At 38.4% G+C, this 57,671-nt stretch carries 53 protein-coding genes, 1 tRNA gene and 1 pseudogene (2 of these 55 cut by a window edge); 26 read left to right on the top strand and 29 right to left on the bottom strand.

Annotation, left to right across the window (positions count from 1 at the left end):
- Positions 1–110, top strand: the 3' end of a protein-coding gene (locus tag UABAM_RS27605) for an alpha-amylase family glycosyl hydrolase (protein ID WP_151971219.1). 1,537 nt of this gene lie to the left of the window's left edge; 110 of the gene's 1,647 nt are visible here — the last part of the coding sequence; its start codon lies off the left edge, out of view; it ends in the stop codon at positions 108–110.
- Between the two features lie 136 nt (positions 111–246).
- On the opposite strand, the gene UABAM_RS27600 is transcribed toward UABAM_RS27605, so the two are convergent.
- Positions 247–1,044 carry a helix-turn-helix domain-containing protein gene (locus UABAM_RS27600; RefSeq protein ID WP_151971218.1) on the bottom strand — a complete coding sequence of 266 codons (798 nt, stop codon included), beginning with the start codon at positions 1,042–1,044 and terminating at the stop codon, positions 247–249.
- A gap of 241 nt (positions 1,045–1,285) precedes the next feature.
- Between UABAM_RS27600 and UABAM_RS27595 the strand changes: the two genes are divergently transcribed.
- Both UABAM_RS27595 and UABAM_RS27590 read left to right on the top strand, forming a co-directional pair.
- Entirely contained in the window at positions 1,286–2,818 is a 1,533-nt protein-coding gene (locus UABAM_RS27595) for a hypothetical protein (RefSeq protein WP_151971217.1), read from the top strand.
- A gap of 20 nt (positions 2,819–2,838) precedes the next feature.
- Positions 2,839–3,348 (top strand): dual specificity protein phosphatase family protein, encoded by a 510-nt coding sequence (locus UABAM_RS27590; RefSeq protein WP_173013614.1) that lies wholly within the window; start codon positions 2,839–2,841, stop codon positions 3,346–3,348.
- Positions 3,349–3,366: 18 nt separating this feature from the next.
- On the opposite strand, the gene UABAM_RS27585 is transcribed toward UABAM_RS27590, so the two are convergent.
- From UABAM_RS27585 to UABAM_RS27560, 6 genes are all read right to left on the bottom strand, one after another.
- On the bottom strand, positions 3,367–4,377 hold the full coding sequence (locus UABAM_RS27585) for a methyltransferase domain-containing protein (protein WP_151971215.1): 1,011 nt from the start codon (positions 4,375–4,377) through the stop codon (positions 3,367–3,369).
- A 16-nt stretch (positions 4,378–4,393) separates the two neighbouring features.
- Positions 4,394–5,308 carry a radical SAM protein gene (locus UABAM_RS27580; RefSeq protein WP_151971214.1) on the bottom strand — a complete coding sequence of 305 codons (915 nt, stop codon included), beginning with the start codon at positions 5,306–5,308 and terminating at the stop codon, positions 4,394–4,396.
- Between the two features lie 249 nt (positions 5,309–5,557).
- Positions 5,558–6,364, bottom strand: coding sequence for an alpha/beta fold hydrolase (locus UABAM_RS27575; RefSeq protein WP_151971213.1), 807 nt, complete (start codon positions 6,362–6,364; stop codon positions 5,558–5,560).
- 69 nt (positions 6,365–6,433) lie between these two features.
- Positions 6,434–7,975, bottom strand: coding sequence for a PQQ-binding-like beta-propeller repeat protein (locus tag UABAM_RS27570; RefSeq protein WP_151971212.1), 1,542 nt, complete (start codon positions 7,973–7,975; stop codon positions 6,434–6,436).
- 170 nt (positions 7,976–8,145) lie between these two features.
- On the bottom strand, positions 8,146–10,293 hold the full coding sequence (gene katG / locus UABAM_RS27565) for a catalase/peroxidase HPI (RefSeq protein WP_151971211.1): 2,148 nt from the start codon (positions 10,291–10,293) through the stop codon (positions 8,146–8,148).
- A complete protein-coding gene (locus UABAM_RS27560) occupies positions 10,286–10,723 on the bottom strand; it encodes a Fur family transcriptional regulator (protein WP_151971210.1) in 438 nt (145 codons plus the stop codon). The genes katG and UABAM_RS27560 overlap by 8 nt, the downstream gene beginning before the upstream one ends.
- 323 nt (positions 10,724–11,046) lie before the next feature.
- Between UABAM_RS27560 and UABAM_RS27555 the strand changes: the two genes are divergently transcribed.
- Positions 11,047–11,511 carry a YceK/YidQ family lipoprotein gene (locus tag UABAM_RS27555; protein WP_229759316.1) on the top strand — a complete coding sequence of 155 codons (465 nt, stop codon included), beginning with the start codon at positions 11,047–11,049 and terminating at the stop codon, positions 11,509–11,511.
- A gap of 76 nt (positions 11,512–11,587) precedes the next feature.
- Here the strand turns inward: UABAM_RS27555 and UABAM_RS27550 are convergent, their stop codons facing one another.
- On the bottom strand, positions 11,588–14,191 hold the full coding sequence (locus UABAM_RS27550; RefSeq protein WP_151971208.1) for an alpha-amylase family glycosyl hydrolase: 2,604 nt from the start codon (positions 14,189–14,191) through the stop codon (positions 11,588–11,590).
- Between the two features lie 120 nt (positions 14,192–14,311).
- Positions 14,312–14,557, bottom strand: a complete 246-nt coding sequence (locus UABAM_RS27545) for a hypothetical protein (RefSeq protein WP_229759315.1) — start codon at positions 14,555–14,557, stop codon at positions 14,312–14,314.
- Positions 14,558–14,680: 123 nt separating this feature from the next.
- Between UABAM_RS27545 and UABAM_RS27540 the strand changes: the two genes are divergently transcribed.
- The 3 genes from UABAM_RS27540 to UABAM_RS27530 are packed head-to-tail and all read left to right on the top strand — an operon-like array spanning position 14,681 to position 18,070.
- Positions 14,681–15,517: an aldo/keto reductase family protein gene (locus UABAM_RS27540; RefSeq protein ID WP_151971206.1), complete on the top strand. Its 837-nt coding sequence runs from the start codon at positions 14,681–14,683 to the stop codon at positions 15,515–15,517.
- 19 nt (positions 15,518–15,536) lie between these two features.
- Entirely contained in the window at positions 15,537–16,886 is a 1,350-nt protein-coding gene (locus UABAM_RS27535; RefSeq protein ID WP_151971205.1) for a polysaccharide deacetylase family protein, read from the top strand.
- A gap of 2 nt (positions 16,887–16,888) precedes the next feature.
- Positions 16,889–18,070, top strand: coding sequence for a YwqG family protein (locus UABAM_RS27530; protein ID WP_151971204.1), 1,182 nt, complete (start codon positions 16,889–16,891; stop codon positions 18,068–18,070).
- Between the two features lie 63 nt (positions 18,071–18,133).
- Here the strand turns inward: UABAM_RS27530 and UABAM_RS27525 are convergent, their stop codons facing one another.
- Genes UABAM_RS27525 through UABAM_RS27505 form a run of 5 tightly spaced genes read right to left on the bottom strand, consistent with a single transcriptional unit; the run spans position 18,134 to position 22,488 of the window.
- The gene (locus tag UABAM_RS27525; protein ID WP_151971203.1) at positions 18,134–18,505 is read right to left on the bottom strand and encodes a DUF11 domain-containing protein; all 372 of its coding nucleotides are present in this window, start codon (positions 18,503–18,505) and stop codon (positions 18,134–18,136) included.
- Positions 18,506–19,273, bottom strand: a complete 768-nt coding sequence (locus UABAM_RS27520) for a DUF11 domain-containing protein (RefSeq protein ID WP_173013612.1) — start codon at positions 19,271–19,273, stop codon at positions 18,506–18,508.
- Between the two features lie 59 nt (positions 19,274–19,332).
- Complete coding sequence (locus UABAM_RS27515) at positions 19,333–21,156, bottom strand: hypothetical protein (RefSeq protein WP_151971201.1); 1,824 nt, start codon at positions 21,154–21,156, stop codon at positions 19,333–19,335.
- Entirely contained in the window at positions 21,153–22,091 is a 939-nt protein-coding gene (locus UABAM_RS27510) for an ABC transporter ATP-binding protein (protein ID WP_151971200.1), read from the bottom strand. Before UABAM_RS27510 ends, UABAM_RS27515 begins: the two co-directional genes overlap by 4 nt.
- Entirely contained in the window at positions 22,084–22,488 is a 405-nt protein-coding gene (locus tag UABAM_RS27505) for a GntR family transcriptional regulator (protein WP_173013611.1), read from the bottom strand. The genes UABAM_RS27510 and UABAM_RS27505 overlap by 8 nt, the downstream gene beginning before the upstream one ends.
- Before the next feature lie 277 nt (positions 22,489–22,765).
- Here UABAM_RS27505 and UABAM_RS27500 point away from each other — a divergent pair, with 277 nt between their 5' ends.
- Both UABAM_RS27500 and UABAM_RS27495 read left to right on the top strand, forming a co-directional pair.
- Positions 22,766–23,395 (top strand): DNA alkylation repair protein, encoded by a 630-nt coding sequence (locus UABAM_RS27500; protein ID WP_151971198.1) that lies wholly within the window; start codon positions 22,766–22,768, stop codon positions 23,393–23,395.
- 39 nt (positions 23,396–23,434) lie between these two features.
- Positions 23,435–24,061 (top strand): glutathione S-transferase family protein, encoded by a 627-nt coding sequence (locus UABAM_RS27495; protein ID WP_151971197.1) that lies wholly within the window; start codon positions 23,435–23,437, stop codon positions 24,059–24,061.
- On the opposite strand, the gene UABAM_RS27490 is transcribed toward UABAM_RS27495, so the two are convergent.
- Positions 24,062–24,976, bottom strand: coding sequence for a pyridoxal-phosphate dependent enzyme (locus UABAM_RS27490; RefSeq protein WP_229759314.1), 915 nt, complete (start codon positions 24,974–24,976; stop codon positions 24,062–24,064).
- A gap of 263 nt (positions 24,977–25,239) precedes the next feature.
- On the opposite strand from UABAM_RS27490, the gene UABAM_RS27485 reads away from it, so the two are divergent.
- Positions 25,240–28,314 carry a serine/threonine-protein kinase gene (locus tag UABAM_RS27485; protein ID WP_151971195.1) on the top strand — a complete coding sequence of 1,025 codons (3,075 nt, stop codon included), beginning with the start codon at positions 25,240–25,242 and terminating at the stop codon, positions 28,312–28,314.
- A gap of 113 nt (positions 28,315–28,427) precedes the next feature.
- Here the strand turns inward: UABAM_RS27485 and UABAM_RS27480 are convergent, their stop codons facing one another.
- Positions 28,428–28,901 carry a hypothetical protein gene (locus UABAM_RS27480; protein ID WP_173013609.1) on the bottom strand — a complete coding sequence of 158 codons (474 nt, stop codon included), beginning with the start codon at positions 28,899–28,901 and terminating at the stop codon, positions 28,428–28,430.
- Positions 28,902–29,147: 246 nt separating this feature from the next.
- Here UABAM_RS27480 and UABAM_RS27475 point away from each other — a divergent pair, with 246 nt between their 5' ends.
- A complete protein-coding gene (locus UABAM_RS27475; RefSeq protein ID WP_151971193.1) occupies positions 29,148–30,548 on the top strand; it encodes a CehA/McbA family metallohydrolase in 1,401 nt (466 codons plus the stop codon).
- A 64-nt stretch (positions 30,549–30,612) separates the two neighbouring features.
- Here UABAM_RS27475 and UABAM_RS27470 read toward each other — a convergent pair whose 3' ends face one another.
- A complete protein-coding gene (locus tag UABAM_RS27470; RefSeq protein WP_151971192.1) occupies positions 30,613–32,016 on the bottom strand; it encodes an MBL fold metallo-hydrolase RNA specificity domain-containing protein in 1,404 nt (467 codons plus the stop codon).
- 960 nt (positions 32,017–32,976) lie between these two features.
- Here UABAM_RS27470 and UABAM_RS27465 point away from each other — a divergent pair.
- The gene (locus tag UABAM_RS27465) at positions 32,977–34,806 is read left to right on the top strand and encodes a protein kinase domain-containing protein (protein ID WP_151971191.1); all 1,830 of its coding nucleotides are present in this window, start codon (positions 32,977–32,979) and stop codon (positions 34,804–34,806) included.
- 61 nt (positions 34,807–34,867) lie between these two features.
- Here the strand turns inward: UABAM_RS27465 and UABAM_RS27460 are convergent, their stop codons facing one another.
- From UABAM_RS27460 to UABAM_RS27435, 6 genes are all read right to left on the bottom strand, one after another.
- Complete coding sequence (locus tag UABAM_RS27460; RefSeq protein ID WP_229759313.1) at positions 34,868–35,749, bottom strand: arginase family protein; 882 nt, start codon at positions 35,747–35,749, stop codon at positions 34,868–34,870.
- A 54-nt stretch (positions 35,750–35,803) separates the two neighbouring features.
- Positions 35,804–37,411, bottom strand: a complete 1,608-nt coding sequence (locus UABAM_RS27455; RefSeq protein ID WP_151971190.1) for a leucine-rich repeat domain-containing protein — start codon at positions 37,409–37,411, stop codon at positions 35,804–35,806.
- A 79-nt stretch (positions 37,412–37,490) separates the two neighbouring features.
- On the bottom strand, positions 37,491–37,781 hold the full coding sequence (locus UABAM_RS27450) for a hypothetical protein (protein ID WP_151971189.1): 291 nt from the start codon (positions 37,779–37,781) through the stop codon (positions 37,491–37,493).
- Positions 37,782–38,085: 304 nt separating this feature from the next.
- Positions 38,086–40,245, bottom strand: coding sequence for an ankyrin repeat domain-containing protein (locus tag UABAM_RS27445; RefSeq protein ID WP_151971188.1), 2,160 nt, complete (start codon positions 40,243–40,245; stop codon positions 38,086–38,088).
- Between the two features lie 278 nt (positions 40,246–40,523).
- Positions 40,524–41,405, bottom strand: coding sequence for a prenyltransferase/squalene oxidase repeat-containing protein (locus tag UABAM_RS27440; RefSeq protein WP_151971187.1), 882 nt, complete (start codon positions 41,403–41,405; stop codon positions 40,524–40,526).
- A 360-nt stretch (positions 41,406–41,765) separates the two neighbouring features.
- The gene (locus tag UABAM_RS27435) at positions 41,766–43,310 is read right to left on the bottom strand and encodes a sigma-54-dependent Fis family transcriptional regulator (protein WP_151971186.1); all 1,545 of its coding nucleotides are present in this window, start codon (positions 43,308–43,310) and stop codon (positions 41,766–41,768) included.
- Positions 43,311–43,711: 401 nt separating this feature from the next.
- On the opposite strand from UABAM_RS27435, the gene UABAM_RS27430 reads away from it, so the two are divergent.
- The 9 genes from UABAM_RS27430 (at position 43,712) to UABAM_RS27390 (ending at position 51,382) form a co-directional block, all read left to right on the top strand.
- Entirely contained in the window at positions 43,712–43,999 is a 288-nt protein-coding gene (locus UABAM_RS27430) for a hypothetical protein (RefSeq protein ID WP_151971185.1), read from the top strand.
- A 34-nt stretch (positions 44,000–44,033) separates the two neighbouring features.
- Positions 44,034–44,984: a ketopantoate reductase family protein gene (locus UABAM_RS27425; RefSeq protein WP_151971184.1), complete on the top strand. Its 951-nt coding sequence runs from the start codon at positions 44,034–44,036 to the stop codon at positions 44,982–44,984.
- Between the two features lie 66 nt (positions 44,985–45,050).
- The gene (locus UABAM_RS27420) at positions 45,051–46,307 is read left to right on the top strand and encodes an alpha/beta hydrolase family protein (protein WP_151971183.1); all 1,257 of its coding nucleotides are present in this window, start codon (positions 45,051–45,053) and stop codon (positions 46,305–46,307) included.
- 210 nt (positions 46,308–46,517) lie between these two features.
- Positions 46,518–47,618, top strand: coding sequence for a saccharopine dehydrogenase NADP-binding domain-containing protein (locus tag UABAM_RS27415; RefSeq protein WP_151971182.1), 1,101 nt, complete (start codon positions 46,518–46,520; stop codon positions 47,616–47,618).
- Positions 47,619–47,691: 73 nt separating this feature from the next.
- The gene (locus tag UABAM_RS27410) at positions 47,692–48,405 is read left to right on the top strand and encodes a DUF4336 domain-containing protein (RefSeq protein ID WP_151971181.1); all 714 of its coding nucleotides are present in this window, start codon (positions 47,692–47,694) and stop codon (positions 48,403–48,405) included.
- A 37-nt stretch (positions 48,406–48,442) separates the two neighbouring features.
- Positions 48,443–49,381: an SDR family oxidoreductase gene (locus UABAM_RS27405; RefSeq protein ID WP_151971180.1), complete on the top strand. Its 939-nt coding sequence runs from the start codon at positions 48,443–48,445 to the stop codon at positions 49,379–49,381.
- Between the two features lie 24 nt (positions 49,382–49,405).
- A complete protein-coding gene (locus UABAM_RS27400; RefSeq protein ID WP_151971179.1) occupies positions 49,406–50,308 on the top strand; it encodes an alpha/beta hydrolase in 903 nt (300 codons plus the stop codon).
- Positions 50,309–50,723: 415 nt separating this feature from the next.
- Positions 50,724–50,903 (top strand): DUF1016 N-terminal domain-containing protein, encoded by a 180-nt coding sequence (locus UABAM_RS27395; protein WP_151971178.1) that lies wholly within the window; start codon positions 50,724–50,726, stop codon positions 50,901–50,903.
- Positions 50,904–50,947: 44 nt separating this feature from the next.
- Positions 50,948–51,382, top strand: coding sequence for a DUF1016 N-terminal domain-containing protein (locus UABAM_RS27390; protein ID WP_229759441.1), 435 nt, complete (start codon positions 50,948–50,950; stop codon positions 51,380–51,382).
- 674 nt (positions 51,383–52,056) lie between these two features.
- On the opposite strand, the gene UABAM_RS34300 is transcribed toward UABAM_RS27390, so the two are convergent.
- Entirely contained in the window at positions 52,057–52,341 is a 285-nt protein-coding gene (locus UABAM_RS34300; protein ID WP_390882106.1) for a DUF4238 domain-containing protein, read from the bottom strand.
- 278 nt (positions 52,342–52,619) lie between these two features.
- Here UABAM_RS34300 and UABAM_RS27380 point away from each other — a divergent pair, with 278 nt between their 5' ends.
- The 4 genes and pseudogenes from UABAM_RS27380 to UABAM_RS27365 all read left to right on the top strand — a co-directional run.
- Positions 52,620–53,255: a hypothetical protein gene (locus UABAM_RS27380; RefSeq protein ID WP_151971176.1), complete on the top strand. Its 636-nt coding sequence runs from the start codon at positions 52,620–52,622 to the stop codon at positions 53,253–53,255.
- A 145-nt stretch (positions 53,256–53,400) separates the two neighbouring features.
- Positions 53,401–54,393, top strand: coding sequence for a leucine-rich repeat domain-containing protein (locus tag UABAM_RS27375; protein ID WP_151971175.1), 993 nt, complete (start codon positions 53,401–53,403; stop codon positions 54,391–54,393).
- Between the two features lie 220 nt (positions 54,394–54,613).
- Positions 54,614–54,835: a hypothetical protein gene (locus UABAM_RS27370; protein ID WP_151971174.1), complete on the top strand. Its 222-nt coding sequence runs from the start codon at positions 54,614–54,616 to the stop codon at positions 54,833–54,835.
- 12 nt (positions 54,836–54,847) lie between these two features.
- Positions 54,848–55,195: pseudogene (locus tag UABAM_RS27365) on the top strand (RHS repeat-associated core domain-containing protein); the annotation flags it as partial.
- A gap of 201 nt (positions 55,196–55,396) precedes the next feature.
- On the opposite strand, the gene UABAM_RS27360 reads toward UABAM_RS27365, so the two are convergent.
- The 5 genes from UABAM_RS27360 to UABAM_RS27340 all read right to left on the bottom strand — a co-directional run bounded on the left by UABAM_RS27360 (position 55,397) and on the right by UABAM_RS27340 (position 57,396).
- A tRNA-OTHER gene (locus UABAM_RS27360) sits at positions 55,397–55,470 on the bottom strand.
- Positions 55,471–55,878: 408 nt separating this feature from the next.
- A complete protein-coding gene (locus UABAM_RS27355) occupies positions 55,879–56,175 on the bottom strand; it encodes a helix-turn-helix domain-containing protein (RefSeq protein ID WP_173013608.1) in 297 nt (98 codons plus the stop codon).
- A complete protein-coding gene (locus UABAM_RS27350; RefSeq protein WP_151971171.1) occupies positions 56,144–56,389 on the bottom strand; it encodes a hypothetical protein in 246 nt (81 codons plus the stop codon). Before UABAM_RS27350 ends, UABAM_RS27355 begins: the two co-directional genes overlap by 32 nt.
- Positions 56,377–56,907, bottom strand: coding sequence for a hypothetical protein (locus UABAM_RS27345; RefSeq protein WP_151971170.1), 531 nt, complete (start codon positions 56,905–56,907; stop codon positions 56,377–56,379). Before UABAM_RS27345 ends, UABAM_RS27350 begins: the two co-directional genes overlap by 13 nt.
- 81 nt (positions 56,908–56,988) lie before the next feature.
- Positions 56,989–57,396, bottom strand: a complete 408-nt coding sequence (locus UABAM_RS27340; RefSeq protein ID WP_151971169.1) for a hypothetical protein — start codon at positions 57,394–57,396, stop codon at positions 56,989–56,991.
- Positions 57,397–57,416: 20 nt separating this feature from the next.
- On the opposite strand from UABAM_RS27340, the gene UABAM_RS27335 reads away from it, so the two are divergent.
- Positions 57,417–57,671: the beginning of a hypothetical protein gene (locus UABAM_RS27335; RefSeq protein WP_151971168.1), read on the top strand. The gene runs 600 nt beyond the window's last position; the window shows 255 of its 855 coding nt (coding positions 1–255); its start codon is at positions 57,417–57,419; the stop codon falls past the right edge of the window.

Raw genomic sequence — 57,671 nt, 5'->3', positions numbered from 1 at the left:
TAGTTCACAACTTGGGGGAAGAACCAGTGGCGTTTTGCTGTGATGATATGATTACAGGCAGTAAGATCGAAGTTTTGCAAGCATATCAAAGTGTGATTGTTGAGTTGTAAATAGGTATAGAAATATGCTATTGTGCGAAGCCGATTGAGGGGGCATCGCACAATAGCATATTTCTATACTACAAGAGAACAATCTCTCTAACAGTCAGGGCATCGCATACCAAACGAACTTCTATATACATTTTCCTCAAATATTTTCAATATCAACTACCTTTTGCCATGCCAGCAAGAAAGACAATTCCGCGCGCTGTGCCATTTCTTCGCTTAATTGAAAACATAAAATGCAATCCTCTTCGGTCTTGGCTCCCATGGGATTGATGACATAACTTACCACTTGGTTGTCAATTTTGTAGATCACCAACTGCATCACCGAAAAGATCATCCACTCAGGGGAAAGAAAGCCTCCTTTTAACAAGGGGGGTGTAGGGTTTTTGCGGTGTCCTTTTTGCAGTGCTTTTTGTAAATTATTTTGCAGCGTTGTAAAGTGGGCAATATTTTGTGGATTCAATTCTAGTAAATAGCGGTAAGGAGTTCCTCGTGCAATGCTGTATTTTACTGCTTCCTGCACTACAGTGGATTCTAAGTCAAAAGCCAATGACGAATGAAGGTGTTGTGAAATTCCCTCTACAGCTACAATCCACGTGCGTTGTGACGTTTTTTCTAATTCCATTAGGTCAACAAGAGAGATTATATTGGTTTGGCGCATTAATAGTTCGCGTAGGTTTTGTGCGTTTTTCTGTGATAAGGCATTTTTGGTTGCTGTATACTCTTCGCACGCTTTCATTTCCTTTTTCGAAATGTTTAGAGTTTTTGCCAACATTTCCAGCTCTTGACTTGCAAACTTTTTTCTTTTGCCACTTTCTACATTAGATATGTAAACTTGCGCAGATTTTCCTGTACGCCCTAGTAGATTTCCCAGCTGAGTTTGGGTCAAATGGTTTTTTATTCGGTACTCTTTGACTAAATGTGCAATATTTTTTGCCATATTTTTTTGTCGTTTCTCGGTAAAAGTTGTATTTCTTTTTTATCGTATTATAGTCATATTTTGCTTATATTTATATTTTATAGTTTTATTATGGCTATAAAAAGCTGCCAATAAGGGTGGATTTCTTGTTCTTTTTAGATGCGATTTTTCGTCTTTTTCCCTTTTGAAAAATAGAGTTTGCTCATTCTTTGTTCCCGATATAAGATGGTTGTATTATTATTTGTTATGAGAAAGGGAAATCATGAAAATTATACTGTTACTTATAAGTTTTTGCGTATTGTGCAGCGCGCAATTTGACAATCTTGACGACGCTGTCGTTCGCGCTATTTTGAAAGACGGAACTCCGCGAACCATTTTTGAAGTTCAACAAAAACTCGAAGATGCGGGTGGGGTTTTAAAACCGCATATTGTTGCAAATCGCGGTCATGATAATCCGCGCTTTGGTAGCTTTAGTGTTTTTCATACCTACACAGGACCAATGCAAGGTGGTGTCGTTCAAGAAGAGGAACTGTTTATTGGTTTTTTTACCACACAACGTCAGGGAGTAATCACCACATTGCAAAGCTTTCAATCGTCGCTAATGATTGAGATAATTGCTTGGGATTATACAAAAAAGATGTATAATTTTTGGGAACTCGTGGGGAACGGTGGTAGCTCTGAGTGGCATTATCGTGGTGACTCGCAGGATGTTGCTGCGGATGTAGAACAAATTAATATGGGCAACAAGGCGGCGAAGTTTGGACAAAGATTGCGTTGTTCAGGATGTCATACACTGGGAGGACCGATTCTCAAAGAAATCGAAGCGCCACACAATGATTGGTGGAACAACAACGACAAGCTCAATCTAGGAACGTTACGTTTAAATTTTGGGAGCGATCCGCAAAACCCCGAGCATTTTGCGGCACGAATGTTCTTCGAAGCAGAAGATGTCAGCAATTTGAGTAAACAAGTAAAAAAGGGAATTGATCGATTAGTTGCAGCACGAGAAGGAAACTTACACGAACAAATGCGCTCGCTAGTTTCGACAATGGAAATGAACTTGGCGTCTGACACCAAGCCTCTTCAAGCGAAATCGCAAATTGCCATACCAAAAGGTTTTTTTGTCGACGAGCGTTTGTTGGGTAAAAGTGCTCCTCAGATTACAATAGACACAGCACTGTACATGCAGGCTCTACAAACTGTGCAGTCGCGTTTTGCACAAAATGAAACCCCTGGGTTAATCGATGCGCGTCACGCGTTTTTGGTTCCTACGCGATCGTATATCGACAATAAAGTGATCGATGTTTTGTTGCATAAAGGTATTCTTGACGAAGAACTGATCGCCGATATTTTAGCGATAGATTTTACAAACCCCGTCTATTCTCAGAAGCGCAAAAATCTCATCCGCTATATACCAAAAAACGCAATTAATGCGCAACATTTGCGTGAGCAACTCATCGCGAATTTACAAAACACAAACGAAACTGGGGCAAAAGAGTTGCTGAGTAACTTGACAGACCCGCGTCGCAATAAAGAATTTCATCGTAAACAAGCATTGGCGTTTTTTGATGTTTGCCAGCAAAAAGGCAACGTGTTCGTCACGGTAATGAATTGGGTGAAAATCGCTACACAGCGTCGTGTGGAGATTCAAAGCTCACAACCAGCGCAAAATCCGCGCGGGACTATTTTAGAACCGGGTTTTCGCGTTATTTTCCCGCAAAATAATATTGCGACGAGCGCAGGGAAATGGTTCCTCAATCCCGTCAATGGAAATTTGGAAATAAATAACAAATAATAACTATGCCACAATCATCAATGACAAACATTATTATAAGTGACTGGGTATTTGCCGTAGAGCAAACACAAAAAAAAGCGAACTATTATCGCGTGATTTCTATTAGTGCGCCTGAAGATAGCGCATTGTCGATGGGAAAAGAAGTGGTAAGGCTTCCCGATGCACGAGAAGTATTGTATTTAAAGTTCGATGATGTGACCGATGAACTGCAAGGTTTTGCACTTACCTTAAACGGTATTGTTCTTGCCACAAAAGACGATTGTCGTAGGGCTTTGCAGTTTTTGTCTCAAGGTGGAAATATTATCGTTCATTGCCGTGCTGGAGTGAGTCGTTCCACCGCAATTGTTTTGGGATTTTTACTTTCTCTGCACGCGGATTACAACATTGCCATAGATGAGCTATTTACCATAAGAGCATGCGCCGATCCCAATACGTATATTTTGCGTCTCATGACTGAGATACTTGGACGAGATGAGGAATTCACACTGATATTGGAAGCGATCCGTCGCAAACAGAAAGCTTCCAATTAAACTTCGAATGGTACTCGATTAGCAGCAACCTGTGTTCTTACCAAATACCCCAAAATGGCGCGAGCGATCCCCGGTAATTTTGAAATATGGTTTGTAGCGAGTTTCTTGCAACATTGCCGCGGTATTACCACATACAGGAATTGGCTTGTGCGTGACAAAGGTGTGCTCGCGATCCAAGACAAATTTATGTGTAAATGTAGGAATATTGCCTAAGTATGTGGCTACTTGACCATAGTCTTCGCAAACGTCTTCTAAACTGTCTAGTTTAAAAGCGCGCATTGTCATCGAATAAAAAGATATCATTCCAATCTTCGCTTCAACATCAGCACTGTCAATAGACAACCTACGGCTAGAAATGACACGGTAGTCCATGCATCCCAAACCTTGTAGAAGGCGACGAAAATCTTCTACATACATTGCGCCCGCCAAACATTCACCATACAAAACCGGGTCAGACTTTAATTGTTGGGGAACTCTGCTATTGCTGAATACATCCGAGAAATAGAGTTCACCACCGGGTTTTAAAACGCGAAATATTTCGGAGAAAACCGCATGTTTATTCGGAGATAAGTTAATCACGCAATTCGAAATGACTAAATCAACAGAATTGTCTTCGATAAAGTCCAACTTTTCAATGTAACCTTGACGAAATTCCACATTGGGTTTGTCGAAACCGAAAATTTGCATTTGCGTATCGATATGGCGACGTGCTATTTCGAGTTGCTCTTCGGTCATATCAACGCCAATCACACGTCCTTGTGGGCCAACTAATTGCGAAAGTATGTATGAGTCGCGTCCTGTGCCACAACCTAAATCGACGACTACTTTTCCCTCAAGTATGGGAGGAATGGGCGCACCGCAGCCATAAAATTTGTCCAAGATTTCTTTGTCGATTTTTTTGAGTATTTCCACGTGCTCTTTGGGTGTTGTGCCCGAAGCACAACACGCACTTGTTTTTATATCCTTATTGTTATTTAACTCTTTACCGTAGTATTCACGAACACTATCGTGTTTTTGTGTATTTTCCATATTATTGTACCTTAATTTACGACAATTCGCTACACGATGCACCACTGGCAAAGCATGAGTAGCAACGATGATGTTTTAACATAATAGTGATATCTAAAGATTCTTTGAGAGTAGTTGCGAGATGATAATCTTCATCATCGTCGACAAGAGTACAAGCGTACACACACATCTTCCCGTCTTTTTTGAGGACCATACGACTGTAGTTGCACATAAGCTGTGCACGACTGTGGGCGTTTTTGTAAGTTGTCATGCAATGTTCGGTGATATAGGGAACTTGTGGTATAGAACCTGGTGTCAAAAAATCCGGGAAGGAAATGATGGGAATGGGATGATGAATGCCCACATCGGCAAAAAATTGACGAAACGAATTTTCCACGGCCTCTTTGTCTTCTGTAGCCTGTTGTTGACGTGCGATGGAAACATTAAATCCTTTATTTGCAAGCATACCTAACGTTTCTAAAGCCATCATGAAATTTCCTTGACCACGTCCTGCGTCGTGTTTTTGTGGATTTGGATAATCAAGACTAATGCGAAAACTAAGCGGAAATTTTTGTTGCTGTAAGGCTTCTATGTCTTCGATACGTTGTAATAAAGGTTTTGTGCCGTTAGTGAGCACTAAACACGGTTTGTGACGTAAAGCGTATTTTAAAATTTCCATGATTTCGGGAATGACAAAAGGTTCACCACCAGTAAACGAGAATTGCTGTACACCTAAACCAAGCGCTTCTTCCATGTACGGCTTCGCATCTGCAAATGTCAGTTTATTGATGCGATTGTCGCCAGGTTTCGATCCTTCTAAGCAAAAAGGACATCTTAGATTACAGATAGTTCCTGTATGAAACCAAAGTTCTTGTAGTTTTTGCGATTGGATATACCCCCTAGGTTCACCTTGAGGAGTATGTAGCCAATCATGTCTGTTGATGTGATGCATGGCACAAACCTTTGTAAATTGTTTTCTGTAATTCACCTAGTCGTCGTGTGTAACTTTACCTTACAATTTTTATGAAAATTTACAGTATCATCCCTGCAAAAGCACATGGCTGTGAAGCTAAGATATAAACTCCTTATGTTGTCATCCCTGCAAAAGCAGGGATCCAGCGTTTACAAGTCAAATTTATATTGCTGGTTTCCCGCTTACGTGGGAATGACACCTATTTGTAATTCTTTGTTGAGAAATTTTTTACACAATCGATTTGAGAAAGTCATGTATCTCGCGATTGTATTCTCGTGGTTTTTCAATAAAAAACATATGCCCACATTCTGGGAGAACAGCGCATTGCGCTTTGGGAATTAATTCTGCGAGGTTATGGGCATTTTGCACTGGCCATACTTCATCGTCTTCACCATGAATAACGAGAGTGGGAACATCAATATTTTTTAGTCTAGGAGAAGTATGCTCTTTCAATCGACATGCTTGTAGTTGCCGCTTGTAGGCGTAGTCAGGCTGTGTGATCGGGAGACTTAAAATACGCTCTAATAAATCGGGTATTTGCGTACGATACGTGTGGTGGTAAAAAACCTCTATTATTTTTTCGGTTACTTCGCGGCGATTTTCCTCGGTGCGATCCATACGCAGTATGTTTGCTACTTTTTCGGAGCAAGGAACATAGTATGGATCAGGTGCACCTGTACCAGAGCAACTAATCAGTAAACTTTTGACGTATTGTGGGTAGCTAAGACAAAATTGTTGGGCGATCATTCCTCCCATCGACAAACCGAAAATGTGTGCCTGATCGATATTTAATTCATCCAACACTTGTTTGACATCGCTGGCAAAAATCTGAGTAGTGTACTCCTCATCGGGTTTGTCGGATCGTCCCGCTCCGCGGTTATCCATGACGATGACTTGGTAATATTTACAAAAATATTGTACTTGAAATCGCCACGATTCCGATGTACCGCCAAGTCCCATGATTAAAAACAATGGTTGTCCGCTACCATGTACTTCGTAATATAGTTTTACATCTTTATTCATTGCATGTGGCATAATTCGCTCCTTGTTGTTTATTTCTAGCTGAATCTATTCCCGATCTCGTTCCCGGTCGAAAAGTCTATGTTAGTCGTCAGCAAGTTGCAATTCATAGCACACCGCCTCTTTGTGGTTGCGTACCAGTAAAAGGTTTTTTGTCAAAGCGGGTGTATTCCATGTTTTGTGAGTTAAGGCATCAAACGTGCCCAATTCCTTGTATTTTTCTGTATGGGCCTGGACCATGGCCACATAGCCTTTTTCACTTTGGATGACTAATACGTCTCCCACTAAAATTAGCTGCCCATGGCCATATCGGCCTTTGCGCCATTTGCGTTTACCGTTTTCTAAATTAAGACTACACAGAACACCATCGTCTAAACCGATAATGTGATGATCCTTTCGTATTACATTGGTAAATTTTGCCTTTAGACGACGACTTTTCCATACCTTAGACGCTTTCCACTTGTCACCGTCTTTTTCTATTTTGAGTAGCTGGCATCCCAAACCGTAACCGCTCGACACAAAGAGGTGGTTGTCGGGAACAGGAATCGGCATGGCAACATTGGGTTGGCGATTTGACCAAAAATATTGCCATAAAACGCGACCGCTTTCTATGTCATGTCCAGCAATACTGCCTTTATTGAATATAACGATTTGTTGTTGGGAATGGAAGGCGGTCACAAAAGGAGAGCTATAACTTGCCAGGTCATTTCCCGCTTTCCAAATTTCCTTACCGGTGGCCTTGTCGAAAGCTACGAGAGAAGCTCCTCCGGCTCCTACACTGACAATTACCTTGCTTTCAACGACCAAAGGGGAACAACTAATGCCCCACTTAGGACTCTCGGCTTTGTATTCTTTTATGGTGTCCTTGCTCCACACCTTTTCTCCGGTTTTTAATTTTATACAACTAAGGATCCCGGTAGCTCCTAAAGTATAAACATTTTCTCCGTCAATAGTCGGTGTTGCTCGTGGTCCTCTACCTGCGAGAGTTGTGTGATAATGGGCAGTGTATTTATAAATCCAGTTTAGTTTGCCACTGCCAAGGTCATAGGCCGTGACTGTTTCATATTCACCGCGTTGTTCCTGGGTGATTGCCGTACGACCAACGGTCGCAAATCCAGACCAACCCGCACCTACCTCAATACGCCATAATTCCTTAGGAGGTTGTTGCTGCCAATTTGTTTGTAAACGTAAATTAGGAAGCACTGCGTTGCGTTCTGGACCTAAAAATTGGTAGTAATCAAACGGTGTTCTCTGGTAGTTGCCTTGTTCAAGAGAGGTATTTTTTTTATCTGTGACCATATCTAGGTAATTAGATGACCAGCGCCATGAGAATATGGGTACCGTGTCGCCGCTAAATTCATCTAACTTAAACAGCACAATAAATGCCAGAAGTACGCAAAGAAACGTACCAAGTACAACTTGGCGTATTTTTCTGTCTATGCGAGATAAAAACATAAACCACAATAAAGTGAGAGCAAGCGTACCACCCATGATTTTCATGGTGTTGATAACTTGACTTTGGCGTGGCATATCTTTTAGCCATACAAGGCATAGACCTGTAATTGTTCCTATGAGAACGATAATGACAGGCCACAAACGTATTTTGGTTTTGGTGTTGTCTTGCATAAAGTTCCACTCCGTTGTTTGCTATTGGATTTTGTATTTAAGATTTCGCAATTATTGTAACATCTTTTTTTAGGGATATTGAGTATCTATTCATAAAAAAAACGCAACAGACCTAAGCCTGCTGCGTTTTCAAATAAAAATACAAAAGTTACTCGTGGGTAATGATTATATTAGACGTCGAAGCGGTCGGCGTTCATCACCTTGGTCCAGGCCGCCACAAAGTCTTTGACAAATTTTTCTTTGTTGTCGTCTTGTGCATAAATTTCAACGTAAGCGCGTAGTATGGAGTTTGACCCGAACACAAGATCTGCGCGTGTTGCGGTCCACTTTACATCACCAGTTTTGCGATCGGCAATTTCGTAGAGATTGTCTCCTGCTGGTTTCCATGTATACTGCATATCGGTAAGATTGACAAAAAAGTCGTTGGTCAAACTACCAGGCGTATCAGTAAAGACACCATGCTTTGTTCCACCGTGATTGGTATCTAGAACGCGCATTCCGCCAATAAGTACTGTCATTTCATGAGCGGTGAGGTTCATGAGTTGTGCACGATCAAGTAGCATTTCCTCTGGCGTTACGGCATACTTGTCTTTGAGCCAGTTACGGAAACCATCGTGTAGAGGTTCTAGAGGTGCAAAGGATTCTACGTCTGTCATCTCTTCTGTGGCGTCACCACGTCCTGGAGTGAAGGGCACTTCTACGTCAAAACCTGCTGCCTTGATGGCTTGCTCAAGACCAACATTTCCCGCAAGTACAATGACATCCGCAACACTAGCGCCTGTCTCTGTGGCAATCGCTTCGAGTTTCGATAGAACTTTTGCCAAACGCTCTGGTTCATTTCCTGCCCAGTCTTTTTGCGGTGCAAGACGGATGCGTGAACCGTTGGCACCACCACGTAAATCTGAACCACGGAAGGTTCGTGCACTATCCCAAGCCGTCGCTACCATTTCACTGATGCTTAGACCGCTATCTGCGATTTTCGCCTTGACGGCTGCAACATCGTAGTCCTTAGAACCTGCAGGAACAGGGTCTTGCCAGATGAGATCTTCTTCGGGAACTTCTGGGCCAATGTAGCGAACTTTTGGTCCCATATCGCGGTGGGTTAGTTTGAACCACGCTTTGGCAAAGGTTTGCGCAAAATACTCAGGGTCTTTATGGAAACGTTTAGAAATTTCAAGATAGGCAGGATCTTTGATGAGAGCCATATCCGCATCGGTCATGATAGGGTTACAACGAATAGAGGAGTCTTCCACATCGACAGGTTTATTCTCTTCTTTGATGTTGGTCGGTTCCCACTGCCACGCACCGGCAGGGCTTTTCTTTAGTTCCCACTCATGGCCGAAAAGCATGTCAAAGTAACCATTGTCCCATTTTGTCGGATTTGTGGTCCATGCGCCTTCAAGGCCACTTGTTACCGTATCGCGTCCAATACCGCGTTTGGTTTTGTTGTTCCATCCAAGTCCTTGCTCTTCGATTTCTGCGCCTTCTGGTTCTGGACCCAACAAGCTATCGTCGCCATTTCCGTGGGCTTTCCCAACGGTGTGACCACCTGCAGTAAGAGCAACGGTTTCTTCATCGTTCATTGCCATACGCGCGAAGGTAACGCGCATATCTTGTGCTGTTTTGAGTGGATCTGGGTTGGCATCTACACCTTCAGGATTGACATAGATAAGACCCATTTGTACTGCCGCAAGAGGGTTATAGAGCGAGTCACTGTCTTCATTTGCGTAGCGATCTTTGGTGAGCCATTCTTTTTCCGAACCCCAGTAAATGTCTTGTTCTGGATGCCAAATATCAGGACGACCATAACCAAATCCGTACATCTTTAGTCCCATAGATTCATATGCCGCATTCCCGGCGAGAAGCATGAGGTCTGCCCAGCTGATTTTATTACCATATTTCTTTTTTATGGGCCACAAAAGACGGCGTGCTTTGTCAAGATTTGCGTTGTCAGGCCAAGAGTTCAAAGGTGCAAAGCGATGATTGCCGGTTCCTCCCCCACCTCTACCATCTGCAATACGATAGGTTCCTGCAGCGTGCCAAGCCATGCGTATCATCAATCCACCGTAATGCCCCCAGTCCGCAGGCCACCACTCTTTGCTGTCGGTCATCAAGTTGTGTAGATCTTTTTTCAGAGCATCAAAGTCGAGCTTTTTCACTTCTTCGCGATAGTCGAAGTCTTTGCCCATCGGATTGGTTTTTGTATCATGCTGATGTAAAATATCTAGTTTTAGAGAATTGGGCCACCAATTCGTGGCAGATTTATTGTTTACAGTGTTTGCACCGTGCGCAATAGGACATTTTCTAACGTCATTCATCTTTACTTCCTTCTTTATTTGTATTGTTTTGACAAGAGGGGCAAATACCCCAAAACAAAATTTCAGCTTCATCAACATTAAAACCATGGTCGTCCATTGGTTCTAAGCAAGGGGCCCCTGAAAAGCAATCTGTGTCTACGATCATATGGCACTCTCTGCAAATAAGGTGATGATGGTTATCTCCCACGCGTGTCTCGTAGCGAGAGGGTTCGCCTTTTGGCTTGATCTCGCGAATGATGCCATGTTTCACTAAGGTGTTGAGATTATTGTAGATTGCTTGTTTGGAGGTTGTGACAATTTTATCTTTCACAACAGCAAAAATTTCCTCTACACTAGAGTGTGGTTGTGCATCTAGCGCCTCCAAAACCCCTAACCGTACAGCGGTTAAGCTTAGTTTATGATGTTTGAGTAAAGTTCTATGTTTGTTCATAACATTAATCTACTACATAAAAAATATTGACGCAATAAAAATTTTGACAAAATCAATATTTTGGGTAAAAATGTAGATTTTACACAACATTTTTTATTTTTTGAGATGTATATTTGTAGCACAGCTTGTGTTTGAGTTTCGCTTTGACACGAGTTATAATAATTTTGTGGATGATTATTTAGGGCATGCCAAGACATGCTCCACCGGTCAATAGGAGAATTGATATGCGCATTTGTTTGATGATAGTTATATTGTTGATTTGTTGCGGTTGTGGGACGATTGTAAATTTATCTCAACCCCCGGAGTATTTAGGACCGAGGCCTATGTCACCTGTCGAAATGCATTACTACGGTGGCGTAACTACGGATTTATCTTACACTCTTTTATCTGGCTTTATACTCCTTCCGCTGACGATTGTTGACTTACCACTAAGTTTAGTGGGGGATACGCTGACCATTCCCGTTGTGGCAATAGCCAAAAAAAGGGACAGCGCAAGATGGAAAGAAACCTCTTTTCTATTTCGCGAGAATAAATATGATTACCAAATACCATCTTCAGAGATTATTGTCTATTCTCTATCGATTGAGTACGTACAAGATGAGGAAAAAAAACACGATCAAGTGAGTTTTGGGAGTTTGTCAACAGGAAGAAGGGTTACCGATGGTTCGGGCTTTTTCTATACGGAAGGTGGGGTTAAATGTAAATCGACACCACAGTATATTTCTTTGATATTTCCACAAGCACTAGATGCGAACACGACAGTAAAAGTTCGCTACAAACAACAATGAGGTTTCCATGTATGAAGTATTTGTAAAAAAGCTGGTATCTCTAAAAGATACCAGCTTGTTGATAAAACCTACGTGCTTAGCGTAAGAATTGTTGCGCATCTCCTATTTTACCTGGAGCAGGTGTTTTCGCGTTGTCAAGAACATATACGCGCATGTTACCTTGGCCACTACAATTTGCTTGTAGGGTGTTGTTGGTGACTTGTTGTACATTGCCCGTTACCGCGTCGACGTAACGACCGTTGGGGATATTGTTAAACGTTGCTCCCGAGGAGATAGTCACTAGAGCAAAACTGTCGGTTTTCTCATCTGTGAATCGTCTCTTGAAGGCCAAAGATCCACTGACATCACTAGTGGAGTATTGTCCTTTTTGTAGAGCAGGTACTTGACGACGAATACGGTTGAGTCGAGCTAGGTGTTGTGCTAGAGGATGATCGAGTGTTGTGGCCATTTCACCGGTGGTACCACTAAAAACACCGAAGTCTTGTACCTGAACACTTCCTTTAATGTGTTCACCAAAGTACGCTCTACCTGTTGCGGACAGTGGCGCGTTCATTCCTTCGTCGATTTTTGCACCTGCTTGGAATTCGATTTCACTACCGTAGTACAAACACGGAATTCCACGGAAAGTGAACATAAGTGACATGTTTTCTGCCCAAGCATGTGCCCCGCCGTTATAACGATGTCCACCGTTGTCAGGTCCATAGTCGTGTGAATCTACGTAAACGACATTCCATGTGGCATCGTTGTAGCAGTCATCGCTAAAACGCAATGAAAAAGCGGTGTGCGCGTTTTCAAAATTCCAATGCATCGGAAAGTCGATGACATTCATGTTGGATTTGGCACTGTAGTCTAGTTTGCGGTAGTTGTTGCCATCGAGGTAATGATTGTTGCTGCGTGGTTGTGCTCCTGGATTGCTACGGTTGTCTAACCAGTGTTGGTAAACCGCTTCTTTGTCGGACATATGACTATAATCTTTATTTTCTTTCCATGTATAGAATGGAGAAGATAGAGACGGAATATCGCGGTTCCATACGCCGCGAACTCGGGTACAAACCTCGCCAAACATAAAGAAATGCTCACCACCGTGTTGTTGGAACGCCTGGTTAAAATAACGATTAAATACATAACGACTGATGTGCTTTACCGTATCGACACGAAAGCCATCGACACCCATATCAATATATTTTTTGTAACTGTCGATAAGATGTTGGCGCACTTTGGCATTTTCGGTATTTAAATCAACGCAATCGCCAGCAATTGACTTATTTTGCTCGTCATAACTTTCCCACGAAGATAACCATCCTTCATGATAAAATGGACTTTTGAACATTTGTTGAATGCGATCGAGAAATTGTTTTTGTGGATCTAAATCAGGATTGTTTTTCGGAGCAAATAACGGTCTTGCACCCCAATTCCCCGAGTGGTTGAACACCACATCGAGAACCAGTTTCATATCGCGCTTGTGCACTTCGTAGATTAGACGTTGAAAATTGTACCCGACACTTTCGAGTCGTGGATCTACTTTGGTGAAATCACTCGCATGATAACCATGGTAGTCATAACCACTTTTGTTCTCGACAACAGGAGTGATCCAAATGGCACTAAATCCCAATGCTTTGATGTAGTCAAGTTTTTCGACAAGTCCTTTGAAATCTCCACGCCATTCTGGGTCAGATTGTGGATTTTTATTTTGTGGATCATCGGAGCGATAGTTGTTATCGGCATCGCCATCAAAAAAACGCGTTGTCATCAAGAAATAAATGGTTTCTTCGCGAAAATCACCGCGATTAGGTGCACCGGCAATATGTACTGTTGTAGAGGTCTGCGCTGTGGCTCCTTCATTGTCAGTAACCGTAAGAGTTACTTCGTACTTACCGGCTTTGTTGTACACGTGTTTTGGTGTCGCACCACTCATGTTTCCACCTTCGCCCGTTGTCCATGTATACGATTCGATAGAGCCGTTAGGATCGATGGACTTTGAACCGTCGAAGTGTGTGGCGAAACCAACAATACCGTAGATCCCTTTGCCTATTTTGGCGATGGGAGACATGTTGGGATTGTCTGTGGTAACTTGTTTTGCTGTCGAAACAGCGACGTTACCTGTTAAGTCAATCGCTTTTGCTGTAATGCTGTGTTTCCCGTTTTTGCTATAGCCACTGTTCCATGTACAATTGTAAGGTGAAGCGGTTGCTGTTCCCAGTTTGACTTTGTCACAATAAAAATCTACGCGGGCAATGCCTTTATTGTCACTCGCTTTGGCGGTAAGATTTACTTTTCCCGTTAATTTTTCGCCACCATTTAGTGAAGTGATTTGCACCTGCGGTGGAATGAGGTCCACAGGATTGGTAAAATATACGGTGGAATCGTTGTTTTTGATCCACACTTCCGTAGGTAAAGACTGTGGTTTGGTGATACGTCGATCAACACCATCCCATGCATTGCCATCGCCATTGAAACATGCTTTTAGATAAGGAGCTTTTGCACTCCATTTTATGTGGAAAAAAACTCCGTAAGCATCTTTTCCCGATGGCTTTAAGTCACTCGCTTTTTGGTAATCATTAAAACCCCAATGCATTTGGCAATTTTGCCATTTGTTGCTATTGCGATAATGAACGGTTAGTGTGTCGGCATATACACTCACCATGCACAACAAACTCACCATGATGAAATACTTTTTCATATTTTCCCCATAACATAAATAAACTCTTTGTATAGATTTTTATTGTACTAAAATTTTTGGCAATGAGCGATAAATAAATTTGCCGTTAACAATTTTGCCGCAGTTACTTATGTTCCATCTTTACTTTGCCCGGCTTTGCCAAAAAATCTTTGAAGAATCTGAAGTTTGTGGCTCTTCATTGGTATTTTTTTGCCAACGACGTTGTAAAAATTCGCGTAGTCTTTGCCGTTCTTCGGAATTCAATTGACCATCGCCGTCGCGATCAAATAACTTGACGAGTCTTTGTCGTTTTTCTTGCCAGGAATTTTGCTGCGCTGCGCCGCTCACGATTAACATAAATACTAGTAAAAACAATCTACGCATCATTTCCTCCTCAATAAAAGTTGTTCGATATATAGGTATTTCCATATTAACAAACTTAAGCTATAATAAATAGCAACATCTATTGCAACAATTGACATCACACTTTTCTTCCACAAAGGAATTAAAATGAAAATAACCGTTGGCAGCACTTCTATTCCGGCGATGATGTACGGTACCGCATGGAAAGAAGAACAAACAAAGTCTCTTACAATTCAAGCGATCCAAAGTGGGTTTCGCAGTATTGATACGGCAAATCAGCGCAAACACTACTATGAAGCAGCCGTTGGGGAAGCGGTTGCCGAAATGATGGCACAAGAAGTTGTCAGCCGTGAAGATCTATTTTTACAAACAAAGTATACATATCAACGTGGACAAGATCATCGCCTTCCTTACGATCCTCAGGCGACATTTCCTGAACAAGTACAGCAGTCTTTTTTGAGTTCCTTAGAGCATCTACAAACATCATACATCGATTCTTACGTATTACACGGGCCATATTCCTATCCGCAATTTGTCGATATCGATTGGCAAGTATGGCATGCGATGGAGGAATTGCACCAGGAAAACAAAGTGCGTTTTCTTGGAGTTTCCAACGTCAATTCTGAACAACTTCGCACACTGTTAAGTAAAGCGAAGGTAAAACCTTCGTTTGTACAAAATCGCTGCTTTGCCAGCGCTGGTTGGGATTATGATGTTCGTCAATTGTGCCGTGAACACAGTGTTGTTTACCAAGGGTTTTCACTGCTTACGGCAAATAGACGTGAGTTACAAGCACCTACCATACAAGATTTGTGCGATAAATATCAAAAAACACTACCGCAGATTATCTTTCGTTTTTCGATACAGCTGGGTATGCTGGTATTGACAGGTACGACCAATGAGCAGCATATGCGACAAGATCTAAAAATAGACGATTTTTCACTGACAGAAGACGAAGTTGCGCTAATAGAAAAAATAGCATAAAACTAGAGGACATATACACATGAAATGGTTCACTTTGTTGTTGATTGTGACAAGTTTTATATTTGCAGAGGAAAAAACACTTGTCGAGGAATTAGGCTATCCTAAAGAAACACGCGTTCTTATTGTAAATGCAGATGACTTTGGCATGTGCCATGCACAGAACTTAGGCACACAACGGGCTTTTGAGTCACAATCCATCACTTCTGCGACTTTAATGATGACGTGTCCATGGGTTTTAGAAGCCATTCACTATGTGAAGAAAAACAAAATTACCAGTGTTGGTGTACACATTACCTTAAATAGCGAATGGAAAAGGTATCGTTGGGGACCGCTGAAAAGAAAAAACGAAACGCTCATAGACAAAGATGGCAAATTGTGGCGTAGATCTCACGAAGTGGAGTTGTATGCGAATACAGAACATATCAAAAATGAAGTTCATGCCCAGATACAATATGCTGTTGATTTAGGCATTTCCCCTACACATTTCGATTCACATATGGGAAGCCTCTATGGCATTTATACCGGACGCTCGGAGCTTGTGGCGATCGCTTTTTCCAACGCTTACGAATTTGGAATTCCATATCGAATTCCCTACTTGAAAGCATTGAAGCCATTTCGCGATATGGGATTTGTGATGATCGACAATCTTATATTAGATAAAGCACCAGACAATGAAAAACGCAAACAACACTATGTGGATATCATCAACAGTCTTCCTTATGGCGTTTCGGAACTGTATATTCATCCCGCAGTTCGCAACAGTGAACTACGCCGTGTTACCAATTCTTCGAGAAAACGTCAGGCCGATTTGGATATTTTTGCCGAACCGTGGTTTAAAAAAGCCATAAAAGACAACAATATCGTTTTGATAAGTTATGAGCCACTCCGAAAGTTGCAGCGTAAGAAAATGAAATGGCGCAGTGGGTTAAAAGCACAAGATGTGTATGAAGAATATCGAAAACTTATCGTTACAAGTCGCGATTTGCGCACGCAGTGGAAGGAATATATTGGTAGCAACATGCCGGCGTGGATTATTTTCGCTAGTGATGTGTTTGCGATATTTTATCGTCTTGGATGGAGTCCACATAATCCCGATAGTGTTGTTACTTTACTTTACATCGTTGGTGTGTTTGTGGTTTTGTTTATTCTTTGTCTATTAATACAATGGATATGCATGTTTTTTCATAAACCTCATAAAAGCTTGGGCAAAATAAAAACTACTTCGCGAATTAATTTGACCATAGGCCTCTTTGGAGCTGTGATTGCCTTGTTTTTCGGAATTAAATTAGTGATTGTGCCCGTATGTATCGCAATTCTTTCGGGGTTGTTGGGTAGACGGTTTATTCAAAATAGCGTAAAGAAAGGATAGTGATGATGGAAGCATTCGCTAACGAATTGCAAAGTTATGCGTTACAGAAGCTAGGGGCAGAATTAGATGGTCGCGGTGCGGTTAAAATACCTGGCTGTGTATGGGGAACTTTTTTTGAAATCAGTTGCGAATTTGCCGACCTACCTGTTGCCACTACAGACGTATCTCGTTTACTAGAGGAAGTACATGGAGCTAAAAAATCAAGTATGCTGGATCGCGATGGGCATTCTTATATTTTGCTTCCTATAGACGATCAATATAAAGAAACCATCTATGATTGCATTGATAAAGCTTACGAAATTGTTTGGAGTAAAGTAAGCGATGAATTTCGTTATTTAATTTCTTTGGCAAAAGAAAATTTGGCGGACTCTATTCTTTTAGAAAAATTGATAGATTACTATAAACTACAAGAACAACAAACAATGATTTCGCAATTGGTGAAAAAAGCTTTTTTACTCCGAACCTCTACAGAAGAGCAACACATAGTTGGTCAAAGTCGCATAGGTGGTTGTCCTGATCTTCCAAGCGATGTACAGTGGCCGACATTTGAAGATAAACCTTTGGCTTTTCTCGGGCAGTTTAATTTAAAAGAAATGCCGCCGAATATTGTCGAAGGATTGCCAGTGACGGGTTTGCTATGCTGTTTTTCTGCCTGGGGATGGCAAGAATACGAAGGCGGTTATCCTGATCATCCCGATAAAGGTTACAATACGCAGGCGGGTTGGAACATTCTTTGGCATTTTCCTGAAAACAGTACACTAAATAAACGTGAGATCCCGAATGGTGTAAATGGATTTTCTGGTTTATCTATCCAGCCAGAGATCATATTATCGCTACCAAATAACATTAGAGACCCACACTTAAGTAAGTACAATCTCAGCGAAAACACTCTTGAAACATTTGATAGAATGCAGTCTAGTTTACGTAGACTGCAAATGTCACGATACTTTGGGTTTCTAGAAGTTGGCTATTCACATCATTTATTAGGGGGATACCCTCTTTTCCAACAAGAATTTCCCGAACAATTGCAAGATGGAAGTCGCGAGCTTTTATGGCAATTAGGTAGTGATGATGGAAATTCGATGTATTGGGCAGATGATGGTGATATTGCTTTTTATGTCGACGTAGAAGATCTGAAAAAAGGTAAATTTTCTAGCGTTTGGGCAGAATGTCAATGTGGTTGACCGAGGAATTCAAGGTAAAGTGTTGTCATTCGCTAGCGAACTAGCGCATGACAACATAAAATTTCACTGATATAGTGAAGTTCCCTCTTCATCAATGATTTCCTTGTTAAATTGATCGTACTTTACGCGCGCCGTGTTTTTTGCGGAACCTTCCTTTATCGCTTTGCACACTATCTTGTAGGTAAGTTTTTCGCCTGGTTGTAGAATTGCGACGCTGTGCGACTCTAATTTTCCACTATTTGCATAAAACGTAAAATTAGAAGGCCCCTCCGCTTTGATAAACTCCATTTGCTGTGGAATACTATTGCGCAGTGTTACATTTGTGATGGCTGAAGTTCCTTCGTTGCGTACTGTTACGACATATATTGTTTGTTGACCCAGCTCCACTGGGTCCTCGGTGTCATATGTGGATATATGTAAACCGCCACCACCCACTCACATCATTCTTACCCTGGAGTGGGCGTGAATTTCCTTATCTTTAACGGTGGTAATTACCGAATATTGAGCGATACCACTGTGAGCGTGTCCCGAATCATCTTCCCGAAGGCCAATGACGCGAACAACGACTTTTAATGTAATCTCTTCTCCCGGAGCAATCTTGGCGAATCTCCACTTTATGTTTGCCAAACGTTTTCTACGTCTAGGATGAAATATCCCTTGGGGGGAAGAGTTGGTGTACTCAAGACTAGCAGGTAGAATACCTTTAGTGACTACATCGTAAGCCGGTCCATTACCATTATTTTTAATGATAGTGATAAATTCTAACTGTTTATTCAAAAACACCATTCGATTACTCGCTCGCGATGTGACTTCGATTTGCGGCGATACAATTTTAATTTTTCGTGTTGTTTTGTAAGAGTTTTCTGTTGTTTTTACTTGCGCAGCTAAGGTGTATTCCCCTAGATTTAGGGCTTTGACCAAACAGTGGTAATTTTTCACGGCCTTTGGCTCCAATTCCGCAGTGAACCATTTTAAAACAAATTTTCCAGTTTTGTGTCCTTGATATGTAAACCCGCGTGGTAAGTAACAGCGAGTTTTTATATTTTTGACAACTTTATTCCCTACGTTTTGTACACTGACGGTAAAGTTCAGTGAATACTCAATATCCAAAGATTTTGGACACTGAATGGTGACAATGAGTTCACTCATTGCCAAACTACTATGTGCTAATAGCAAAACTAATAACATGTTTATCTTATTCATCGTTACCTCCATGTAAAGAATTCAATTTTCGGTTTTGAGCCATAATAAAATCAACCGTCCTAAGCAAAAATTTCGGTCCCATCTTTCGCGGGTGTAAGTGGTTTGGCAGAACATTTTTGGCAACATTTATTTTGTAGGTTGTACTTGGCATTACAAAAATGGCAGCGAACTACCACGAAGTGACACATGGATACGAATGTGAGTAAGCCCGGAATTCCGGCAACACAACACACAATCATCCAGCATGTTGTTTCGTATATTGAGACAGCATAAATTCGTGCGATCACTAAGCACAATAAACACGGAATCATCACCAACCATAGCAACGAAGCTTTATAGTTAGGCAGTGATAGATGTGGTAGAAAATACTTACACGCAAAATTACTTAGAAGAGATGACTTTAGAAAATACATGCGCCAATCATAATCCTCTACATATTCAGGATTTTTGGTCACGGTATATTCTTTCGTAATTTTTCCAGTTCTTGCGTACTCAATGACACGATCTTTTTCACTGTCCGTTTTTATGTAGCGAAAAATGTATTGTTTTTGATTGGTGATCAAAATTCTGATTTTGTCGTACTGTTTTAAAGGTAAATGTTGTATTTGCGAAATTGCCTTGCCACTTGGGTCGAGAATATACAAATGTTTTTCTGTCAAAACGACAATTTCCATAGGAATATTTTTGTCGGATGCAACAACATCAAATTTGCGTATATCCTCGTGACAAGAGAAAAACAACTCTATTTTTTTATTGTTCGTATCGAATAAATGCAATTCGCGTTGAGAACGTATGAGTAGCTTTTCATTTAGGTTTTCGTTGTCAAAATACTCTTCTTGATGCAAGTTATCTGTTTGTTCTTGGTAAAAGCCGTCTATTCCGATAGACCCTTCATATCTCCCGTCATCTTTGTATGCAAGGATACGCTTTTGCAACTTCGAATAGTAAAAATGCGATGTTAATCTCGTGTAATACTTTTTTCGTAGATAGTTGGTGTTACCCGTAGGTTTTTGACGCAAATACATTCCCAAGAGCTCTTCCTCAAAAATAGACTCCACTTGTTTGTCGGAGAGAATGTGATTATTTGCGTCCTTGTAAACCCACGTTTTATTCCTTTCTATGGAAATCGGCCCTTGCGATGTTACGCGGTAGTAGATACTTGAGTCGTTTTTGTCATCTTTTACAGAAAATTGTTTTGCCATAGCTTCTAAGTTGATCACCACAAACAGAGTTACGGTAATATAGGAAACCAACAAGGTAATTCCAATGCTTGCTTTGGTGACTATGCGGGATCGTTGATCTGTGAATGTCCCCCACCCGGCCATTACGACAGTACACCCCACACACGTCATGAAAAAAAGAAAATGCTCTTTTGTGGTCGCCTCGTAAGCGATGTAATAGCAAACAACTGCGAAAAGAATACCGACGACACGGCTTCCATAAAATCGCGCTTCGCGTAACACAAAGGTCATCGTTAAAAAATAAACAACTACGCCAAACAACATATTGGTCACTATTTGCGCACTTGTATAATGAATCAGCATTTTTGTTAGGTCGTCGACAAGCATAATTGCAATGAAGCATGGAACAACAACCACTATGCTGAATAAAATAAGAGCCGCGACTACTTTGGCCATAAAAATGGACGTCAATGTCATGGGACGATGTCTTAAAAATGGAAATAATCCCAGGTATTTTTCTGGAAGCGTCTGTAGTAGACCTAAGACGATGCCCGTAACTATGGATATATGCAAGATCACTTTTGCCATGTCACTGTGACCTGTCATCACATCCGTATATAAGTAAAGCATGGCGGCAAAGGCTCCAAGTACAAACCATTTTCCATGTTCCCGCAATTCTTTTAAAATTATTGCCCATATCATTGTGTGGTCGCTCCTAGATCACTGATATTGAAATCTCTCATACCTTTTCTTCCAAGATAGTCAATAAAAGCATCTTCTAAAGACATATCGTTACAGTTAATATCAACACCACCAAGATCTTCGATTTTTTTCTGCATTTCCGCGTTGTAATTTGCAACGGTTAGTACAATGCATTGTTGATCGCGTATACCACGTAAAACACCGGGAATCTTTTCAAAAGCGTCCATTTCCGGTAGTGATTGTGGAAAATGAACGCTTATCTGTTTGATGCGACTATGAAATACATCTAACGAGCAGTTTACGCGCAAAACACCTTTGTCAACTATGGCGATATAATCTGCGATGCGTTCCACTCCCGAGAGCATATGCGAGGAAAATAACACCGAACATTTGTGATTTTCCGCGATATAAACCATCATTTCGAGAAAGGAGTGGCTCGCAACAGGATCAAGGCCAAGCATCGGATCATCAAAAATAAACAGATCTGGTTGCGCTGCCAATGTAAGAGCTAAAGACAAACCTGCACGCTCTCCGCGTGAGAGTTTTCCCACTTTTGTTTTGGGTTGTAAACGGAAATAGTCACATATTTCCGCGCACAGCTTGCGATTCCACTTTGGATAAAATTTTGCCTGAAAATGGCAAATTTCTTTTACCGACATCCACATATACAGAGGGTGGCCTTCGGCCAAATAACCAATGCGGCTGCGGATTTCATTTGTTAAATTCGCAGAAGAGCAACCATAAATGGTCGCAGACCCATAGGTGGGCTTTAACATCCCTAACAGCATTTTGATGATCGTGCTCTTTCCCGAACCGTTGCGTCCGAGAAGTGCGAATATACTTCCTTGGGGAATTGAAAAACTGACGTGGTCTACCACGCAATTACCACCGAAGTACTTTGTAAAACCATTGATTTCGACTACGTTGTTATTCATCTCGCCCCTTTCTTTGTGAAATTTCCTTGAGTTTTACACGCAGTCTTTCCCATACATCGTTTGCCTCGAAATCAAGCAATGCGATTTTATTCACAAATTCGTCGATCGCCGTTTCCAAACGCTTCAAGCGTTCTTCTTCGGAATAAAACTGAACGCGTTCAATGATAAAAAGACCGCGCCCGCTACGTGACTCCGCTATTCCTTCGCGTACTAACTCGCCGTATGCCTTGGTCACGGTATTGGGATTTATGGTTAGTTTTTTGGACAAGGCGCGCACAGAGGGTAATTGATCTCCAGGAGACAATTTTTCTATGGCAACAGCCCGTTTTACTTGATCGATAATCTGCTGATATATAGGAACAGCGCTACCTGTTCTCACTTTGATATCAAGTAACAATATGAACTCCTTAATATAGTGCACTAGTGTACTAGTTTGAATAGTACACTAGTGCACCAGGAAATGCAAATCAATTTTAATATTTTTTTTGTGAAATGAGTTGAAAGTACTGAATTTACTAATGATAAAAAGATTGTGCGAAATAGAATAGCGAATACTGTACTTTATATTTTTCGTAGAAATACGAAAAAGTTACGGTTTTATTTGCGCTACTTTGTAAATATGCTATCATGTATAAAATACAGTTTTAGACATAGAAATAAAAGAAGAGGAACTAATGAAAATAAATGAAATTTTACCCCTATTGGACGGCGATTCTGTCAAGATGGGGGACATAAAGAAAATGGCCAAGCAAATTAAAGTGGACCACGATTTGGCGTCAGAACTTTGGGCGACAAAAAAATATTATCCTCGTCTTCTTGCAGTGTTGATCATGGATAAAAATCGCTTAGATCAAGACTACCTCGATAAGATCGTTCAGGACCTAAAGAGTCATGAGAAAGATGAGAGTAACTACATCTCCGAATGGCTACTCGGAAATCAACTCGTTAAAAATAAAAAGAATAAAAAGTTGCTCGAATCTTGGCAAGAACACCCCGAACCCATTTTACGGCGTCTTTTTTGGTATTACCAAGCACGGTTAAGGTGGACGGGAAAAATACAGGAAAATAGTTCGGAACTTATGGATTATCTAGAAAAAAACATGGAGAAGGCCGATCCCCTTGTGCAATGGACGATGAACTTTTGTGTCGGTTGGATTGGTGTATTTGAAGAACAGTACCGACCACGCTGCATCGCTTTGGGAGAAAAACTTGGCTTGTACAAAGATGAGCATGTTTCTAAAGGATGCACACCTAGCTACCTTCCGGCATTTATCGAAGTAGAAGTTGGCAAACGCAATAAATAGCGTATCATAAAATATATCAATCACCAGAGAGGATAAAAAATGCGCCTATATGGAACGCCGTTGTCTCACTTTACTAGAAAAATTAGAATTTTGCTTTTGGAATTGGAAGTACATTTTGAGTTTGTGGACATCGGCAACGTAGGGGATAACAATATTGAAGTTTTTTCAGGAAATCCATTGATGCGCGTTCCTATCCTCGAAGACAACCATTGTAAGCTGTTTGAGTCGGATAATATTGCGCGGCATATCGTAAAAAATTACGCCAGTGAAGATCAATTTGGTGTATGCAATTGCGATCCACAAGTTTTAAATATTCTTGCTGTAATTTCCGGGGTGATGGAGGCGGAGGTTCGTTTGATTCTCGCGGAACGTGGTGGCATGAAGGATATATACCAGCACCATTTTTTTCAAAAAACAAGAGATGTGGCCATAAATGGACTTGAGTGGCTTGCACGACAAGATAAATTCATCAATAAACAAGATTTATGCTATGGACATATTGCAAGTGTGTGTATGTGGGATCATTTATCTCACTACAACTTGTTTGATTTAACACCATATGCGCCACTAAAACAGCTTTCCGAAAAATGGAATAAAAAGTCATCATTCATGACAACACGCCCTAAATTCACAAATGAAAAGAACAGAGCCAGCAAAATTCGATGATTAACCAACGGATTTTTGCCATTGATGTAGTTGCTCTAGCGTAGCCACGACACCTCCGCAAACAATGACAACGATATTGTTGTACTCTCGCAAGAACGGTGATGACTGGTATAGTGGCGCGAGAGCAGCACCGCAGGCAGGCTCTACGACAATGCGGTGATCGCGAATAAATTGAAGACAAGCATCTATTGCTTGAGAATCGCTAACTACGTTAGAAATGACCTTGCATTTTTGGGCACTTTCAAAAGTGTGTTGCGCAATTTTTTTTGCACCGAGAGATGTGGCGATACTTGTAATTTCTGGCAATGTGACAATAGAGCCTTGTTGCAATGATAGATGCAATGATTCCGCGCCTTGGGTTTCCATGGCCAAAACACGAGTATTTTTAAGCTTGTTGCGCTGCAATCCCTCGATAACACCACATAAAAGACCTCCCCCTCCTACGGAAACAATCACCAAGTCTGGTGTGATGTCATTTTCGCAAATTTCATCGATAATAGAGGCATGTCCCTGCCACAAAAGAGGGTCGTCAAAGGGATGTATGTAGGCAGCGCTATCATCAACAAGTTCCATGGCATATAAGTGTGCCTCATTCCAAGTGTCACCATGAACAATGACTTCGGCATTTTCTAAACGAGTGAGCTCTTTTGCCCGTTCTGTGGTGGATTTGGGCACGACAACCGATACGGGAATATTGAGTTTTCGTCCGCAAAAAGCAACAGCAACGCCCGCATTTCCTCCAGAGGACGAAATAAATTTTTTTGTTCCGCGATGTGCGTATTCGCGGCAAGCAAACCCTATGCCACGAACCTTAAATGAACCGCTTGGTTGCAGAGCATCCATTTTTAGCCACACGGTCCCGGGTACTTTTTGGCTTAATGAGCGCGATTCTAACAGTGGAGTTTTGATATGCAATTTTGGCTCCTCTTGTATGGATTTTGAGTGTCTAAAAGTAAAATAAATAGGCATAATATTGCGCGCAGTCAATTTTGCCAGACGAGAAAATTATGTCAAGAATAAAAGGCTTACATGTTATGATATCACATCACTTAAAATGTTTAGAAAAAAAATGACTTTGCAATTTTGACGGATTATTTTACCAGATCTCTATGATGAAATTGTACAATGTCAATTGCTTAAGTAGTTTCATCTAAATAAAGCAACAGCGAGTCGTTGAAATGCGCGTAGGAGGAAGAAAAATTAAAAATAGATCATTCCAAAATCCCACTAGACTTCAATTGGGTAAGATGTTCCTTCATTATTTAATAGAAGAAGAACTGGGGCGAGGTGGAATGGGCGTTGTCTATAAAGCACAAGATACCAAATTAAACCGCACGGTTGCTTTTAAAATCATACTCGTGGATATCGAAGAACGACAAAAACAAAGATTTTTACAAGAAGCGAGAGCCATTGCGCAAGTGGATCATCCTAACGTAATCAAAGTTTTCGAGGTAGGCGAAGAACCTCTGTGCTACTACACAATGGAGTACATCCAAGGAGGGACTCTTTCACAATGCATCGCGCAAAAATTGTTAAAACCAACAGCTCTTGCAAATATTTTTTATAAATTGGCCGATGCACTCTATGTCATGCACAAACAAAAAATTGTTCATCGCGATTTAAAACCGAGTAACATTATGCTCTCTGATAGCGGTGAACCTAAAGTCATGGATTTTGGCTTAGCAAAAGTTTTAGACAGTCAAATTTCTCAATCTAAAGATTTTTTAGGAACGCCTGCGTACATGTCCCCTGAGCAGATCAATAATGACAATGTAGATGCCAAAAGTGATATCTATTCTCTAGGAGCCTCTATGTACGAAGGTCTAACGGGAAGACCTGTTTTTCAAGGGGACGAGATATTTAATATTCTATATCAAATTGTACAAGACGATCCTATTGACCCACGTCGATTAAATCCTGATATTCCCGTCGATTTAGAAGCGATTTGCTTAAAATGTATAGAGAAAAAACCACGCAAAAGATATGTCAGCATGAAATTTTTAGCAAAAGATCTCAAAAATTTTATGGAAAACCGTCCCATTAGCGCTAGGCCCCCTACAAAGATAAAAGCTCTCCAAAAATGGGTTTTGCGTAACAAAGCCATTACCACCATTTTTTTTGTGGCACTCATCGCAATGGTTCTCAGTATTAGCATTGTCATCTTTAGTTTACATCAGCAAACACAGATAAAAATAGAAGAAGCTAAAAAGTTAAATCATGAAAAAAATAAAGTCGAAATGGCGCGACAACAAGCGGTAACCGCGCACGAAAAAGCCCAAGGTCTAGTTGTGGAATTGCGTGGCGTAAAAACACAGCTAGAGCAAAGTTTATATCGACATACCATTGCATTGGTGGATATGTACAATCGTACAGGAGACATATCGAAAGTAAATTATTACTTAAACAAAACTCAATTTTGTCCACCCAAAGCACGTGGTTGGGAATGGTATTGGCTTTATCGGCAGTCGAACCAACAGTTGTTTACCCTAGAACATGAAAATTACCGCTCTTCGAATTGGCGGGAATATTTTAATTGTTTTTTTAGTCGTGATGGAAAAAAAATCTTCGCTGCAATATCTGCTGGTATTCAAGTTTGGGATACCAATACAAAAGCAGTTGTTAAAGTAATCCGATTAAAAAAGACACCCTTGTGTAGCGATCTTAGTCCCGACGGTAGAACGATTTTGTTTAATACTGTTGATGGTAACCTACAGCTTTTAGATGTGCAGACACAAAAAGTTATTCGTAAGTACTCACATAATATTATCAAACCAGAACATTGTACTTTCAGTCCTGATGGTTCTATGGTTGCGTGCTCAGGGAAAGAGGGAGTGTATATTTGGAAAACCACTCAAAAAAAACTATTCCAAAAATTAGAGAAACACGAAAAAATATATGCCTGTGCGTTTAGCCCCGATAACAAAAAAATCGTAACGGGAGGAACATTTGAAACACTACAATTATGGGATATAAAATCGGGGAAACACTTAAAAGAATTCAAAGGGCATAAAAATATTATTTCCTATTGTGTGTATAGTCCCGATGGGAACAAAATTCTTTCAACGAGTTACGATGGCACCATGAAACTCTGGAACCGAGAGGGAAAATTATTACATTCATTTGAAGATGCATCCACTCCCGAAAAATTATTAAAACAAGCTCTGTCGTCATGTCATTTTAGTCCAGATGGCCGTAGAGTAATCTCTACAGGGAAAGATAATATTCTGCGGTTATGGAGTGTCAAAACCGGTAAGTTACTGGCAAGATTGAAAGGACATAATGATCACATTCTGAACGCGGACTACAGTAGCGATGGAAAAAATGTGGTTACTATTAGTGACGACGGCACACTAAAAGTATGGTCAACCTTAAAGAAAAACAACCCGCAAATTCTACGCGGGCACATAGCCAAAGTGAATTTTTGTAGCTTTTCCTCTAAAGGCAACAAACTCATTTCTGCCAGTTCTGATTCCAGGCTAATCATTTGGGATATGAAATCAAAAAAACCCATCAAGACCATCACCGGACATTGGGGGTCTGTCAGAGGTTCTTTGTTCAATGAGAGTGGTACGAAAATTGTTTCCTGCGGTAAAGATCAAACATTGCGCATTTGGAACAATCAGGGAAAACTACTAAAAAGAGTAACTTTTGGAGAGGCCATCCGTTCGTGTACCTGGACTCCAAACGAAAATGTCGCGGTATTTATCGATAAAAAGTTAATATTTACGGATATGAATACCGGACATCAAAAGACGGTGCTCGAAACCGCTGGTAATATTCGGAAAATAGCTTTTCACCCGAAGCAACCACTCATCCTCATACTCCTTGAGTCAAAGGAAATACAACTTCGGAATACAAATACCTGGAAATTGTCAGCCAAGAAAAAAATACCCGACACCGAAGCCACATCTCTCACCTTTAGCCCCGACGGTAAATTATTTGTAACAACGCACCCTGAGTCTATCAATGTTTGGGAAACAAAGACCTTTAAGCTACTAAAAAAACTCCAAGGGCACGATGGGGAAGTTCTATGCGGAATTTTCACCAAAGATGGCAAAAGGTTTATCAGTAATCACGATCACTCACTGCAAATTTGGAACATTGATACAGGAGAACCACTGTTAACCTTAGAAGGGCATACCGGAATTATTGAATATCTTACTTTAAGTAAAGATGGTACAAAAATTGCCTCATGCGCTCAAGACCATACGATACGTATCTGGGATATCGATTCATTTACCACAAGGAACTAACATCCATTTTTACCTTTCTAGTGGAGAAATATCATGGTTATATTTTTTCCTGGACATAAAATTTTGTAAATCCGAAAATAAAAAAGTCCAAAAGGTTCGTTTGGACTTTTATTTTAGTGCTTCCAAAGTTTTTGCAACGCGCTATCATTGCTAATTTTTTTAGGGGGTTGTACTGAGGTTGAGGTGTAGTATGTTTTTTCCCCCAATTTCTCGATAAAAATTTCTTGTACGCGTGGAGCGTTTGTGTAATAAAGAATCCAAAATATAGCACTCACAATTGCAATGACAGAATCGAAAACGCCATCTGTAAACGGCAGCATGACTAATATAATTAGAGCATTGAATGCACAAAAAGAGACGATTAATTTGGGAAAACGATGGTTTCTACGTAAGAATAAAAACATCAAAACCACACAGGCGATGACAAAAAGTATGCTGACGATTGCAATGGAAATTACCATTGCTTTTTGAGAAGAACTGGATAATAGCGGTAGCGTTGACATAAATACTCTCATGCCATATATAAACGCGATCAATAATCCTAAAAATGACAGTCTTAGTAACATTCCAAAAGGTTGTCGTTGCATTGTATTCCTTTGCTTTATCAAAAGTTTGTCGTATCTCTGTTCGTTGGTCACTATACACTAATCGTTTTACATATTTTCATATATAGCGGTCTACAATTATAAAAAAATCTTTTCGCATTAATACAGTAAAAAGTTTTGTCTATTTCATAGTTTGGGATCAGCTAACGTGGCTAAATGGATATGGAATAATGGGAGATAACATGATATGATGATAAAATTTAAAATCCAAAAATGTAGGGGGGTCTCATGGATAAACTGATGCTATTTTTTTGTATATTACTTTCCACGCAAATTTTTAGTGAATCACTGGTCATCGAAAAAAAGTTTTTTCCGCCTAAATCAACAGATATTTATCGTTATGTTCCCTTTGATGTCCCAGATGACGTTGTTGAAATAAAAGTAAGCTACTCATACGACCGTAAGAAACACACCGTAGATATTGGTATTTTTGATAGCAATGGAATTGGAAAAAAAGGGTTTCGCGGTTGGAGTGGTGGTAGCAAAAGCGAGTTTATTATCGCAGAGCACAACGCAACCGCTGCGTACTTGCCGGGGCCTATTTATTCAGGTACGTGGCAGGTAATACTTGGTTTATATCAAGTTGAACCATCGGGGGTAGACATCAAAATTGAAGTGGAGTTTCGTACCTCTTCAGCGAATAGCTTTGCTGGTCCCAGGTTTCTTTGGAATGCCGATCAAGTACTTGAGTCAAATACTCGTTGGTACAAGGGGGATCTACATATGCATACAAACCACAGCGATGGGAAACAAACCATTGAAGATCTTGTGGCATATGCAAAAGAAAACCAACTAGACTTCCTGGCAATGACCGAACACAATACTTGTAGCCATCACTTCGAGATACCGACTTACGCCAACAATGAAGTTCTACTCATCTTAGGTGAGGAAGTCACAACAACCCAAGGTCATGCCAATGTTTGGGGACTTCCACAAGGATATTGGATCGATTTTCGCATAAATCGCAACAATTCCATTAATGATATTGTTAGAGATGCGCATTCAGTGGGAGCGTTATTTTCTATTAATCACCCATTTGGTCCTTGTGGCGGTTGCTACTGGAATCATAGTGACCTAGAAGATTATGATAGCATTGAAATTTGGAATGGCTATTGGGACCCGACGGATTACCTCGCTTTACAAATGTGGGATCGTCTATTACAACAAGGAAAAAGAATTCCCATTGTGGGGTCAAGTGATTCTCATAAAAAACAAGATCCTATTGGCAAACCGACGACACATGTTTATGCCTCAAACTTATCTCAAAAAGCCATCTTGACCGCGATCAAAAACGGTCGTGCGTACATTACCAAAGACATAAGCCCCACAGCAATAGAGTTTTCTGCTTACCTCGAAAATACAAATGACTCGGCCATGATGGGGGATATCTTAAACGTACGAAAACAACAAGAAGTGCTTTTCGCCATCGCTATTTCTGGATGTAAACAAGGCAAGGTAAACGTGATATGTAATGGGCGAAAAATTATCTCAAAAAATATTTCGCAACTAAAAAATGGTATGCTGGAGTTTTCACACATAATCGTAAAAGATAGTTATTTTCGCTTAGAGGTCGAGGATGACTATGATATGATCGCCGTGACAAATCCGATTTATGTTGATATGAAATAGTGAATGTTTTCTGTGATTGCAAGAATGTTATCTAGACGAAGTTAGTAACATTCTTGCGATGAAATCATAATTTATTTTTGATGTAAATATTGTCCAGGTTGAACTCTTCTCCATATTCGGCGACAGTCGCATTGATTTCTAGTTGAGATTCAATCAACATTTTGAAGTGCTTCGACCCGTTTTCTTCCCCATGATTTAAAATGATTAATTTGGGATCAACTTTCGAGTCTTTTATCCATTCAATTAAGTCTAAGTAATCACCATGAGCAGACAATGAGTTCACATAAAAAATCGTTGCATTGACCGGGAGTTCTTGTTTATGAAGTCGGAGCATTTTTTCACCGTCTAATAAGAACCTTCCTTTGGTTCCTTTCGGCTGATACCCTACCAGAATGATGCCATTTTTCCTGTCAACAACACGATTTTTGACGTGATGCACCACACGCCCGCCATCGATCATTCCTGAGGCACTAATAATAATCATTGGTCCATCGGCATTCGCTATATTTTTCGACTCTTCTGCACTTTCTACCTCTGAAATCGTTGTGGGGTAAATGTCTCCTTTTTCCATAATTTCGTCTTTAACACAGCCTTTTGTAAAACATTCGTTAAATATTTTATTGGCCTTTTTAGACAAAGGACTATCTAATATAACCGGTACCTTAGGTACTTTGTTTTCATCCATAAGCTCTTTAACCAAAAATAACACATCTTGGGTTCTGCCTACGGAAAACGAAGGAATAACAGCAACCCCTGAGCGTTTCAGAATTGCATTAAGGTACATCCCCAAAACCTCTTTGGCAGGTATTCTGGCGTGTAATTTATCTCCATAGGTGGACTCTAGGATGAGATAATCCATTTCACATAATAGAGCGGGAGGATTCAACAGGACATTTCTTTTATGACCAATGTCACCAGAAAATACGACTTTCTTTTCTTGTCCATTTTCGTCTTTATAGCGAATTCTAAGAAAACTGGAACCTAAGATGTGACCAGACCAATAAAAGGTAATGGATATATTTTTGGAGACTTTAATTTCTTTTTCAAAGTTGACCACTTCAAATCGTTTTAAGATTTCTTCCACTTCTTCTAGTGTATAAAGAGGAAGGGCTGGTTTATGCCTTGAGTACTGTTTTTTGTTGGCATATTTGGCATCTTCTTCGTGAATTTTTGCCGAATCGACCAACAGTATTTCACACAGTTTAAATGTTTCTCTTGTACAATAAACTTTTCCTCTAAAGCCATCTTTCCACAGCCGTGGAAGAAGACCGGAATGGTCTATGTGCGCATGAGTTAAAAAAACCGCAGAAACTTGACTGGCAATATGAAATCGCTTCCAGTTTTTTTCTCTACTTTTAGATGAACCTTGGTAAAGACCATAGTCTACGAGGTATTTTTCTTTTCCTATTTCCAACAGAGTTTTAGATCCTGTAACTCCGCCAGCACCACCTAAAAATGATATTTTCATCGATTTGTGACGAGGATACCCTAATTTATAGCATTTGGGAGGAATCTTTACTCGAACGTAAATGCGTCCAGCATGAGCATGATGCCTTCTTCCACCTCGTATCTCCCTTCTGGAAAATAAAAATATCCATCAACTTGTTGTATGAATTATCCGTTAGATGTTACTCTTTTACTATTTTTTATAACAAATAACAAGTTATTTCATAAAACAACTCAAGAAAGTGGATGCATCGCAATGTAATATTTTTTGTACTCAGGAGTCAGTATAATGAGATCTTTTGAATACAACCAAATAAACAAAACGCTATTTGAATTCCATAGATCTATGTTGTGGTTGGACCGAGAGTGTCTCGATTGTTGAGTATTGCTGGCTGGCTTGCTGAAGCAAAAAATGTCTTTTTAGAACCGCGACGAATACACTATTTCTTTTTTCACTTAGTGTACGCTAGCAGTCGAAAATATTAAAATAACATCGTGAATTCGCAAACGAAGTGGGTCAAGTATTATTGTGAATTTCAAATTTTTATTACTACCTAGTTGCATGTTCGGTGTCTTCCATTTCACTTAACCTACCCGACACGGATAAAATGCAAAATAATACAAATAGGCTCATAAAATATACAAAAGTAAAAAGAATCATTTGCTCCTCCAGAAATTTAGAAATCAAGATGTTATTCTTTTCGGATGTTAAGCAAAATTCTTTAGCTTTTTTTTATAAAAAATACTTTTCGCAAGCAACAACATTGTGTCCATAGCAAGTTGGAAAACGCCTTGTATGCCATGCATGCGGAAGTTATTGAAATTATAGAATCATGTAGTAGAATAGAAATCAAATGAATTCCTGGATACTCTAATAGCCAACTCTGTAGAAGGAGATGTGAGGTTAAAGAAAATCGTGTTTTTCGCATTCGAGTGACCATTCCTATACAATCAGCGATAAAGGTAGCCTCATCACAAATCGATGAATAAAAAAATAGGACCGTATTCCATTGTTCGTTTTCTTGGCGAAGGTGGGATGGGCAAAGTATATGAAGCTTATAATCCTACTTTACAAATCAAAGCGGCCATTAAAATTATGCATGGGACAACTAAACAAGAGTTGTTGCGCATACAAGCAGAAGCACGAGCCATTGCGGCTCTAACACATCCAAACATCCCACGCCTGTATGATTTTGGAGAACATGATGGTTGTGTATATATTGCGATGGAGTATATCGCGGGTACAACGCTATCAAGTTTGCTTCAACAAAAAAAATTCTCCGTACGCAAAGCCATTCACATAACAAAAACACTTGCGAGCGTATTACACTATATGCATAGCAAGGGAATTGTCCATCGCGATTTAAAACCATCGAACGTTATGGTGACCAAAGAACAAAAGCTATACATTATGGATTTTGGCTTGGCACAAAAAGTAAGCTCATACGAAAGAATCACGCAAACAGGACATTTAGTTGGCACTCTCGCGTATATTCCACCAGAACATTTCTATTCTCAACGTCCGTCTGTGTCTGAAAAAGGAGATATTTATTCTCTTGGAATTATCTTTTACGAGCTATTGACAAATAACAAACCTTTTCGTGCGTCATCAACAGCATATATGGTCAATCAAATTATTAGCGGTAACCTTTCCGTGCCATCAAAGATCAATGCAAAAGTATCGGCAGAGGTGGATCGTATTTTTTGCAAAGCAACACATAAAACACCGGAGAAACGATTCTCTTCCATGGTGTCATTTGCAAGAGGTTTAGCAAAGTGTAATAGCAGAACAACGAAGAAAGAACCAAAGACAAAAATCGCGGCGATGGTTTTCGCCGTTGTAGGGATCTTCGTCATAGGTATGGTTTTTTTTAGATCACCAACAACAAAAAAGAATTCTGCACCACCTAAGGCAAAGATATCCACGCTTTTTGAAAAATTACTAATGTCTATCGAAAAGCAACAGCCATGGAGTAATAATTTTAAACAGATAAAGAAAATGACAAGTAAAAACTTTAAACGTATCACACATCAAAGTGTAGAACATTCACAGCGACGTCTTATTTTTAAAGACTTACTTGCTAAAGTCCATGTTAGCAATCCCAAAAGCCTATCTTTGCAGAAAAAAGACTGGCAATCTTATCGCAATGCCATAGATGCTTATCCACCATTTAATAAAGAAAGCGGACCCTTTATCCATGGCGAACAAATTATTCTAAATGAAGGAAACCTTTACCAATATGCGGCGGCCTTTTTCTACAAACGTCCCATTTCACAACCTTTTGTTCTAGAGTTTGATTATAATATTTCCTTGACGATGAGTGAGAAGCCATGTGATGGCTTTGCCTTTATGTTCAATAAAAAACTTCCCCCATTTGGTGTTCTACCTCCACAAGGGGCATTTGGTGGTTTTATTTTTGACGGAAGCGGTTATGGGGTGCTGTTTAAAACATTTGAACCATCTCAAAATGTAATTTCTGTGGCGGTAGACCAAGGAAATTACACGCAAAATAGTTTTGAAAAAATTCAGGATGTCGAAATTCCCGCTACGGTTTGGATCAATGCTCACTCAAAACGTCCAGGGACGATCAATGAATTTGTTTCTTATCCAACTAAGGTTTTTGAAAACAATCGGTGGAAAAAAGTACGTATTTTTGTGATGGATAAGGTGATTGCTTTATATCTCGACAACAAAGAGATCGTGTTTGTAGAAGAAAGTATTGATTTTTCGAGCAATTTTATTGGATTTAGTTGTGCCACCGGAGCATTAGCGGCGAAACATAAAATTCGCAATATTAAATTCCTTTGGTAGCGTATGGACTCAAATCCAATTATTTTACTTTTCTCATGTCTCAAGTCTGGCACAAAATCGCTTACACATCTTGGAAAGCTTTCGCCGTCAAAACATGTAAATCAATGACCTTCTTTAAAGGTTTTTGATAACCGCCAGCCAAGTTTGTGACCACGGGAATGTTGAGTTCATGGCATGTGGCATAGACAAGTTTATCGCGCAGATATATTTGCTCACTATTAAAATGTCCCGAATGTACATCGGGATCATCTTCGTGACAATCCACACCTGCTTGATACAACAAAATATCACACTCAAGAAAGAGTTGTTTGATTAGGTTAGGTAAATTTTCTAGCCACTCATTATTATTGTGTTGTTGTATGTCGTAATAACCTAAAGAATAATGAGGTATAAAACTTTCGCTGTTTGTTTTGCGAATCGTATTCGCGGTACCATCTCCTTCATGAGAATCTAAATCAAGAATGCCAATGCGCTGTGCTTTATGAATTTTTCTTAGCAGAATGGCAGCTATTGTCAAACCGCAAAAAGTGCAAAAGCCATTTGCATAATTGTAACCGGCATGATGGAAACCGGAAGTTGGCGAAAAAGTATTGCACCTATTTACGTAAGCATGTAGCGCTGCACATACAAAGCTACCTGTTGTCCACTGTAGACTCTTAGCCACTTTTAACGATTTATTCCCGAAACCATTTTTAATTTTTCCACTTAAAATTCCTCTGACATAACTACGTTCATGTGCCACGGCGATTTCCTCCGCAGATAATGCTCGTGTTTTTTGAATGGTAACGGGGTATAGTTCTTTCCACGCCTGTACAACTAACTTGGGTTTTCTCGCACTGGGCGAATATCCTACATTTTCCTCCACTTGTTGCTTTTTGTTGTAAAAGACCAGCATCTCTTTTCGTGCACGTGGTACGATTTGCGTTAACTCTTGCGATTTCATGTTATTCATCCAATACTATTTTTCGTCTCAATGAGATAAATCTAATAGGAGTGTTTATAGATCTCTCATTGCAGATTCTTCTGAACTTAATAAAAAATTTAAGTGTTCGGGACTAGATCTTTCACTCCGAAAAATCAACCAGTGTGGGTATGCTTTTCGCAAGTCATCCCAGATATTTTTAGATTCTTCCATTGGCGTTCTACGAATGAGTGATGATCTGTATGCTAGTAAGTATCGATCAACACCTTGACCTTGCATCATATTTATTAAATCTTCTCCTGACTCTGAATACTCATCTGTCCATACTAGACCACCAGAGAATAGCTCATAAAGACGCTCGGCTTTCGGATCATACTTTAAATTGTTCATTGCCTTGACAAAGTCTGGATGTAAGTTTGATATATGAAATGGTATCATGTTTCCGATGATTACTCTAATGGAAGAAATTTTGCTTATCTCTGGTGGTAGTTTTTTTATTGCTGTCTGAGAGAGATTTAAGTAATTAAGAGAAGGAAGTTGTTTTATTCCTTTTGGTAGTTCTTGTATGTTTGTCTTAGAGAGATCTAAATACGTAAGAGAGGTAAGTTGGCCTATTTCTTTTGGGAGGTGTTGTATTTTTGTCCCACTTAAATTTAGACGTGTAAGAGAGGTAAGTTGTGCTATTTCTTGCGGTAGTTGTGTTAACTTTGTTTCACTTGCATTTAGACGAGTGAGAGAAGTGAGTTGTGCTATTTCTTTTGGAAGTTCTGTTAATTCTGTTCTACTCAAATCTAGGTGAGTAAGAGAATGAAGTTGCCCTATTTCTTTTGGTAACTTTTTTATTTTTGTATTTTTTAGCTCTAAATGAGTAAGAGAATGAAGTTGACCTATCTCTTTTGGTAATTTCTTTATTTTTGTTCGAAATAAATTCAAGTAAGTAAGAGAATGAAGTTGACCTATCTCTCTTGGTATCTTTGTTATTTGTGTCAATGTCAAATCTAGGTGAGTAAGAGAATGAAGTTGACCTATTTCTTTTGGTAATGTTTCTATTTTTGTATTTTTTAGCTCTAAATGAGTAAGAGAATGAAGTTGACTTATCTCTTTTGGGAATTCTGTTATTGTCGCGCCATGCAGACACAAGTGAGTGAGAGAATGAAGTTGAACTATTTCTTTTGGAAGTTCTGTTATTCCTGTCCCCATTAAATTTAGGTAAGTAAGAGAATGAAGCTGGCCTATCTCTTTTGAAAGTTCCTTTATCTCAACATTTCTTAAATTTAAGTGAGTAAGAGAAGTAAGTTGGAATATTTCTTTTGGTAACTTTGTTACTTTTGTATTATGAAGATTTAAGTAAGTAAGAGAAGTAAGTTTTTCTATCTCTTTTGGTAACTCTTGTATTTTTGTCCAACTCAAATTTAAGTGAGTAAGAGAAGCAAACAGAAATATTTCTTTTGGTAATACCTCTATTTTAGTATGGCTCACATCAAAACAAAACTTATTCGAGAAATTACAGTTAATAAAGCGACTATTTTCTAGTTTTTTAAAAGTAACATCTGTTCGAAAACTACAGTTTTCAAAAACACAATCCTCTATTTCGTATTTATTATCTTCATCTAGAAAAAAAGTGCAGCCATGGTATACAGTGTTATTTTCTATAATCTTTAGCGATTTAGATTTTATTTTCATCGTATTAGTTGTTTCTCTTTTCTGTAAGAGACCTCGCCATTGTAAGTAGAAAACTTATGTGCGACTTCAGGATCAATTTCTAGTATTTGGGTAGGTCTAATCTCGTGAGGTTAGCAAGGGTAAATATTTCTGGCGGTAGTTTTTCTATGGCCTGTGAACGATATGGCAATGTAAAATCGTTGGAAAAATTACAATTTATAAATTGGCAATTTTCGATTTTGTCAAATGTGATATCTGTACGGAAACTACAGTTTTCAAATTTACAATTTTTGATATTGAATACTCTTTCTTTTTCTATAAAAAATGCACATCCGTAGTACGAAGTATTCTCTTTAATATCTTTTAACTTAGGTACTCGCGTATCTGCCATATTGTTTAACAATATCTCGCTCGTTGCAGAAGGACAAGCACTTATTTTTGAAAATGATCTTACTACTTACCGCGGCAATATTACTTTGGTGATACCGTTTTAATAATGTAGCCATTTTGTGGCTACATTATTCAGGTTATTATAAACCATAAACCACGTCATTTGATATTTGAGATTCAAAAAGACCTCTTGTGAACCTTTAGAGGATGGGTACTTATGGGAATTTTGTTAAAAAAAGGTGATAGACTTTGCGTAAAAAAAAGTGACAAATTCAGCGTTGTGTTTCATTCTGTCAAATATCATTTTATTTAGAATCTCTCTTCATTAATAACTCAACAAACGCACGATGCCCTTTCGATTCAGCGATCGTCAAAGCCGTCTGATTTTTACTATTTTTAATATTTACGTCTGCTTTTGATTTTATCAGCAGTTCGGCAACTGTTGTATTACCAAAGTATGCAGCAGATATTAGAGCGGTATTACCATAGTTATTTCTTGCATTAATATCTACATTGTTTTGCAATAAAATACGCAGCATTTTCTCGCAGATATCTGATTTGAAATCTTGTCTCGCTAAGACAATTAAGGCCGTATCTCCGTCATTATCTTTGATGTTAACATTAGCACCAGCTTTTACTAAAAGATTTACGACTTCCACATGCTGTCCTCCGGATATAGTATGTATTAGAGGTGTCAGGCCGTCTTGGTCTGAGAGATTGACATCCGCTCCGGCTTTGATCAAAAGTTCCACAATTTCTGGAAAGCATATCAATTCTTGAGAAGTTGCCTCTAGCAGCGCTGTTTTTCTCATTGTATTCTGATAATTAACATTAATACCTGTTTTTATCAATATTTTGATAACTTTTGTATATTCTTTCAATTTTGCTTCATCGGTCTTATGAGGTTTGCCAGATATACTATTTCCTAACATATCTAAAGCTTTCGTGTGAGTATGGTATATAGCCACAGTTAGAAGTCCATCATTCACATCGGCACCAGCTTTGATTAAAAGCTCAACAACATTTTTATGTCCATTCGCCACCGCTGCTTTTAAAGCCTTGTTTTTTGCATTTATATCAACCTCTTTGATAAGACTTTCCACTACAGAAGCATATCCATTAGAAGCTGATTTAACAAGGCTCTGTTCATAGTAGCTTTTATCTGTTTTTGCTATTAAAAAATGAACTACTTTTATCTGCCCAGCCGCTGCTGCAATTACTAAAGCACTCTCTTTTTCATAATTTTCAGCATTGGGGTTGCTACCTTTTGCAATAAGAGATTTGACTTGTTCTAGATTTCCCTTCTCACTCTCAAACATGAGATTCGTCCATTTGTCAGCTCCCATGCGCTTAAGAAAATCAACCATTTTTGTACGCTTGCTATCCATAGCGACCTTCAAGGCGGTATCACCATTATTTACAAAATTAACATCGGCTCCGTTTTTGATAAGGAAATCGACAAACGAAATATGTCCTTTAGTTGCTGCAGCGATTAATGCTTCACCTGTTTTCCAATCTTTAGTATTGGTGTTCATTGCTTTTAATAAAACATGTCCCACCTTCACGTGCCCCCCACGCGCAGCACTAATCAAAGCCTTCTCTATTTCAATGGCACCAGCCTCGATTAGTGCATTTACCACTTTCTCGTGTCCAGCTGATGCTGCTAAAACTAAAGCTGTTTCTGCATATTCATAATGCACCAAAAATTCAATATCCACTCCGGCCTTAATCAACACTTTTACAACATCAACATGTCCCTTTTCTGCTGCTGCCATCAACGGAGTTATGTAATCATCCTTTTTGCCATGAATGTTTGCCCCTGCTTTAATGAGAAGCTTGACCGTGTCTACACATCCCTTATATGCAGCTAGACACAAAGCAGGGGTATCACCATCATCGATATTTGCTCCCTCTTTTATTAGAAGATCAACAACATTTATATATCCTTTATGTGCTGCAATTCCAACAGCAGTTATCCTGTAATATTCTTCGTGTTCCCTTGTAACATTAATATCAATACCAGCTGTAATCAGAATACGCACAACTTTAGTTTGTCCAGCAGCAACAGCTTTTATAAAAGCTGTTTCGCCGTTTTTATTTTCGGCATTGATATCTGCCCCAACTCTAATAAGAATATTTACAATCTCTGGATATCCACTGCTAGCAGCTTTTATCAAAGCCGTCTCGCCATTTTCCCCAGTTGCGTTGATGTTCGCACCAGATTTAATCAGAAAATTAACTATGTCGGCATGCCCACCTGCGGCTGCCTCTATCAAAACTGTATCCCCTTCTTTATCTTTGGCTTCAACAGAAACGCCAAAAGTAACCAAAGCTTTCACTTTTGCTAAACTTCCTCTGCTAGCAGCCTGATGTACATTGCTAACTGTAATAAAATAACCAAATATAGCAAATGTCAAAAAAATTAAAATACCTACAATCTTTATAGTTTTGGATGTGATTTTCATGCGTGATCACCCTAAATTTCGCAGTAGTGTAAATACAAAAAAGAAACTTTTTACAGCCGTTAGCTCATGAGAATAGAACTTATTCTAGCGAATAACAATAATTACAGGTTCGATTATAAAACAATCTCTCAAATTGTAAATCTTTTTTGGCTAAACAGAAGCAAGCGATTTTTCTTACCGAGATCAATGAAAAATAGACTTTAATTTGACAACATAATTCTTCTTGGAATGACCAAAAAAAGTAATTTGTACCATACACAACTATTTTCACCAAGAGGCTATGAGAAGTCAAAATTTTTTAAGATAGCCACAGACTCTACAGTGAGCTTACCAATCCAGTCTCGTTTGGCCTTCAACCACACATTTGGATTCAAATCTCCCCAGTCCCATCTCGGTTCCCAGTGATCTCCGTTCACTATACTATTCTTGACACGTTCGAGATCAGCGTTGATTAAGCTGCTATCAAAAATTGAAAACAACGGGCTTTGGTGCGAATTGATATAACTAAATGGTGTCGCCGAATAATTTCCCCAATTTGAAACGTTTTTGTCGATGGTTCTATTTATTAGCTCGCTCAATTGCGAAAAAACCTTTTTCTGAAATTCAGTCCCTGACATCTCATATAGTCTTGTAAAGCACATGATTTCATGAAATTCAGGCTTTTTTATTTCATTCAATCTATGAATGGCTTTATCTTTTAAATCTTCAAGTAAATTTGATTCAGGCTGGTACATAATAAAGTAGCCTAAAATTTCAGCCGTTGGATTTCCCCACTGCTCACTATCAAATTGTTTTTCATAATTCCACCACGGAGCACGAGGACTATCCATACATGGTTTTGTTAGATTAAACCACGCTTGTTTTTCTTTATTGTAATTGTCTGCAAGATACTTCAAGCCTTTTTTTACCATGATTTCATCTCTAGAAACTTTTGCAGCAGTCAAATATTGAAAAGCAATTGACGTTGCTAAAACGGATGATTCTTTTGCTTGCACGTCTGGTTCTAAACCATGCCCAAAACCGCCATCTTCATTTTGATAATTTTTTAATTCTTGTATTACCGCAGAAGTTGTTCCCCCTTTAAAAAAATAATGATAAAGCATCAGATCTAATTTTCTAGCATTTACTTCTATATAGTTTTCTATTTTTTGTATATCCATGACAATACCTACTATTAAGTGCTGTTATTTTTGTTTTCTTACATCGGTGCATCACTAAATCTTATTTTATCATACTACCAGAAAAGATTTTTGCTATCTTATAAATCGCCTGCATCTGATTTGCTCCAACCAATAAAAAATATAGCTACAAGACGGAATAATGTAGTGTGTTGGCAATTGTTTGCGCCATTTGTGTTTTCGCTTATCAAATGTCGAACTGTTGCTTGCGATTTTTTCAATCACTTTGAGGCTTCTTTGACACTCAGAAACTCATTGGTTATTTTTTCTTCCTGAGAATATTTAGTATCTCTTTTAACGTTTGGTGAATTTCTTGCAATTTGCTGACATTTGTAGAGTCCTTTATTTTAAATTTTTATATGCTCGTCCATAGTTAATTGCCATTTTTTTCATACGATTTCTAAGTGTGCTTGGATTTACACCAAGAAGGGTAGCTGCTCCATCTACTCCATTGATTTTTCCCTTTGTTTTTCGCAGAACTTGGCGAATATGTTTTGCAATTACCTCATCAAGGTTATCTATTTCCTCTAATGATGTTTCTAGATCTAAAGTATTTTTTTCTTGATTTGAATTGCCAAAAAAATGTTCAAAATTTAATGGACCAGAAGGATTAACAATTAAAGCGCGTTCGATTATGTTTTTTAGTTCACGTATATTACCGGGCCAATTGTACTGCATTAAAGGGGCAATGGCATTGGGAGATAATGTTGGAATGCCTGATAATTTCAGCTCCTTTGATTTTAAATTGATAAAATGTTGTACCAGTGCCGGAATATCTACTTTCCTTGCTCGCAGTGGTGGTATCCAAATGGGAAAAACATTGAGGCGAAACCATAGGTCCTCTCTAAATTGATGCAACTTCACCATTTCTTCTAAATCACGATTTGTTGCGGCAATAATTCTGATATCAAGGGGAATGGTTTTTGTGCCACCAACTCTTTCAATTTTTTTGTTCTCAAGTACATTGAGCAAATGTACTTGCGTTTGTAGAGGAAGTTCCCCGATTTCATCGAGAAAAATAGTTCCTTTATTGGCTCTTTCAAATCGACCTCGTTTTTGCGATAAAGCCCCTGTAAAAGCACCTTTTTCATGACCAAAAAGCTCGCTATCTATTAGTGTATCTGGAATCGTACCGCAATTTACGCTTAAAAAAGGACCAGAGCTACGTAATGAGGAATAGTGAATGGCATTTGCTACAACATCTTTCCCTACTCCAGTTTCTCCTAACAACAAAACGGTGCTATCTAAAGCGGCTACTTGCTGTACCTTATGCATAACATCCCGTAAACCAAAACTTGCGCCCACTATTTCGTCACCCGATAAACGTCGTAATTCTCCATGTAGATATTTGTTATCATCTGCCAGTAGATTTTTTAGTGCAATAACTTCTCGATGTTGAATTGTATTCGCCATTGCAATCGCAAATGGTTCACTTAAAAGAGAAAACCATTCGCAATGTTTTTGCGAAAACATACGATGATGAGAGCATAAGACTAGAACTCCTAGTACTTGACCACCTGATTCAAGAGTTAATACAATTAGAGATTTTGCCTCAATACCATGAAATTGTAACATTTCTTTAGACAATTTGTCTTCGCTTGGCTTACTGAATAAACGTACTTTTTGCTGTTGACCGCGATATTTACGTTGGAGTTCTCGCGCTTTGACAGAAAGAGGTGTCAACAAATTAACAGCTCTACCTTCTGTTGCTGTTGCAATAGCAATTGTGCGCATAGAATCGAAGTTTTTATCATAATCTTGTAGAAAAGCTATATCCACAGGCATCCATTGACACAGAAACTCTAAAGTTGAAGACATTGCTTTTTCAATTTCTAAACTACCACAGATTCTCAATGTTGCTTTGCGAAAGAATTCATCTTTATTCATTTCTCACTCCTGTTTTTACCATATATGACAGCCAGATGATCAAATTGCCATATATGGTAACAGAAATTACCTTATATGGCAATTTGGTGTCTGCAAGCTTTTTTAGCTTTTGATTTTATTAGGATGTGTCATGTTACTCCGCAGTTAAATAACCTGGCTATGAGGCCTTTGTCGTGCCTTGCTAGTGCTTACAATGACTTAGACCTTAAACAAAATCTAATTGATGACACGCCCTAGACTTTTGACACTGGTATGGATTTTGCTGTCGTAATTATAAGCAAGTTTGTTGGCGAATTGAGTATTGGAATGAAAGCGTAAAAGTAAAATTGCTCTACGTTTCGCGTAGTAAAACAGGTTTGGGACATCCCTTCTATTCATGCAGTACATTTAGAGAAAAGTTTATGAAATGGTTAGAAAATATAGAGTTACGGACAGGTGAAAATAATCGCGAATCCATTGTACAGTATTTGAAAAAATTACTTGAAGAGATAAAAGACAAAGAAAAAAAACAATCGATCAAAGTTTATAGTCATGCCATGATCGATACAGATTTTAGCGTTTCTATTTTTCACGATTCACAAAAAATAGAAAATAGTGGTAGTTCGCTAGGCTTATACCTCACCTCTATTCTAAAAGAATATGGTTTAGTGAATCATAGTGTGTGGATAGTTTTAGAGAAGGAAAGTTAAACATAACAGCCTAAAATTTTGAGGAGATAGAACCATGAAAATATTGTTCTATGGAGCTGGAGTAATCGGCAGTTTGTATGCCGCAAGATTACAGGAAATGGGTCAAAATGTGTCAATTCTTGCACGTGGACAGCGTTTAACAGATATTCGTAAACATGGTATTGTGCTGAAAAATATTATGACTGGGCAAGAAACTACCACCAGTATAGATGTAGTGGAAAAGCTTAGTCCACAAGATACTTATGATTTAGTGGTAATAACGCTGAGTAAGAATTGTATCTCCGAGGTTCTTCCTATACTTGCAGCCAATCATAGCACAGCCACTTTTTTGTTTATGTGTAACAATGCTGCTGGGACAGACGAGATGGTTCAATTATTGGGTAAGGAACGTATCATGCTTGGCTTTGCAGGTGCAGGAGGTATACGTGAAGATCATGTTGTCAACTATGCTATTGTCTCTAAACACAAACAGCCAACGACATTTGGTGAGTTAAACGGCGCGAATACTCCGAGATTAAAACAGATCGTCTCGATGTTTAAAAATGCTAAATTTCCAGTGACCACATGTTCGCAGATGGATGCATGGCTTAAGACGCATGTCGCAGAGATAAGCCCGGTGGCAAATGCTTTGTACATGTGCGGCGGCGACAATTATCGTCTGGCAAAGACTCACAAAGCTGTTGTATATATGATTCGTGCAATTCGCGAAGGTTACCAAGTATTGCAAGCGCTTAACGTACCGATTGTTCCGTCTAAACACAAGTTGGTTAAATGGGTACCTGAGTTTGTGTTAGTGGCATTGGCAAAACTTGCGCTAAATAGCAAGAAAGCCACTTACCTTATTGGGCATGCCCAGGCTGCTCGCTCAGAAATGTTACACCTTGCCAATGAATTTAGAACGCTGGTGAAAAAAACATCTATTGCAACACCTGCCATAGATCACTTATACACGTATGCAAATAGTGGAGATCAAAAAAAAGATTGATGTAATCTATATCTTACAACGGTGTACTTTCGTTATTTGCAGTTCATTTTTATTTAAGGGAACAATATGTCTATCAAAAACATAATTTTTAAAGCCTTTGCTAAAAGAGTTCCGAAAGTGAGAGGGTTTACCAAACGTTTTTATTTTGCTCATCCCTTTCTTGATGCCTGGTTTGCATGGTTTCCTCTCAATCAAATTCAGTATGATGGCGCTGCTCCTGGAGAAATTTATAATGCTGCTTCGAGAATTATCGAATGTGACGGAGCAGAAAGCTGGATACCCGAATGGTCAAAAGAAGGTGATCGGGTGAAAAAAATGGCCGAAGATATTTTGCAGCAAGGTCATCTATTTAGCGCCGCGAATACTTTCTTAAGAGCTTATACTTATTACCGTACAGCGCATTTAGCAACTGATCCAGACAAGCATAACGAAGCGATGAGAAAAACGTACCAGGAGCTTTCGTACTGTTTTAATCGTTTTCGTGAGCTTTCTAAAATCCCCATGGAAAAAATCGAAGTACCTTTCAAAAAAGATGGTAAAAAGACCGAGAAAAAAATGCATGGCTATTTATTGAAAGCTAAAAACACTTCTGACGATAAAACCGTACCTACTCTAATTTGGCTAAGTGGAGCAGAGTCTATTGCCGAAGATTTTTATTGGTGGTGTGGAAAAGAAGGTATGGAGAGAGGATACAATGTTTTTGTCGTAGATAACCCCGGAGATACAGCTACTCGTATTTATAATGAGGATCTGCTCAATGAAGGAGCAGGAGATGATACTTTGATTTCTCAAATGGATTACCTGGTAGAAAGAGAAGATATCGATGCAGACAATATTTTTGTATATGGAATTAGTATGGGAGGATATCGCGCGGGTCGATTTGCGCAAATAGACAACCGCATGAAAGCTGTTATTGCAAATGCACCAATGCTAGATGTATCAAAAGTTTTGGATGAATGTCGTAATGTGTATAAAGCTCCCAAGGATGCTCAAGGTTGGGGAAAAAGAATGTGCTGGCAATACGGTATCGATTATACAAAGGATTTAAAAGAGGCTTTGAGCGATTTAGTGGATGGAACCTGGGGGAAATTTGTTACTGAACCCGAAAAAATAAAAGTGCCCTTTTTGGTAATGGCAGGAGAAAACGAACTGGGCGGAGAAGGCATTCGTCAAGCAAAGGAGTTTTATAATCGTTTGGGAAGTAACATTAAAGCGAAAAAAATTCTTACTACCGGGGAATGTGGACAAGCTCATTGCCAGTTGGATAACTTTCCTCTTGCCAGACAAGTGATGTTTGATTGGCTAGAGGATATTCGAAAATAAAGACAAATGATTACTTTTCGAGCATCGACTAAAGATTTCGTGGGGTAAAAATTTAATGGAGGTACCTGAAGTCCCGGAAACGATTGAGAAAATTCTTAATAACGAGCAACATACCAGAAATTGCGAATAATCTTGCTTTAGAGAAATATGAGAGAAGGTAATGTGAAAGGTTTCGATAAATCATATCAATGGGGACAATAAAAACTAAAAATGAAAAAATTACTCATTATAGGCTACGGGAATGTTGGTAAACTGCTAGCAACAAAAATTTTAGCAAATATTCCTGAGTTTCAGATAACGCTCGCTGGTCGAAATATTGAACGTGTCAAAGCAACAGCTGAAAACCTTGAAAATCAGTTTACAAAATCTAAAGTAGACTACATAAAAGTAGATGCTGCTGACAAATCATCACTTCTGGAAGCTTTTGAGGAGATAGACATGGTCATTGTAGCTTCTAGTTCTTTGAAATATACCCGCAATGTGGTTGAAGCAGCACTTGATACGAAAACTCACTATTTCGATACACAGCTCTCCTCTAAAGATAAAATAACAGTTCTTGAATCTTACAGAGATGATATACAAAGAAAGGAACTCATTTTTATTACCGATGGAGGTTATCATCCAGGTATTCCGGGAGCTATGATTACCTGGGCAAAACAGAAGTTAGGCTCATTAGCAAAGGCGAACATATATGCAGCACTCAAAATGGATTGGAGTTTGTATCAATACACTAAGAGCACAAATCATGAAATGCTTGAAGAGCTAAAGTCTTTCGACTGTTCTTATTATCAAGATCGCGAATGGAAAAAAGTGAATTGGAGTAAAATTCCCAAATGGGACTTTGAAGAACCTTATTATGAGTTATCCTGTATGCCAATGGTAATGGAAGAAATTCGCTGTGCTCCCGATGAAATTGAAGAGATCGAAGAAACAGGATTTTTTATTTCGGGATTCAATCCACTTATGGATAGATTTTTAATGCCCATTCTTATGTTTGGGATAAAAGTATTACCTGCTTCTATGTATGGTCCTCTAGGCAAATTATTTGAGTGGGGATTAAAGAAAGGCAAACCACCATACGGGGTTATGCTTGTTGCTGATTGTAAAGGTTCAGACGGTTCGTTGTGTATGAAAGTCCATCATGAAGATGGTTATGAAATTACAGTTGTTCCTGTTGTTGCATGTTTAAAACAATACATTTCGGGACACATCAAGCCCGGTCTTCATTTACAAGCCTGGGTAGTGGAACCAAAACAATTTTTTGCTGATTTAAAAGCCTTAGGTATTAACGTAGAAGTAGAGCAAAAATGAAAAACTTATGGATATTCAGTTTGTTAAAGAGCTTGCCGTATGAAGTTTTTGAACAGGAGAAAGGAGAAAGAACATGTCTTTAATAGAGTACCAACCGCAGCAAATCTGGCTAAAAGAATATCCCATCCGTTATGCAGGCTGTCGTTTTAATTCTCGTATGACTATTGTACGCCTTGATAATGGAAGTGTCATGGTGCATTCTCCCTGTGAAATTTCACAGAAATTAAAAGAAGAAATAGAAAAAATTGGCAAAGTAGAGTTTATCATTGCTCCTGGTAATTTTCACTGGCTCCATGTAGAGTCTTGTCAGAAAGCTTTTCCCAACGCCGAAACCTGGATATGCCCCGGAATCGAACAAAAAGCACCTGAGATGTGTTTCCAATGGGTTCTGGGAGATAAACCTGATCCGCGCTGGGAAAAAGAACTTGATCAGGTTTTTATCCGTGGAAGCCGAATCATTTCAGAGGTTGTTTTTTTACATCGAGCCAGCAAGACTCTGATTGTGGTGGATGCCATTGAGTTTATCGGTCCTGAAACACCAGATACGAATTGGCTTCTCAGATTCTATTGGAAATATGTGACACGTATGTGGAGTAAACCAAAGCCTGCCCCAGAATACCAGATGTCTTGGAAAAACAAAAGGGCAGCAAAAAAATCCTTTGAACGTATTCTCGCCTGGGATTTTGACAAAATAATTCTGTCCCATGGAGATATTATAGAAAGGGATGCCAAGGAGATGGCACGTCGTGCCTGGTATAGTCTTTTAAAATATAAGCAGAAAGCCTAATCCTGGCAGGTCTTAGAGAAATATCGCAGAAGGTAATATGAAAGGCTTCAATAAATCGTGTCTAAGGATGGAAAGTGAGCCTCACGAATTGGTTTCACAAATCGCAATGGAGTTGATGATGGTTAAAGATAAAAAATCTGTTTTAATTGCGGGCTCTACAGGTTATCTAGGTAAACATCTAGTCAAAGCATTCTCGCAAAGTGGCTATCATGTGATAGCTTTGGCAAGAAATCCTGGCAAACTGGATAGTCTTGCTGATTTGATTGATAAGACAATTGTAATTGATCCTACCAACAAATCTTCTCTAAAAGGTCAAATGAAGAACATCGATTACGTAATATCTGCTTTAGGGATCACCAAACAGAAGGATAATCTTGGATACTGGGATGTTGATTTTTTAGCCAATAAAAATATCTTAGAAGAAGCCATTGTGTCAGGTGTTTCAAGGTTTGCTTATGTGCACGTGTTAGAAGCTGATCGAATTAAAGGCGATATGGTTACGGCGAAGTCAGCATTTGTGAAACTGCTTCGTCACTCTCCTATAGATTCTACGATAATTTGCCCTAGTGGTTTTTTTTCTGATATGTGTGAGTTCCTGAACATGGGAAAGAGTGGCCGTATTTACTTATTTGGCAATGGAGAACCAAAACTGAATCCCATTCACGGTGAAGATTTAGCAATAGAAATTGAACGTGCTGTCGCAAACAAAATTGATTGGTTGGATATCGGTGGGCCAGAGATATTCACACAAAATGAAATTGCACAATTAGCTTTTAGTGTATTGGGTAAACCTGTGATCATTGTAAACATACCTTTTTGCTTTGCTAAAATAATAATTCTCCTTGCAAAGTTGTTAGGATTCAGGCGTAAAATAGGGCCTCTTGAATTCTTTGCTAGTGCTTTTTCCGGTGATATGTGTGCCACTAAGTTTGGAAATCATCATCTAAAAGTTTTCTTTCAAGAGCAATTGCCTTAACCTGCAGAATACTTTGAGGTTGTAATGGATATGCATAAAAATAATATCAATCATATAGTGAATAGTTTCTTTCAACGAGTTCCAGAGCATCAGAGTCGTTTATTTCGGAATTTCATCGAAAGTAATCCTAAGAAAAGTATTGAAGCAGCAGGAAAAGTCTTTCAATACACTTCATGCGGAATTGGTACTCAAACGGTTGTCTTGCTTTCTGGAGCTATGGTATCGTCATATATGTGGTTTCATGTTGCACAATTACTTCAAAAGGAATATCGGTTACTTATACCTGAATTGCCAAAAACGGGAATGGGAGCTGACGAAGCAATTATTTTGATTAATTCCATATTAAAGCTTGAGAAAATTGATAAAGCAATAATTGCAGGTTACTCATATGGTGGTGCAATTGCTCAATATTTTGCTGCATTACACCCTGAAAAAGTGGATTGCCTCGTGCTTTCCCATACTGGACTAATATGGGACGATGATAAGGTTCAGAAAATAGAAAAAGCACTAAGGATAATTAAATGGATTCCTGGGTTTATGTTCAAACTTGCCAAATATATAAGAACAAAGGGTTGCAAAGCATCTGAATGGTATTTATTCAGGAAGGCGTTTTTTAATTGGTCGTTTTCAACAATTGTAAAGAAAGACATCATACAGATGCTTGAAAACAGCAAAGTTTTTCAACAGAATATTGAGCAGTCAAAAGTTGAACCATATCAATGGAAAGGCAATACAGTGATAATGGGAACAAAATCGGATCGGGATACATTCAAGTATTTTGATGAATTATGCAAGCACTATAAAAATTGTTCATCATATGTCTTTGATTTGCCGGAGGCAGGTCACCATACAATTTTTCTTTACCCCAAGGAGTATACACAAAAGTTTAAAGAGTTGATAGTATCGAAGTATACAAAATCTAAATAGTTCAATGAGCTAGGGGAAATCTTTCTTTTCAACATAGCAACTCAAACATTCTAAGTTGCAACTTTGCAACTTAGATTAGCCATTTCGATTTTGTATCATGTGAGAGAACATCCAGATACTCTTTATAAGCATAAACTTTATATCTTTGCTTCCCACTAGCATTATGTATAATTCCAAGTGATTCAAGCTTTTTGAGAGATCTGTAAATATTTATGGTTTGACATTAAGACAATATATCAGATGCATTATCCCAATGCCCATTTCTCCGCAAGTCTATTTTTTTCAACTATTTACAAATGGGTAAATAGTAGCATTTTAGATGCTACTATTTTTTCTTGCCTTGCCATTCTTTTCTATTAAAATAAAAATGTAGAAATAAATGGGCAATTAAAAAGTATTTTTAGGGTGTAGTGTTGTGAGTGACCAGTTTGAAATATCAACGTCGTACATATCTTTTTTAGAAGAACTTGTATCGTATATTAATTCAGCACAGCAGCAAGCATGCAGGTTAGTAAATCAAAAACTTATAGATGTGTATTGGTATATTGGTAAAAGAATCATTGAAAAACAAAATCTTGAAGGTTGGGACAATTAGTTGTTAAAAAACTATCAAAAGATTTACAAAAAAACCTACCAGGAGTGAAAGGGTTTTCAACACACAACTTATGGAGAATGAAAAAATTTTACAGCTTGTATCTTGGTAATAATGAGCTAGAAAAACTTGTAATTAGAGTAAGCCCAGAAAAAATTCGGTTACTGAACTTAGAATTAATTTTATCTGAAGAGTATGGAGTAAGTTACGCCCATGCTTTTAATTTAGTGGGGTGTTTTATTTATGAAATATTATTAGACGATAGTCTTACTTTAGAAATTACAGGAAAAATATTTACAGAAATAATTGAATCTTTTCCTACCGCTGAAGATAAAAAAGCATTAGCAGAAAAAATCATCAATACTTGTATTAGATCTTTTAATCAAAGAAAAATAATCTTACCCTTAAATATAATTAATCGAAAAATTAATTACCTTTCTATACTTGCCAAATCATTTCACTCTGATATTGAAATTGTTTAGGCTGAAACTCAAGAGAGAAAACAAGACATCATCAATATTGTTAGGAGGGATCTGTTATTACTTGGCAACATTATTCGACCTTTTTAATTAGGTCTCCCATTTACGCCCTTCTAAATCGATCGGTTCAGATATGACAAAGAGATAAAAGTTATATTTTATGTTTATGGACCAACGGGAGCATTTGAACAGAAACTTACGCTTTTGAAGTAAATTTTGTTCCGAGACTGTAGTTGGGGTTGTGCGCCTAACGCCTCGTAGCGGTCGACAACTAACCTGTTTTATTATAAAATAAAGGATAGTTGTCGATTTGCCATTTTTAGTCGAATTTACCGCCAAAAAACAAGCGTTTTCTTTGTGGTGCCAAAATATGCTTTTTCTACCTAAAAAGTTACAAGAAAGCCCATTAAGAAAACAAAGCAAAGTTTTCTGAGCATTTGTTGACTTTCTTTGTACTCAAAAACGGACTTTTCTATACAAAATAGCAAATTGGCCTAGAGGTTTTTTTCATAGTATCTACAGGATGACTGTCGTCTCTTTGGAGGGGATGGGTCGACAATCTAAAGATGTTCTGACTGAAGGAGAATCGGCAAATTGCGATTTGAGAAAGTTCGCAGTTCCAGAGACAGCCCCCAGCTATTAGATTTTACGAGATGTAAATAGGCACAATCTGTTATCTAAAATAGACCTACAAAATCTTCTTTTTTTTGTGCGTAAACTTGCTCTAAAGATTCACTCATAACAACCTTATTAAATTTAATAACTTGATCTTCATCTATTTTAATAACTTCATTTTTATCAACTTTATCAGAGAAAATAATTGCCAACTTAGGTGATACAGGGTGGTAAAACTCTAAACCTTCGACTGGTTCATTTAAATCTTTACCTAGTCCATAAGTATTAATTACGGGATAATCTCCAGTGATTAGGTTCCTAGGACCGTTGACCTCTAGTATGTTGATTTTTAGTGAGTCTTTTTTAAGAGAAATTCCTAAAAATAATCGATAACCCGTAGATATAATCCAAGGCCAGTGTAGGTTGTCTAGATTGAGATCGCCATTAGAAAAATGCTGAAATTTTGAAAGATTTTTTTCTACGTTTTCTTTTTGTTTTTTTGTCCGAAGACTACTAAAAACTAAGTAGAAAGTTAGCTTTTCCCACTCTTGACTATCGGTAAATATTTTTTGAAATTTAGAATTTCGTAAGTCATTGAGTACGTTGATAAAGTAATGTTCTTTGTGTGAAAAGATATTTTCGATGCTATTTATTGAATATTCATCTAAAATTTTACCTATATGATCGCATTGTTAGTGAAATAGCTGGAGGGTCATCGTTTGCCGCTGCATATGCTAAAGCAATTAAGTATAACTATTGTAAACAGAGAACTGCGAATGTTAAAGTAAAACCTAACGAAAACAACAGTGTTCCTGATATTGTAAACGATTTTAAACCAGGAATTACAAAAATAGATAACTATGGTAATTTTATTCGAAAGCCTCAAGGTTTTGCAGGTGTTATAGATGGAAAAAGCGGACTCATGGACATAGTTCCTACTTTGAGAACAGGATTACGTTCTGAATTACCAAGCGGTGTATTTCCGGTAACAAGAACTCATGCGGTGTTACTCAATAGAATGAAAACTCCGCAAAGTTCTGCTTATGCTTTTACGATTTTCTATTTGAAAAATAGAACTCTAAACATCGGTTACAAGTCTCAAAGTGTCAATGGTCGATTTCCTAGTGACATTTTACCAGCCAAATATCACCCTTTTGTACGTGCACATATCGAAGCTTCAACAGGGCTAAAGGTGAATGTGAAAATTTCTGTACCTAAATATTACTATATTCCGTGGGCTATTCCCAAAGATAGAAAGTAATGCGCATTAGTAGAACACAGAAAAAATTTAAATGCTATTAAAAGTAGCGATGCTGTTATTTTTTTGATTAGTTAGGATACCCAAAGAATGGTTATGCAGTCATACAAATTATTTTTTGGGTATTTTTTTGAACAAAGGAAAATGTATGAAAATGTATGAGCAGCATTTAGATCAAATAAAAAATGACTGTAGCTATAATAGCTGCACGTTTACTCTAAAGAACACAAACCTGTCAGTAAAGAACTGTCAATTTTATAATTGCAAATTTTATGGTAATGTTATTTTTGATCAAGTAGAAAATATATCAATAAAGAATTGTGATTTTGAAAAAGTCTGTTTTCTTGATTTAAAAAATGTTTTTTTTGAAAAAACTTATATTAATCGCTTGACCGTAACATTAAGCAAAAAAAATATTTCCTACATAAAAAATATTACAGTAAAAATTTTATCTATTTCATCTTTAGGTTTAAAATATATACCTAACGAAGTTTTTAAAATGAAAAAACTTGAATCCCTAATTTTAAGCAACAACAACATAAAGAAAATCTCTACTAAAATATTGTATATGAATCTTAAATCTTTAGATTTAAGCAATAATGAAATAAAAAAAATTCCTTCCACATTGCAATTACCCTCTAGTATGAAAGAACTGATTTTGTTTGGAAATCCGATTGAATATGTCAATATTGAAAAAAATTCCTGCAAAATTGTATTAGATTACAAGATAAATGATTTTCTAATACCAAGACAGCTATTTTTTTTATTAAAAAAGAAACAATGTATTTCTAACTTTACATTAAAATTTTTTTTAAAAATAAACGGTCTACATCACAAAGAAGTTTGTTTTTCTCATCCAACTTTGGTTGCTGAATCTTTCAAAAATAAGGATTCTTACTGGCATTGTTCAATGCTTTGTATTGATAAAATAAAACCTGAATATTGTGTTGAAATTGGTGATTTCGGCGATGGATCTGATACCCCACTACTTTTAAATTATGAACATAGTAAAACAAAACCTTCGGTAATGTGTCTTATTTACGAACATGATTGGAAAGAACTTGCACCCGACTTCGAAACTTTCTACCGGTGGCTAAATATTAAAAATAGAGTTTTAAGTCTTTTTTGTAATTTACGATGAAATGAATTAAAGGTGCCGGACTTGAATGTCGTTCAGTCAAGCTATATACGTTCGGTACGAATCCAATATAAGAGATTTGTAATCGTTACGATGTTTAGTGAAAATCTTTTCACGAAAAAAGTTGAAAAATCACAAAGTGGCTTAGAGACAACCTTTCTGAGCCTTATTTTATCTAATTTTTTTCTTTTAAAATAAAATTGCAACGCGATAGTTGGAATAGATGAACACCTCCAAATTGCCGTTTATGACGAGACGAGAACTACGATTGCGGAAGAGGTATTTGCATCAAAATCACCGCGAAGATGTGGTGGGTATCACCGATATTGGTGGTAATGTTGTTTATCGATTTGAGTATAGTACCTATGTTGAAATCTTCGAGGTGAACTCCGCTAACGAGTTGGATGAGTTTACGGATTTTGAAGAAATCGTTTATGGTTTTTAAGGACGTCGCTTAGATACTGAAACTTCGCTGATGTACTTTCGACATAGATTTTATAATTCTAAACTTGGTCGATTTCTCCAGCGTGATCCACTAAGCTACGCTGGTGGAGGCATGGGGCTTTATGAGGCTTTTGGAGACAACCCTTATTCTTACAGCGACCCCCAAGGAAAATGGTTTTCTGCAATTGCAATCGCAGGGACTGTTGTTGGAGCTGTTCAAGGAGCTATTCATGGTGGAGTTTCTGGAGCATTAGTAGGAGCAGCAGGAGGTGCTATTATCGGAACAACAGGTAATATGATAAAAGCAATAGAGAAACGAAAGAATTGGTTTTTGCTAATAGCGGTTGATAACGACGAATAGTTGACTGAGACTACAACAAGGGCTATTAAGTTGTGCGTAATAGCTAGGTTTAGGAAGAAACAAGGGCACTAGAAAATTTTAGACACCTTTTAGACACTAAGGAATTTAGTACAAAAAAAAGAGAGTAAACTATATTTTTTAGTTTACTCTCTCTTATCCTATAAGCGTTGATTTACCTAGCTTATAATGTTTTTATTTTGTTGGTGCGAAAGGTGGGACTCGAACCCACATGCCCGAAGGCACTAGATCCTAAATTTAGCTTATCTTATTTTCGCGCACTTAGGGAAATCAACAGCTGTAGACCGATTCTAAAGGCTTCCATGACAACATACAAATGCCAATTTCCTAGCATAATAGCACAAAAAAGAGCATTTTCCGAGCAAATTTTCCCCCATTTTTTCCCCCATACTATGGGCAATTTTCCAAAATAAATATTGTCTGTTCAGCTCATTTTGGCATAATATTTACAGGGGCGTGCTACAGGATAAAAAGGGGAGCACAAATTGGTCGTTTTGCTCCCCTTAAGAGAATAATAACTGGCCGTTTCATTCTCTTTTTACAGCGATTCTAATCTGTTAAAATATAGTAATTACTTTCTATAGGCACGCCCTTTCACAATAGTTACTTAACTTATACAAAGAAGAGTTTTTTGATATTGTACGACCTCCTAAAAAAGCATTCGACTAGTCCTGTTGTAAAAAACGAGAAAGCGAAGATTTTGCGATAAAGTAACGCCTGTTAATGCGTACAGCATCTAGCCTTCCCGATTTGATCCAACGTATAACAGTGTATTTACTTTTGGAAATGATCTGTCCGGCCTCAGCGGATGAAACAAACTCTTTTTTTTGCTCATGAGCCTGGTATTCAAAAGATTGATAAATTTTGTGGAGCATTTGGTTGGATTTTTCAGCTTCTTTGTTACTGATGCTCATTTGTTCAATAAGTTCTTCAAGTAATGTCTCTATTTTTGAATTGCTCATCTTCATCCCAATCTAAACGTTTTCTTATGTCATCTATCAATTTGTGGTAAACCTTATAGGCTTTTCGCTTTTTTAAATCGCAATTACAATGATTCATTCTCTTGATTCTGGTTAAAATTTCTGGATTCGCCAGCGGTTGCCCCAATTTGGAAGGAATCATTCCTTCTGTAATTAGTTGAATAATTCCAAAACGAATTTGCTTTACATCGCACATGTAACCTTCTCCTTCTCTTCTTGGATTACGCTTTTAATAGTTGTTATCTCTTCTTCGGCAATAATGGTGTTCAGAGGAGATGCTTCATTCGTCGGCGGATCATAAGAGGAAAAATCAATATATGCCTCTTTTCTATTTGCCATTTTGTAACGACGGTTTTTTCGAATTCTTAGTGCATATATTTTTAGCTCTTCCAAAATAAGTTCAAGGTTTACTTTTGCCTCACGAAGTATTTCAGCAATGATCACTTCCAAAATAGATTCAGGATTTATTTTTTCCTCACGAAGTATGGGAACGATGATCGCTTTTAAGAGAACTTTCGGATTGCCAATAACTTCAAAGATACATTCTTCCATTTCATTTGAGGGTTCTACTCTCTGGAGAAGTTGTTCAATCAGTTCTGTTTCTTCTAGTGTTTTTTTAAGTTCACAAGAATAAGAAAGCGTAGGCACTTGCTTAATAACGGCTCGAAAAATATCAACTAAGTGCGCTGCCAATTTTTTTTTATTTTTAGACATACTGTACACCTCAATAAAACAGCAATAATAAAAAATTCTTTCCCTAATAGACGTAAGGAAAAAAACGGTTGGAACTTTTTGTTAACATTTTCCAAAAATTTTTTTTGCTTCGTTGTACAGTTTGTCGCGCACATCTTTTTGTACACATTCTACCTCTTTACCTTTTGTTTGCTCATAGTGCCAAATATCAATAGATTGACACCAAACAGGTTTATTTTTTTCTAAATTCTGCACTCTTTTGTTGATAGCCTTTTCAAGGTACTTATTTGCAAAAAACTTATTGATACCACTCCGTAGTACATCTAAACTGGTATGTGCTGCTCCAATACTGAATAAATACAAATCAAAATCGCTAAGTTCATTAATTATTTCTTCACGAGTTTTGAATGAAAGTTCAGAAATACGGCGATGTTTGTATTCATAAAAGTACTCTTCCTGTGAAGGTTGTTTGGAGTAATTTTCATTGAAAGATGATTCTGAAGAGTCCATTAGAAGGGAATAGATTGATCTTGGATAATGAATTAGAAAAATATGATTTAGAAATCGGTGAAGATGAAAAAATAATATCTTTAGACCTTGAGGATTTGAACAAAGAGAAGCTTACAGTAGCGACATTCCAAAAGCAATTCAATAACATAAACGCTCATTTGATCCAATACTTTGTGAGGAAAGGACTTGATCAAGTTACAAGTGAGGAAATGGCCTCTGATGTTATTGAGAAAGTGTTTATTCAGCTTTGTAAGAAAAATATTGATACAGGAGAA

Source organism: Candidatus Uabimicrobium amorphum (genome assembly GCF_009002475.1).
Classification (GTDB): domain Bacteria; phylum Planctomycetota; class Uabimicrobiia; order Uabimicrobiales; family Uabimicrobiaceae; genus Uabimicrobium; species Uabimicrobium amorphum.
Note: the sequence above shows the minus strand (reverse complement) of the source record. Positions and strands in the feature narration are given on the sequence as shown.

Coding starts and splice junctions, on each gene's coding strand:
- UABAM_RS27600 (WP_151971218.1), bottom strand. CDS start 1,044: ATGGCAAAAAATATTGCACATTTAGTCAAAGAGTACCGAATAAAAAAC.
- UABAM_RS27595 (WP_151971217.1), top strand. CDS start 1,286: ATGAAAATTATACTGTTACTTATAAGTTTTTGCGTATTGTGCAGCGCG.
- UABAM_RS27590 (WP_173013614.1), top strand. CDS start 2,839: ATGACAAACATTATTATAAGTGACTGGGTATTTGCCGTAGAGCAAACA.
- UABAM_RS27585 (WP_151971215.1), bottom strand. CDS start 4,377: ATGGAAAATACACAAAAACACGATAGTGTTCGTGAATACTACGGTAAA.
- UABAM_RS27580 (WP_151971214.1), bottom strand. CDS start 5,308: ATGCATCACATCAACAGACATGATTGGCTACATACTCCTCAAGGTGAA.
- UABAM_RS27575 (WP_151971213.1), bottom strand. CDS start 6,364: ATGCCACATGCAATGAATAAAGATGTAAAACTATATTACGAAGTACAT.
- UABAM_RS27570 (WP_151971212.1), bottom strand. CDS start 7,975: ATGCAAGACAACACCAAAACCAAAATACGTTTGTGGCCTGTCATTATC.
- katG (WP_151971211.1), bottom strand. CDS start 10,293: ATGAATGACGTTAGAAAATGTCCTATTGCGCACGGTGCAAACACTGTA.
- UABAM_RS27560 (WP_151971210.1), bottom strand. CDS start 10,723: ATGAACAAACATAGAACTTTACTCAAACATCATAAACTAAGCTTAACC.
- UABAM_RS27555 (WP_229759316.1), top strand. CDS start 11,047: ATGTCACCTGTCGAAATGCATTACTACGGTGGCGTAACTACGGATTTA.
- UABAM_RS27550 (WP_151971208.1), bottom strand. CDS start 14,191: ATGAAAAAGTATTTCATCATGGTGAGTTTGTTGTGCATGGTGAGTGTA.
- UABAM_RS27545 (WP_229759315.1), bottom strand. CDS start 14,557: ATGATGCGTAGATTGTTTTTACTAGTATTTATGTTAATCGTGAGCGGC.
- UABAM_RS27540 (WP_151971206.1), top strand. CDS start 14,681: ATGAAAATAACCGTTGGCAGCACTTCTATTCCGGCGATGATGTACGGT.
- UABAM_RS27535 (WP_151971205.1), top strand. CDS start 15,537: ATGAAATGGTTCACTTTGTTGTTGATTGTGACAAGTTTTATATTTGCA.
- UABAM_RS27530 (WP_151971204.1), top strand. CDS start 16,889: ATGATGGAAGCATTCGCTAACGAATTGCAAAGTTATGCGTTACAGAAG.
- UABAM_RS27520 (WP_173013612.1), bottom strand. CDS start 19,273: ATGAATAAGATAAACATGTTATTAGTTTTGCTATTAGCACATAGTAGT.
- UABAM_RS27515 (WP_151971201.1), bottom strand. CDS start 21,156: ATGATATGGGCAATAATTTTAAAAGAATTGCGGGAACATGGAAAATGG.
- UABAM_RS27510 (WP_151971200.1), bottom strand. CDS start 22,091: ATGAATAACAACGTAGTCGAAATCAATGGTTTTACAAAGTACTTCGGT.
- UABAM_RS27500 (WP_151971198.1), top strand. CDS start 22,766: ATGAAAATAAATGAAATTTTACCCCTATTGGACGGCGATTCTGTCAAG.
- UABAM_RS27495 (WP_151971197.1), top strand. CDS start 23,435: ATGCGCCTATATGGAACGCCGTTGTCTCACTTTACTAGAAAAATTAGA.
- UABAM_RS27485 (WP_151971195.1), top strand. CDS start 25,240: ATGCGCGTAGGAGGAAGAAAAATTAAAAATAGATCATTCCAAAATCCC.
- UABAM_RS27480 (WP_173013609.1), bottom strand. CDS start 28,901: ATGCAACGACAACCTTTTGGAATGTTACTAAGACTGTCATTTTTAGGA.
- UABAM_RS27475 (WP_151971193.1), top strand. CDS start 29,148: ATGGATAAACTGATGCTATTTTTTTGTATATTACTTTCCACGCAAATT.
- UABAM_RS27470 (WP_151971192.1), bottom strand. CDS start 32,016: ATGAAAATATCATTTTTAGGTGGTGCTGGCGGAGTTACAGGATCTAAA.
- UABAM_RS27465 (WP_151971191.1), top strand. CDS start 32,977: ATGAATAAAAAAATAGGACCGTATTCCATTGTTCGTTTTCTTGGCGAA.
- UABAM_RS27460 (WP_229759313.1), bottom strand. CDS start 35,749: ATGAAATCGCAAGAGTTAACGCAAATCGTACCACGTGCACGAAAAGAG.
- UABAM_RS27455 (WP_151971190.1), bottom strand. CDS start 37,411: ATGAAAATAAAATCTAAATCGCTAAAGATTATAGAAAATAACACTGTA.
- UABAM_RS27450 (WP_151971189.1), bottom strand. CDS start 37,781: ATGGCAGATACGCGAGTACCTAAGTTAAAAGATATTAAAGAGAATACT.
- UABAM_RS27445 (WP_151971188.1), bottom strand. CDS start 40,245: ATGAAAATCACATCCAAAACTATAAAGATTGTAGGTATTTTAATTTTT.
- UABAM_RS27440 (WP_151971187.1), bottom strand. CDS start 41,405: ATGGATATACAAAAAATAGAAAACTATATAGAAGTAAATGCTAGAAAA.
- UABAM_RS27435 (WP_151971186.1), bottom strand. CDS start 43,310: ATGAATAAAGATGAATTCTTTCGCAAAGCAACATTGAGAATCTGTGGT.
- UABAM_RS27430 (WP_151971185.1), top strand. CDS start 43,712: ATGAAATGGTTAGAAAATATAGAGTTACGGACAGGTGAAAATAATCGC.
- UABAM_RS27425 (WP_151971184.1), top strand. CDS start 44,034: ATGAAAATATTGTTCTATGGAGCTGGAGTAATCGGCAGTTTGTATGCC.
- UABAM_RS27420 (WP_151971183.1), top strand. CDS start 45,051: ATGTCTATCAAAAACATAATTTTTAAAGCCTTTGCTAAAAGAGTTCCG.
- UABAM_RS27415 (WP_151971182.1), top strand. CDS start 46,518: ATGAAAAAATTACTCATTATAGGCTACGGGAATGTTGGTAAACTGCTA.
- UABAM_RS27410 (WP_151971181.1), top strand. CDS start 47,692: ATGTCTTTAATAGAGTACCAACCGCAGCAAATCTGGCTAAAAGAATAT.
- UABAM_RS27405 (WP_151971180.1), top strand. CDS start 48,443: ATGAAAGGCTTCAATAAATCGTGTCTAAGGATGGAAAGTGAGCCTCAC.
- UABAM_RS27400 (WP_151971179.1), top strand. CDS start 49,406: ATGGATATGCATAAAAATAATATCAATCATATAGTGAATAGTTTCTTT.
- UABAM_RS27375 (WP_151971175.1), top strand. CDS start 53,401: ATGAAAATGTATGAGCAGCATTTAGATCAAATAAAAAATGACTGTAGC.
- UABAM_RS27370 (WP_151971174.1), top strand. CDS start 54,614: ATGAACACCTCCAAATTGCCGTTTATGACGAGACGAGAACTACGATTG.
- UABAM_RS27355 (WP_173013608.1), bottom strand. CDS start 56,175: ATGAGCAATTCAAAAATAGAGACATTACTTGAAGAACTTATTGAACAA.
- UABAM_RS27350 (WP_151971171.1), bottom strand. CDS start 56,389: ATGTGCGATGTAAAGCAAATTCGTTTTGGAATTATTCAACTAATTACA.
- UABAM_RS27345 (WP_151971170.1), bottom strand. CDS start 56,907: ATGTCTAAAAATAAAAAAAAATTGGCAGCGCACTTAGTTGATATTTTT.
- UABAM_RS27340 (WP_151971169.1), bottom strand. CDS start 57,396: ATGGACTCTTCAGAATCATCTTTCAATGAAAATTACTCCAAACAACCT.